This is a genomic window from Leptolyngbya sp. FACHB-8 (genome assembly GCF_014695575.1).
In the GTDB taxonomy this organism is placed as follows: Bacteria; Cyanobacteriota; Cyanobacteriia; order Elainellales; family Elainellaceae; genus Vacuolonema.
Map to the genome: position 1 here is coordinate 57,672 of NZ_JACJOO010000084.1, position 57,671 is coordinate 115,342.

The 57,671-nt window shown below is 51.3% G+C and carries 50 protein-coding genes (1 of these 50 only partly in view); 28 read left to right on the forward strand and 22 right to left on the reverse strand.

From position 1 onward, the window contains the following. The 4 genes from H6F91_RS23665 to H6F91_RS23680 all read left to right on the forward strand — a co-directional run. Positions 1–752, forward strand: partial view of a nitrate ABC transporter ATP-binding protein gene (locus H6F91_RS23665; RefSeq protein WP_190772748.1) — the end only. Its footprint begins 1,267 nt before the window's first position; 752 of the gene's 2,019 nt are visible here — the last part of the coding sequence; the start codon falls outside the window, past its left edge; the stop codon is at positions 750–752. Between the two features lie 167 nt (positions 753–919). Beyond that, complete coding sequence (locus tag H6F91_RS23670) at positions 920–1,765, forward strand: nitrate ABC transporter ATP-binding protein (protein ID WP_190772747.1); 846 nt, start codon at positions 920–922, stop codon at positions 1,763–1,765. A 738-nt stretch (positions 1,766–2,503) separates the two neighbouring features. Continuing rightward, positions 2,504–3,703 (forward strand): general stress protein, encoded by a 1,200-nt coding sequence (locus H6F91_RS23675; RefSeq protein ID WP_190772746.1) that lies wholly within the window; start codon positions 2,504–2,506, stop codon positions 3,701–3,703. An 82-nt stretch (positions 3,704–3,785) separates the two neighbouring features. Then, positions 3,786–4,250 carry a BON domain-containing protein gene (locus tag H6F91_RS23680; protein WP_190772745.1) on the forward strand — a complete coding sequence of 155 codons (465 nt, stop codon included), beginning with the start codon at positions 3,786–3,788 and terminating at the stop codon, positions 4,248–4,250. 809 nt (positions 4,251–5,059) lie between these two features. Here H6F91_RS23680 and H6F91_RS23690 read toward each other — a convergent pair. Further along, on the reverse strand, positions 5,060–5,962 hold the full coding sequence (locus tag H6F91_RS23690; RefSeq protein WP_190789517.1) for a polyphosphate kinase 2 family protein: 903 nt from the start codon (positions 5,960–5,962) through the stop codon (positions 5,060–5,062). A gap of 110 nt (positions 5,963–6,072) precedes the next feature. After that, a complete protein-coding gene (locus H6F91_RS23695) occupies positions 6,073–7,020 on the reverse strand; it encodes an RluA family pseudouridine synthase (RefSeq protein WP_190772742.1) in 948 nt (315 codons plus the stop codon). Positions 7,021–7,116: 96 nt separating this feature from the next. On the opposite strand from H6F91_RS23695, the gene H6F91_RS23700 reads away from it, so the two are divergent. After that, positions 7,117–7,962, forward strand: coding sequence for a DUF6671 family protein (locus H6F91_RS23700; protein ID WP_190772741.1), 846 nt, complete (start codon positions 7,117–7,119; stop codon positions 7,960–7,962). 186 nt (positions 7,963–8,148) lie between these two features. Here H6F91_RS23700 and H6F91_RS23705 read toward each other — a convergent pair whose 3' ends face one another. From H6F91_RS23705 to H6F91_RS23715, 3 genes are all read right to left on the reverse strand, one after another. Further along, positions 8,149–8,949 carry an ABC-2 family transporter protein gene (locus H6F91_RS23705; RefSeq protein ID WP_190772740.1) on the reverse strand — a complete coding sequence of 267 codons (801 nt, stop codon included), beginning with the start codon at positions 8,947–8,949 and terminating at the stop codon, positions 8,149–8,151. 4 nt (positions 8,950–8,953) lie between these two features. Beyond that, a complete protein-coding gene (gene grxC / locus H6F91_RS23710) occupies positions 8,954–9,220 on the reverse strand; it encodes a glutaredoxin 3 (protein WP_190772739.1) in 267 nt (88 codons plus the stop codon). 246 nt (positions 9,221–9,466) lie between these two features. Then, a complete protein-coding gene (locus tag H6F91_RS23715; RefSeq protein WP_190772738.1) occupies positions 9,467–9,937 on the reverse strand; it encodes a PPC domain-containing protein in 471 nt (156 codons plus the stop codon). A gap of 133 nt (positions 9,938–10,070) precedes the next feature. Here H6F91_RS23715 and H6F91_RS23720 point away from each other — a divergent pair, with 133 nt between their 5' ends. Further along, positions 10,071–10,400, forward strand: a complete 330-nt coding sequence (locus H6F91_RS23720) for a hypothetical protein (protein WP_190772737.1) — start codon at positions 10,071–10,073, stop codon at positions 10,398–10,400. Between the two features lie 95 nt (positions 10,401–10,495). After that, complete coding sequence (locus H6F91_RS23725; RefSeq protein WP_190772736.1) at positions 10,496–10,975, forward strand: DNA starvation/stationary phase protection protein; 480 nt, start codon at positions 10,496–10,498, stop codon at positions 10,973–10,975. Between the two features lie 182 nt (positions 10,976–11,157). Here H6F91_RS23725 and H6F91_RS28390 read toward each other — a convergent pair whose 3' ends face one another. Beyond that, positions 11,158–11,289, reverse strand: coding sequence for a hypothetical protein (locus tag H6F91_RS28390; protein ID WP_277874453.1), 132 nt, complete (start codon positions 11,287–11,289; stop codon positions 11,158–11,160). A 22-nt stretch (positions 11,290–11,311) separates the two neighbouring features. On the opposite strand from H6F91_RS28390, the gene H6F91_RS23730 reads away from it, so the two are divergent. Then, complete coding sequence (locus tag H6F91_RS23730) at positions 11,312–13,576, forward strand: transglycosylase domain-containing protein (RefSeq protein ID WP_190772735.1); 2,265 nt, start codon at positions 11,312–11,314, stop codon at positions 13,574–13,576. Between the two features lie 115 nt (positions 13,577–13,691). Here the strand turns inward: H6F91_RS23730 and H6F91_RS23735 are convergent, their stop codons facing one another. The 3 genes from H6F91_RS23735 to H6F91_RS23745 form a co-directional block, all read right to left on the reverse strand. Further along, on the reverse strand, positions 13,692–14,921 hold the full coding sequence (locus H6F91_RS23735) for a bifunctional oligoribonuclease/PAP phosphatase NrnA (protein ID WP_190772734.1): 1,230 nt from the start codon (positions 14,919–14,921) through the stop codon (positions 13,692–13,694). 332 nt (positions 14,922–15,253) lie between these two features. Continuing rightward, complete coding sequence (locus H6F91_RS23740; protein ID WP_190772733.1) at positions 15,254–15,751, reverse strand: HNH endonuclease; 498 nt, start codon at positions 15,749–15,751, stop codon at positions 15,254–15,256. 204 nt (positions 15,752–15,955) lie between these two features. Then, positions 15,956–17,500 (reverse strand): glycosyltransferase family 39 protein, encoded by a 1,545-nt coding sequence (locus H6F91_RS23745; protein ID WP_190772732.1) that lies wholly within the window; start codon positions 17,498–17,500, stop codon positions 15,956–15,958. A gap of 470 nt (positions 17,501–17,970) precedes the next feature. Between H6F91_RS23745 and H6F91_RS23750 the strand changes: the two genes are divergently transcribed. From H6F91_RS23750 to pcrA, 9 genes are all read left to right on the forward strand, one after another. Further along, positions 17,971–19,683, forward strand: a complete 1,713-nt coding sequence (locus H6F91_RS23750) for a hypothetical protein (protein ID WP_190772731.1) — start codon at positions 17,971–17,973, stop codon at positions 19,681–19,683. Between the two features lie 236 nt (positions 19,684–19,919). Next, positions 19,920–20,447 (forward strand): phycobiliprotein lyase, encoded by a 528-nt coding sequence (locus tag H6F91_RS23755; protein WP_190772730.1) that lies wholly within the window; start codon positions 19,920–19,922, stop codon positions 20,445–20,447. A gap of 38 nt (positions 20,448–20,485) precedes the next feature. Continuing rightward, positions 20,486–21,169: a magnesium protoporphyrin IX methyltransferase gene (bchM, locus tag H6F91_RS23760; RefSeq protein ID WP_190772729.1), complete on the forward strand. Its 684-nt coding sequence runs from the start codon at positions 20,486–20,488 to the stop codon at positions 21,167–21,169. A 412-nt stretch (positions 21,170–21,581) separates the two neighbouring features. Continuing rightward, entirely contained in the window at positions 21,582–22,295 is a 714-nt protein-coding gene (locus H6F91_RS23765; RefSeq protein WP_190772728.1) for a heme oxygenase (biliverdin-producing), read from the forward strand. Between the two features lie 183 nt (positions 22,296–22,478). After that, complete coding sequence (locus H6F91_RS23770; RefSeq protein WP_190772727.1) at positions 22,479–25,868, forward strand: PAS domain S-box protein; 3,390 nt, start codon at positions 22,479–22,481, stop codon at positions 25,866–25,868. A 193-nt stretch (positions 25,869–26,061) separates the two neighbouring features. Continuing rightward, entirely contained in the window at positions 26,062–26,544 is a 483-nt protein-coding gene (locus H6F91_RS23775) for a hypothetical protein (RefSeq protein ID WP_190772726.1), read from the forward strand. Between the two features lie 407 nt (positions 26,545–26,951). After that, positions 26,952–27,935, forward strand: coding sequence for a hypothetical protein (locus H6F91_RS23780; RefSeq protein WP_206754967.1), 984 nt, complete (start codon positions 26,952–26,954; stop codon positions 27,933–27,935). Positions 27,936–28,082: 147 nt separating this feature from the next. Beyond that, positions 28,083–28,904: a peptidoglycan-binding protein gene (locus H6F91_RS23785; protein WP_190772724.1), complete on the forward strand. Its 822-nt coding sequence runs from the start codon at positions 28,083–28,085 to the stop codon at positions 28,902–28,904. 476 nt (positions 28,905–29,380) lie between these two features. Further along, positions 29,381–31,726 (forward strand): DNA helicase PcrA, encoded by a 2,346-nt coding sequence (pcrA, locus tag H6F91_RS23790; protein ID WP_190772723.1) that lies wholly within the window; start codon positions 29,381–29,383, stop codon positions 31,724–31,726. Positions 31,727–31,789: 63 nt separating this feature from the next. On the opposite strand, the gene fmt is transcribed toward pcrA, so the two are convergent. Together fmt and H6F91_RS23800 are read right to left on the reverse strand one after the other, a co-directional pair. Further along, the gene (gene fmt / locus H6F91_RS23795; protein ID WP_190772722.1) at positions 31,790–32,803 is read right to left on the reverse strand and encodes a methionyl-tRNA formyltransferase; all 1,014 of its coding nucleotides are present in this window, start codon (positions 32,801–32,803) and stop codon (positions 31,790–31,792) included. Positions 32,804–33,338: 535 nt separating this feature from the next. Further along, positions 33,339–34,058 carry a universal stress protein gene (locus H6F91_RS23800; RefSeq protein ID WP_190772721.1) on the reverse strand — a complete coding sequence of 240 codons (720 nt, stop codon included), beginning with the start codon at positions 34,056–34,058 and terminating at the stop codon, positions 33,339–33,341. A gap of 1,782 nt (positions 34,059–35,840) precedes the next feature. On the opposite strand from H6F91_RS23800, the gene H6F91_RS23805 reads away from it, so the two are divergent. The 8 genes from H6F91_RS23805 (at position 35,841) to H6F91_RS23840 (ending at position 42,770) form a co-directional block, all read left to right on the forward strand. Further along, positions 35,841–36,275 carry a hypothetical protein gene (locus H6F91_RS23805; protein ID WP_190772720.1) on the forward strand — a complete coding sequence of 145 codons (435 nt, stop codon included), beginning with the start codon at positions 35,841–35,843 and terminating at the stop codon, positions 36,273–36,275. Continuing rightward, the gene (locus H6F91_RS23810) at positions 36,268–36,651 is read left to right on the forward strand and encodes a DUF423 domain-containing protein (protein WP_190772719.1); all 384 of its coding nucleotides are present in this window, start codon (positions 36,268–36,270) and stop codon (positions 36,649–36,651) included. Before H6F91_RS23805 ends, H6F91_RS23810 begins: the two co-directional genes overlap by 8 nt. 414 nt (positions 36,652–37,065) lie before the next feature. After that, positions 37,066–37,362: an acylphosphatase gene (locus H6F91_RS23815; RefSeq protein WP_190772757.1), complete on the forward strand. Its 297-nt coding sequence runs from the start codon at positions 37,066–37,068 to the stop codon at positions 37,360–37,362. A 595-nt stretch (positions 37,363–37,957) separates the two neighbouring features. Continuing rightward, entirely contained in the window at positions 37,958–39,241 is a 1,284-nt protein-coding gene (locus tag H6F91_RS23820; protein ID WP_190772718.1) for a glycosyltransferase family 4 protein, read from the forward strand. Positions 39,242–39,720: 479 nt separating this feature from the next. Next, positions 39,721–40,362, forward strand: coding sequence for a bis(5'-nucleosyl)-tetraphosphatase (symmetrical) YqeK (gene yqeK / locus H6F91_RS23825; protein WP_190772717.1), 642 nt, complete (start codon positions 39,721–39,723; stop codon positions 40,360–40,362). 234 nt (positions 40,363–40,596) lie between these two features. Continuing rightward, complete coding sequence (rsfS, locus tag H6F91_RS23830; protein WP_190772716.1) at positions 40,597–41,019, forward strand: ribosome silencing factor; 423 nt, start codon at positions 40,597–40,599, stop codon at positions 41,017–41,019. Between the two features lie 95 nt (positions 41,020–41,114). Continuing rightward, positions 41,115–41,615, forward strand: coding sequence for a CGLD27 family protein (locus tag H6F91_RS23835; RefSeq protein ID WP_190772715.1), 501 nt, complete (start codon positions 41,115–41,117; stop codon positions 41,613–41,615). Positions 41,616–41,813: 198 nt separating this feature from the next. Next, positions 41,814–42,770, forward strand: coding sequence for an asparaginase (locus H6F91_RS23840; RefSeq protein ID WP_190772714.1), 957 nt, complete (start codon positions 41,814–41,816; stop codon positions 42,768–42,770). A gap of 75 nt (positions 42,771–42,845) precedes the next feature. Here the strand turns inward: H6F91_RS23840 and nblB are convergent, their stop codons facing one another. The 6 genes from nblB to H6F91_RS23870 form a co-directional block, all read right to left on the reverse strand. Continuing rightward, positions 42,846–43,508, reverse strand: coding sequence for a phycobilisome degradation protein NblB (gene nblB / locus H6F91_RS23845; protein ID WP_190772713.1), 663 nt, complete (start codon positions 43,506–43,508; stop codon positions 42,846–42,848). Positions 43,509–43,623: 115 nt separating this feature from the next. After that, positions 43,624–44,097: a CBS domain-containing protein gene (locus H6F91_RS23850; RefSeq protein WP_190772712.1), complete on the reverse strand. Its 474-nt coding sequence runs from the start codon at positions 44,095–44,097 to the stop codon at positions 43,624–43,626. Positions 44,098–44,330: 233 nt separating this feature from the next. Further along, positions 44,331–45,374: a M42 family peptidase gene (locus H6F91_RS23855; RefSeq protein ID WP_190772711.1), complete on the reverse strand. Its 1,044-nt coding sequence runs from the start codon at positions 45,372–45,374 to the stop codon at positions 44,331–44,333. A 178-nt stretch (positions 45,375–45,552) separates the two neighbouring features. After that, positions 45,553–45,975: a phage holin family protein gene (locus tag H6F91_RS23860; RefSeq protein WP_190772710.1), complete on the reverse strand. Its 423-nt coding sequence runs from the start codon at positions 45,973–45,975 to the stop codon at positions 45,553–45,555. Positions 45,976–46,082: 107 nt separating this feature from the next. Further along, positions 46,083–46,265: a YqaE/Pmp3 family membrane protein gene (locus H6F91_RS23865; protein WP_190772709.1), complete on the reverse strand. Its 183-nt coding sequence runs from the start codon at positions 46,263–46,265 to the stop codon at positions 46,083–46,085. 182 nt (positions 46,266–46,447) lie between these two features. Beyond that, positions 46,448–47,206: a histidine kinase gene (locus tag H6F91_RS23870; RefSeq protein ID WP_190772708.1), complete on the reverse strand. Its 759-nt coding sequence runs from the start codon at positions 47,204–47,206 to the stop codon at positions 46,448–46,450. A 669-nt stretch (positions 47,207–47,875) separates the two neighbouring features. On the opposite strand from H6F91_RS23870, the gene H6F91_RS23875 reads away from it, so the two are divergent. Beyond that, the gene (locus H6F91_RS23875) at positions 47,876–48,640 is read left to right on the forward strand and encodes a DUF6817 domain-containing protein (protein ID WP_190772707.1); all 765 of its coding nucleotides are present in this window, start codon (positions 47,876–47,878) and stop codon (positions 48,638–48,640) included. A gap of 333 nt (positions 48,641–48,973) precedes the next feature. Here the strand turns inward: H6F91_RS23875 and H6F91_RS23880 are convergent, their stop codons facing one another. From H6F91_RS23880 to rimO, 5 genes are all read right to left on the reverse strand, one after another. Next, positions 48,974–50,314, reverse strand: coding sequence for an S-layer homology domain-containing protein (locus tag H6F91_RS23880; RefSeq protein WP_347280079.1), 1,341 nt, complete (start codon positions 50,312–50,314; stop codon positions 48,974–48,976). A gap of 163 nt (positions 50,315–50,477) precedes the next feature. Further along, complete coding sequence (locus H6F91_RS23885) at positions 50,478–51,266, reverse strand: 3'-5' exonuclease (RefSeq protein WP_190772618.1); 789 nt, start codon at positions 51,264–51,266, stop codon at positions 50,478–50,480. Positions 51,267–51,514: 248 nt separating this feature from the next. Beyond that, positions 51,515–51,919: a GNAT family N-acetyltransferase gene (locus tag H6F91_RS23890; RefSeq protein ID WP_190789518.1), complete on the reverse strand. Its 405-nt coding sequence runs from the start codon at positions 51,917–51,919 to the stop codon at positions 51,515–51,517. Positions 51,920–52,261: 342 nt separating this feature from the next. Continuing rightward, entirely contained in the window at positions 52,262–53,728 is a 1,467-nt protein-coding gene (locus tag H6F91_RS23895; RefSeq protein WP_190772620.1) for a DEAD/DEAH box helicase, read from the reverse strand. Between the two features lie 9 nt (positions 53,729–53,737). Further along, positions 53,738–55,105 (reverse strand): 30S ribosomal protein S12 methylthiotransferase RimO, encoded by a 1,368-nt coding sequence (gene rimO, locus H6F91_RS23900; protein WP_190772621.1) that lies wholly within the window; start codon positions 55,103–55,105, stop codon positions 53,738–53,740. A 524-nt stretch (positions 55,106–55,629) separates the two neighbouring features. Between rimO and btpA the strand changes: the two genes are divergently transcribed. Beyond that, complete coding sequence (gene btpA / locus H6F91_RS23905) at positions 55,630–56,487, forward strand: photosystem I biogenesis protein BtpA (protein WP_190772631.1); 858 nt, start codon at positions 55,630–55,632, stop codon at positions 56,485–56,487. 171 nt (positions 56,488–56,658) lie between these two features. Next, on the forward strand, positions 56,659–57,597 hold the full coding sequence (locus H6F91_RS23910; protein ID WP_190772632.1) for a vitamin K epoxide reductase family protein: 939 nt from the start codon (positions 56,659–56,661) through the stop codon (positions 57,595–57,597). Positions 57,598–57,671 lie beyond the last annotated feature (74 nt).

Here is a 57,671-nt window from a genome sequence, read left to right on the forward strand (position 1 = left end):
ACCCCGACCACGATGTGTCTCTCAAGACTATCCCTCCGGCTCAGATGATTGCTGACCTCAAGGCGGGTACCATCGATGGCTACTGTGTGGGGGAACCCTGGAACGTACGAGCGGCGATGGAAAATGCAGGCTTCACCGTTGCCACCGACCTGGAAATTTGGCTGGGCCACCCCGGCAAAGTGCTCGGGGTTCGGGAAGACTGGGCCAACGCTTACCCCAACACCCACATTGCGCTGGTGAAGGCGATGCTGGAAGCTTGCCGCTACTGCGCCGATGAAGCGAACCACGAAGAAATTCGCCAGCTTCTCTCGCGTCGTGAGTATATCAGCACCGATGTGGAGTACATCCACCTGGGCGATCCCACTACCTTTGTATGCAATCGGGATCAACCCATGCGTGAGTATGCTCACCACCTGTTCTTTGGCGGTGGTGTGAACCGTCCCAGCCGTACTGAGCATCTGTGGATGATGACCCAGATGGCTCGCTGGGGCGACATTCCTTTCCCCCGCAACTGGGTGGAAATTCTGGAGCGAGTTTGCCGGGTGGGCGTTTTTAGCACAGCGGCACGGGAAATCGGGATTACAGATGTGAAGTTCCGCAGTGATTCTATTGAGCTGTTCGACGGCGTAGCCTTTGATGCGGACGACCCCATCTCCTACCTCAACGACCTGACGATCAAGCGTGATTTCAGCGTGGCTGAAGTTCCCCTCGACGGAGTCCGTCCGGTCGTTCCCCAAACCGTCGCCGCCTAGTTGTTTGTCGGTACACACAAACGCTTCAGACGGTTTTGCAAACGCCGCTGTATCCATCCGCTCAGTTTTGGGCAGAGCTGTGAGGCTCCTTACCTTAAACACTCTGCCCTTTCCTGAGATTGGCAACCAAGCACTTCCCGGTTCACCCTTATTCCTCATCAAGCACTATGCAGCAAATACTCGATACTTCCGTAACGAATCGTTCGCCAGGCCAACGCGTAGCCGAACCATTTCTAACGATCGAAGGGGTTTCCAAGGTTTATCCGACTCCCAAAGGGCCTTACACGGTACTGAAAGATGTCAATCTGAACGTAGCCCAGGGTGAGTTCATCTGCGTAATTGGTCACTCTGGTTGCGGTAAGTCCACACTTCTGAATATGGTGTCGGGTTTCAGCCAGCCCACCGATGGTAGTGTGCAACTGAAAGGCAACCCGATCAAGGGTCCTGGTCCCGATCGCATGGTTGTGTTTCAAAACTACGCCTTATTGCCCTGGCTGACTGCTTTCGAAAATGTTTACCTGGCTGTAGATTCTGTTAATCCTAACAAGCTTGAGGCAGAGAAGCGGGCCATCGTTCGGGATACGCTAGCGATGGTCGGCCTGTCCGATGCGATGGACAAAAAGCCGACGCAACTGTCTGGGGGTATGAAGCAACGGGTCGCGATCGCCCGCGCCCTCTCCATCCGCCCAGAAGTGCTGATTCTCGACGAGCCTTTTGGTGCACTGGACGCCATCACCAAAGAAGAACTTCAGGAAGAGTTGCTGAAAATTTGGAACGACAACCGTTGCACCGTGTTGATGATTACCCACGACATTGATGAAGCGTTGTTCCTGGCCGATCGCCTGGTCATGATGACCAACGGCCCCGCCGCCAATATTGGTGAAGTACTGACGATTCCCTTCCCCAGACCAAGGGATCGCGATCGCATTATGGAAGATCCCGAATACTATAAGCTGCGTAACTACGCACTCGACTTCCTATACAACCGTTTTGCCCACGATGATGTGGAGTAATCAGGCAGCCCTCTGACCCTTGGGGTTTCAAGCTAGTGATGCTTGAAACCCCTTTTTTGTATCTTTAGGCTCGACATCAAAAGATAATTTGAGTGGTGCTTTGGGGACAGCAAAATTATCTTTTGGCGCAGGCCAAAAGATTTTGTATCTAGCGTTTTTGTTACAAATCAGTCGCTCAACTCGATTAAACATAAGACCTGAAAGGCCACATGTCTGCACTGAGAGTAGTACAAACCTTTATGCCTTGTGTCTAGCTATAGCTACTTATACAGCGTTTTTCAACCGCTTAAAACCTGGTTGTTTTTGTGAGAGCCGCGCTCCGCGCGGCTCTCACAAAAACAACCGTGTCTGACTCAAGCCTAAGGCGCTGTAATCCCTTTAAACTAGAGAAGTACGAGAGATAGATGTAGAACAAAGCTCCCACCTAGCTTTCGTACTTCACTAATGCGGAAAATGATGCATTATGAATCGCTAATATCTATCAATTTTACGAACACGCTGTTACTTGAAACGGCCCAAAAGATAGAGGGTTTAAAGATAACTCAACCGTTAACTTGTAGGAATTGAATCTGAATAGTGAGCGGGCCCAACTATTGATTAATGATGGCCATCAAGCTCAAAAAGCACAGCAAGCTTGATGTACTCACCATTCACATTTTAGTTAAGCGAATTCATCAAAATCACCCCTAAAGCTATGTCTTTGCAAGTGATTTTGACTCGTTTCGGAGGGACAAAATTATGGTTAACACTCGTTCTGATGTCGATACAGCCAGACATCGCCGCGCAATCGGAACATTTCCGAACCGCCGTGCTGCAGAACATGCCCTGAACGAGCTACGCGATTCAGGCTTCCCAATGGCTCGGGTTTCTATCCTGACCAAAGATTCCGAAGACCAGGGCAACATTGCTGGGGCGACTCACCACACCAAAACTGATGAAGGCGCAAAGACGGGTGCGGCAGCAGGTGGAGCGCTGGGAACCATAACTGGCTTATTGGTTGGATTGGGCACCCTAGCAATTCCGGGAATTGGCCCCATTCTGGTAGCGGGGGCAACCGCTACGACACTGGCAACGACACTGGCAGGAACCGCAATTGGGGCGGTAGCCGGAAGCTTACTGGGTGCCTTGGCGGGTCTGGGAATTCCCGAAGACGAAGCCCACGGCTACCACGATCGCATTATGCGTGGGGAATACCTGGTGATTGTGGATGGCAGCGATGACGAGATTGCTCAGGCTGAGCAGATCCTCCATAGCCGGGGTGTGGAATCCTACAAGGTCTACGATGCTCCGAGCACCACAACAACGGCGGCTCCTGTTGCTGCACCGATGCCGATGCACTCAGCCCATCCAGACCCCCGTATTGCCCATCCCATTACAGCCAACTCTGTGCCACACGAGGATGTGGTTGGTGCAGGGCGCAACAAGCATGCGATCGCCCGCTTCTCTACATTGCATGACGCCGAAGCAGCTGTAACCGAGTTGCATCGCTCAGGGTTCCCTCTCAGCCATGTTTCTATAACCGCCAAGCGGATAGCCCGGCGTGACTCCTTTGTGGGGTTAGACGTGCGCGATCGCTTTGAAGCATCGCGCTACGGTATCCCAGCTGATCAGGCGCAACAGTACGATAGCGATTTAGAGCACGGAGATTTCCTTCTGGTTGTTGGCGGCACGGCATCCGAAATCAACCAGGCTCATGAGATTTTAGCAGCTCGTAAACCAGCATCCTGGCAGGTCTATGAGTCGGCGTCTGTCAATTCGAGCATGAATGCCTCAGGACTCAGCGGTTCAGCCGGAACCCGTGATGAGCGCATAGGAATTGATGAAAGTGCACGCACAGGGCTGGATAGCGCTCGGGACGATCGCACCCAACCTCGCATTCAAAAAAGTAGCTCTGAGCCCGAAGTGATCATCATTGATCACCGTAAAGACCCTCACTAAGTCCATTTGGGATGATTTTACGCAGAGTTATCTGCGTAAAATCATCTCCTTGTAAATGACATAACCCATTCAGCAATTCCTTATGAAGACACTCACCACATTACTTCTGAGTAGCGCTCTGCTATTAGGCGGTGTTGCTTGCAGCAATACGGCTCAAACCGCAGCAGATGCCCCGGATGACACCACTCAGGTAGGCCAAGTACCGCAGGGGGAAGATTCACAAACCGTTCAAGAGGATGGCGAGAGCGCCGTCCGGCGACGGCAGCTGAACTCCGATATTCGTGCCCGAGAACAACGGAATAATGCCGGAGGTGGAGATTTAGAACGGGCCGATGGTGACCTGGAAAGCGAGGTACGCAGTAAGCTGGAAGCCAATCTACCCGCCAGCCAGTTAACCACCGAGGCAAAGGATGGAGTCGTCACTATCTCAGGCACTGTACCAACGCAACCTCAATTGGAGCGCATTGATTCTTTAGCTCGGGAAATTAAAGGGGTTACTGATGTTAAGGTGAATGCCGTAGTGGCTCCCGCGCAGCCCGCTCAGTAACAAATAGCATCTATGATGTAAGGTTGATCTACCTCCGATTCACAGAGCATTTAACCTTCAATCATTTACGGGCTATGCATAGTATGCATAGCCTATTTTAATAATAGTTAGACGATACATAACACTAAGAGCAACATGAGAAGAAAATACAACTGTATATTAAAAACACATTACACTTACATTTGACCCCGCAGTTTCTCTGTTAAAGCTTTGAGAGTCAGACTTATGTTCTGAATGAACAGCACAACAGATGCTACAAGACATATCAAGCTAACAGTGAATAGTATGATAATGATGCCTTGAAGATCAATATTTACAAAAAAGGTTGTGAATAGAGCTATAACCAGCAAACTCACAAAAAGAGTACTGCCGAGGGCGATGGCAAGTAGAAGAATGCGCGATCGCCCATATAAAATACGGATTTGCGTCTTACAGCGATGAGTCTGTTCATCAAAATCAGTATTTTCAGATTGTTTCAACAAGAGCTGAATACAGCCAGTGGTATGTGCAAACCGATTCGTCATGGAGAGGATCAGTAAACCCAATCCCCGATACAAGAACAACCGGTGAAATGGCAGTTTGTAAGACCTGAGTTAAAGCACTCTGCTGAAGTTCCAGCAGAAATACCCCTTGTACACGTTGCTTTATATCTTTCGTTCATAGCAAAGCGTAACGTCTATTCAAGGTTCACTATGAGCGGCAGGCCAAAATTAAGGTTTCACGCATTTTCGAATAGTGTTTTAGCCATATAATGGAGTGTGGAAGAGGTATTTCGTACCTCTTCCACACTCCATTACATGTTTAGTTTATTACGGTTCTTGTTCCAAAAGCTGTTTTGCTTCTGCCAGTGTGATCTTCTGAGCTGCTGTCACTTCGGGATAGGCCAACCCAAGATTTGCCAGGTTTTCGTGAATGATAGCGCCCACAATGAGCCGTGTATACCATTTGCGATCGGCAGGGATGATATACCACGGTGCCCATTCCGTACTCGTGTTATTAAAAACATCCTCGTAGGCATCCATGTACTTATCCCACAATTGGCGCTCTTTAACATCAGCAGCAGAAAACTTCCAGTTCTTCTCAGGTAGCTCTAACCGTTTCATGAAACGTTCCTTTTGTTCCTCCTTCGAAACATTGAGAAAAAACTTCAGGATAACAACGCCATTGTTCACTAAATATTTCTCGAAGTTATTGATCTCCTCAAAGCGCTGCTTCCAGACCTTACTGCTTTCCTTAAGGGACGCAGGTAGTTGTTGCCGTTCCAATAACTCTGGATGAACGCGCACCACTAACACTTCTTCGTAATAGGAACGGTTGAAAATACCAATTCTGCCGCGCTCAGGAACCGCTTTGGAGTACCGCCACAGGTAATCGTGATCCAGCTCTTCAGCAGAGGGTTGTTTAAAGCTAAACACCTGGCATCCCTGAGGGTTAACTCCTGACATAACATGCTTGATGGTGCCGTCTTTTCCTGCTGCATCCATAGCCTGAAAGATGCAGAGCAAAGCATAGGTGTTCTGTGCATAGAGTTTGTCTTGAAACTCTGCTAGCCGCTCGATGCTCGCTTTTAAGACCTCGGGCGATCGCTCCTTCAACTCTTTTTTGTCTATCCTGATATCCTTATACTCAAAATTATTCAAATATCGAGGGTCAAAATCTTTTAGTTTTATTTTAGAGTTCGGCTTAACAATAAACGGTTCAAACAAGCTCATAGTTTTCCTCTCACTCTTCCGCCAAAGATTCGGAAAATGATTTAAGCTCAGCCTAATCCTATTTACATAGAAAACCCTTCTACAAAAGGGTGTATTGAGTGGCAGTCTCATTAACTCAGTACATCTGGCGGGGGGGCACAAAAGTGCAGGACGTTGCCCGTACGAGGATGTGGAACTGTGAGGCGATAAGCATGCAAGTAATAGCCACAATCTCCAGGGAAAGGAGAACGTTCAGCTTTGCCGTTTCCAAAAGAATGGCCGCTGTCATACGGCACTCCCCCAACTCCATAAAGGGGATCACCAACCAATGGATAACCTGCTGCTGCCAGATGAATACGAATTTGATGGGGTCGTCCCGTCCGAATCGTCACCTCCACCAACGTCTGGTCAGAAGCACGACGAACTATCTGAACTTCACTGTGGGCAGGCTTACCCTCAGGGCTAGCCGCATATACATAGCCCAGAATTGAATGGGGAACCTTGCCAATCGGATACGTAAGGATAGTGTGGTTATCCAGAGCACTCGCCCCAATTAACGCTCGATAGGTTTTGCGCAAGCCTGAAGACTGATCAGTTTTTAGGGTAGATTCGCGCATCTGTCGGGCCAGATAGCGACGGGCAAGGGGCGATCGCGCCAACAACATTAACCCTGAAGTTCCCCGGCCCAATCGATGCACCGGTATGGGCGGCGCATCAGGATAGCGCTGTTGCAGTTGCCAGAGCAATGTATGCTCCAGAAAGCCGCCCCCCGGCATGACAGGAAGCCCCGAGGGTTTGGCAATCACCAATAAATCCTCGTCTTCATAGAGCACATCAAAATGCAACGGCACCTCTTCCTCCTCCCAGGGAGGCCGATGATACGCGAGCCATTGCCCCGGTTGCAGCAACATTTCTGCCGTTGCAACTACCCCATTCACAAAAATTTGGCCCGCATGAATTCGCTCCGCCCATTCCTCTCGAGTGGAATGGCGGTAATGCTGCGCGTAGTAATCCAACAAAGATTGGCCTGCGCTGTCAGCATTCACTTGTTCGCGATAAATCCAACCGTTGTTTAGCAAAATTGTCCGACAGGAGAGGCTAAGACACCCGGTGTTTTGAGCAACATCTGGAGTCTTGGGGATGTAGACTCAATTTTAGAAGGTTACTTGAGCGCCATGGGAAACTGGGATTTTGCAAATCGGATGGCCGTGATCGCCACAATGCATCGCAAAGAGGAGGCGATCGCCCCTATTCTTCACCAACTCGGCATCCAAACCCGAGTCCCTCAAGCTTTTAACACCGACCAATTTGGCACCTTTACTCGCGATATCAAGCGGCCTGCGGACCAATTGCAAACCGCAAAACTCAAAATCCAACAGGCATTGGAATTGACCGGCGAAACTCTGGGCATTGCCAGCGAAGGCAGCTTTGGCCCCCACCCCTTTCTGCCCATGCTTCCCCTGAACCGTGAACTGGTGGTGCTGGTGGACCAGGAGAGTGGACTGGAACTGGTGGGAGAAGCAACCTCCACCGAAACCAACTTCAGCCACGCCAGTATTACCAACCTGGAGCAAGCCTGGGAGTTTGCCCGGAAAGTTGGCTTCCCTTCCCACGGGTTGGTGGTAATGCCTGAGCCGGAAAGCTCTGAACATATCTATAAAGGCATTACAGACGAAACAGAATTAGAGGAACTGGCGGGATGGATGCTGGCCAGGTTTGGGCAGATCCACCTTGAAACCGACATGCGGGCCATGATGAACCCGACACGAATGGGGGCGATCGCCCAGGCCACCCAGGATCTTGTCCGCAAACTCCAGCAGCACTGTCCTCAATGTGACTATCCCGGCTTTGATGTGGTGCAACGGAAACCAGGCTTACCCTGCGGTCTCTGTGGCATGCCAACCGAACTTCCTGTCACAGCAATCTACCAATGCAAACAATGCCAATTTACTCAGGCTAAACCTGATCCCACCTCTCCCGATGTGGCCGATCCCGCCCAGTGTCCCTATTGCAATCCCTAAGAAGATTTCCAAATAATGGGGATATTGTTTCTCAGAAATCTCCTAAGGATCATGCATTTAATAACCTGTAATTCTTTTTGTGGGAGTGGCGGCAGAGCCGCCACTCCCACAAAAAGAATTACAGGTTGTTTTGTTTGTGATCCTGTTGAAAAGGGTATGGCTGTGCCATACCCTTTTCAGTTTGTCCTATGCGCCCATACCGGAGTATTGCCGTAATCCCAAGCGCCATAACCAGCGATTGAGCCCGAGAAATATCAGGAACCAGAGGATTGTCATGCCAAACCCCTGGAGGACATTGACGGGCATGCCGACCAATAAGCTAGCGGGAAAATTAATCATGTAAGGAAATGGAGTCCACTGTACAACGGTACGCACCACGGGTGGAAACATTTCTAGAGGGGCAATTAACCCAGACAAGAAGAGATAAAACAACAACCAAAACTGCTCGATCGCACTGGCCCGTTCCATCCAAAAAGCCAGCATCGAGAATGTGTACTGCATCATAAAGCGCAAAGCAAAGGCCATAAGAATGGCGACCATTGCAAGGCAGAAAGAGATGGGATCAGGAATCCAAAACGCCTGCGGATAGATCAGGAAAAATAAGCCAATTAAGAAGATGGCGAAAGGTATACGAGCAAACCGCTCAGCGAAGTGCGTCGCAAAATAATGCCACCCTGGATCTAACGGTTGCAGCAGACGGAAGGAGAGCCGCCCTTCCACCACTTCTCGTTCAAAATCCCAAATAACCCAGACTACAGTAAACTGCCGTACCAGAAATACCGCTAAAAAGTAGCGAACAAAGTCGACCGGCGTCAGGCCAAATTGGCCTCCCTGAGCCGCTTCCATCCAGACTCCCATCAGAATCAGGGGAAGCGACCCCGAAAGTACCCACAGGATTAACTCAGCCCGGTACTCCACCATGTAGGCGTAGTAGACCGAAAGGAGCGTCCCAGTCTTACTCAGAATGGAGCGAACGAACGACCCCATTGGTTTAAGCAACCCCTTCCAATAGGGAATCTAGCTTACCTCGGGAGTTCAGCGCGTGGATGTCATCGCAACCACCAATGTGCTGGTCATCGATAAAAATTTGGGGAAGAGAGCGACGCCCGTGAGACCGTTCGGCCATCTTGGCGCGAGCAGTCTCATCACCGTCAATGCAGTATTCGGTGTACTCTACCCCTTTCTTATCCAATAGCGCCTTGGCGCGAATGCAGAAGGGGCACATGCTCCAGGTGTAAATTTCGACTTTGGCGGCCATTGTCAGTCCTCCCAAGCAACACATTTATATTTCTTAATTTTATCGCAATCACCCATGCTGACAGGTCAAAAGGAGAGAGCCGGGGTGAAGCCTCTACTCTCTCCTTTTGGTTCTAGTGTTTCAACTACCCTTTAGGGGGGAAATTTAATTTCTCGTACGACATCATACGAAAAATAAGCCGTTAGTCTCTCAAGTCTTACCGGAGAAAAGCTGAAGTTTCTCGCGAAAACTCTAAAATAGCCAGGATTATCGGCAGGGCTCATCGGCAGAACGCAGGCGATTTACGTTCAGCGTGAACTCACCCTGCCCCTGCCCACCAAACGGGCTCACCCGGACAATATAGTTACCGGGTTGGGTAATGCGTGCAAATAGCAAAGAATTGGTGGAGCCATCGGGACCATCATCATTCTGACCAATGGCGGTGCCATCCGGGGCAATCAGCGTCAGGATGGTGTCGAATTGATCAGATGTTAAGTCCATCACGACCTGATCCCCCTCCTCAAAGGAAACCAGATAATCTCGCGCAAACCCACCACTGCCAGTGGGAATGTCCTCTGTAGATAGGGTATCGGTAACTTGGTTGTTACTGGGCAACGGTAGCGGATTGTAGACCGGACTACGCTGAGCGTGAGCATCCACAGCAGTCAGAGCCAGGGTTAAAGCAGTTCCCAGCAGAATCAGCGGCCCTCTGACCGCTCGCACAACAGATTGGCTCATAGAAGTTTCACACCACACAAGCTTGAGATGAATTGCGTTCATTATGACTGGGCGATCGCCCATCCCTGCCAGATTATGAAATAACTTCAGAAAGCGCAACAACTCAAGCGTTTACAAGCCTCACCCTATCTCTATGGGCAGCAGTCATGCCTCCCATACTTATCTCTTGTACCGGAGCGGCCCCAACCCCAAAACCCTGATTTTGCTGTCGCACGGCAACGAGACATCAGGATTCTGGGGTTTGGTGCTAGATATGAATATACCCACAGAGAATAATGTTGCAAAACGTACTCGTTATGAGTATGATTTAGAAGAAGGGGTGAGTGACAGCTATCGAGCAAAACTTCCTCTTCAGAATGCTCAGGACCTCAGCCGTTGCCAGAGAGGCTACCGGGCACAACAACTCAAACTTAATGCCAGGCAACGGTATAGAGCCGAAATTTCATTTTTTCTTGCGTTTTGAGAGTAGAGCGGGTGATAGACAAATCATCCCAGACGATGGATTTAGACCATTGCAACCTGCATCCACACAATGTGCAAACTAAGGAGCACGTAACTATGACAACGACATTAGATCTCAAGCAAGCAGAATTGGTCAAAGCGTTGAATCGTCAGCAAGCCAATACCCTGGTTGCCTACCTTAACTACAAAAAATACCACTGGCTCACCTTTGGTCCCTTTTTCCGAGATTTGCACCTGCTGTTCGAAGAGCACGGCACCGAAGTTTTCGCCATGCTGGATGAACTGGCCGAGCGCAGCTTGATGATTGATGGTTCCCCTGTGGCTGACCCTACGGATTACCTCACGACCGCTACCGTTACCCCTTCCAGCGGCAAGCTGTCTGTGAAGCAGATGGTGGAGGAGGCGATCGCCACTCACGAACACATCATTGACGAAATGCACAAAGACGCAGACGCCGCTGCCACCGCAGGCGACATTGGAACGGCTGACCTCTACACCCGTCTCGTACAGGTTCACCAGAAGCACCGCTGGTTCCTGAAGGAAATTGTGAAGAAAGGGGACGGTTTGCTGGCATAGAGGAGCCTGGGACAAATAGCTTCCCCCAAATGGGGGACATGAACAATCACCTAGTTGGCTCCTCTGGTTGAACGAGGTACCCCCAGGGGGTGCCTTCGTATATTGAATATGGAAGTTGACTCCTGATTAGCCTGATTAAGGCAACTAGTAGGAGCGAGGGGGGCTCGCTCCTACTTTTGTTTTTAAAGAGACCTCAATCCAATATGGGGAACAAGTCGTAGGGCAAACAAATCGATTAGGATATGGAGAATGCGATCGCCCCGACTTTTTCCGAAATTGCGATCGTCCCGACTGTATCCAGTGTGAGCCATCATCCTGTCCCATCCCTACCTAAGCATGGCTGCTCCACAGACCCCAACTCCCCCTCCCAAGCCTTCTAAAACCCTTCTGGGTAGCCTAACCCAAGCGGTGCAATCCGCGCGGGTCAATTTTTCTCGACTGAAAGTCAAGCCCAATGCCCGTGTTCCCGAACTGTGGGTGGAAGAAACAGAAACCGGGAATAAACAGGTTTATCCGTTGTTAGGCGATCGCTACTTGTTGGGACGGAGTTCTCGCTCCTGCGACATTGTGGTCCGCAACCCCGTGGTCAGCCAGGTGCATCTATCTCTTTCACGGGACAGCCGGAAGCCGGGGTCGCCGTTTATGCTGCGAGATGAAAATTCTACCAATGGCATCTACCGGGGTAAGCGTCGACTCACCAAACTGCCTCTCCGCCACGGCGATGTGCTGAACCTGGGGCCAGCAGATTTGGCCGATTCAGTACGAATTCAATACGTTGACCCGCCGCCCTGGTATGTTCGTACGGCTCAGTATGGCTTGTACGGTTTTACAGGGATGACCGCTCTGACCGCCATGTGGATTGGGATGGAGTGGACTAAGTTCTCAGTACGGCCATTACCCGAGTCGGTTCAGGGGCCGGTCATCGTCTATGCCCGAGATAGTGAGACGGTGCTCAATCCTCAACGCAATCGCTCTCACCAGGAGGCACAGAGCCTATCCAATTATTCAGCTTACCTCCCCAAAGCCGTTATCGCGTCAGAGGATGTCCGTTATTACTGGCACCTTGGAGTTGACCCGCTGGGTATCCTGCGAGCCATGGTCACCAACATTCGGGGTGGTCGCCTATTGGAAGGCGGCAGCACCCTATCTCAGCAGCTTGCGCGTAATATCTACCGCGATTATGTAGGAACTGAGGACTCGGCTGGGCGCAAATTGCGGGAGGCGGTGGTCGCGCTGAAACTGGAAACGTTCTACAGCAAAGATTTTCTGCTGCTGACGTACCTTAACCGGGTATATATGGGGTACGGCAACTATGGGTTTGAAGATGCGGCTCGCTTTTACTTTGGCAAGTCTGCCAAGGACCTGAACCTGTCAGAAGCCGCGACTCTGGCCGGAATTCTGCCCGCACCCAACAACTTCAACCCCATTCAGGACTATGACACAGCGGTAGAGTATCGCGATCGCGTCCTTAACCGCATGGTGGCCCAGGGCATGGTGAGCGAAGAGGAAGCCGATCGCGCACGGCGATCGCGCATTGACGTAAACCCTGCCGCTATCGAAGAACTCCGCAGTAACATCGCCCCCTATTTTTACGGTCAGGTTTTTACCGAACTGGAAACCCTTCTGGGGAGCCAACTGGCTCAGGAAGGTAACTTTGTGGTGGAAAGCACCCTCAATCAAAACTTTCAGAGTGTCGCTGAAACCAGCCTCCGTAACTCCATAGAGACAACGGGTTACGCTTCGGGATTTTCCCAGGGGGCGCTTGTAACCGTTGATTCCGCCACAGGAGAGGTGCTGGCTCTGGTGGGGGGAAAAGATTTTTTGGAAAGCCAATTTAATCGCGCCAGTCAGGCCATTCGCCAGCCAGGATCGACTTTCAAGCTGTTTGATTATGCTGCTGCATTGGAGCAGGGTGTCTCGCCGTACACCGAGTTCTCCTGTGAAGGCATGTCCTGGGAAGGCCAGGAGTTTCGCGGGTGCGAACGTACAGGCGGTAGCGCCAACATGTTCACCGGGATGGCGTTATCCGAGAACGTTATTGCGGTACGGGTTGCCCGTGAAGCTGGCTTAAATAATGTGATTGGCTTAGCCAAACGCATGGGCATCACTACAGAGCTACAGGCTAACCCAGGATTAGCCTTGGGGCAAAGTGAAGTGACGCTGCTGGATATAACGGGAGCTTATGCAGCCGTTGACAACGAAGGAGTTCTGAATCGGCCCCACACCATTCGCCGCATTTTTGACAGCAGTGATTGCGAAAACCCTGAGGTTTACACAACCTGCCGTATCATCTATGACGCGGCTCAGCAGGGCATTCCAGCAAAGCAGGTGCTAGACTCCGGCATTGCTGCCACTCTGACAGACCTTCTCCAGTCTGTCATCAGCAGCGGCACTGGTCGGGCGGCCGCTTTAGGCTTAGGCGAAGCTGGCAAAACAGGTACCAACAACGACTACCGCGATCTCTGGTTCGTAGGCTTCGTTCCGAGTCAAAACATTACAACGGGCATATGGTTTGGCAACGATGACAACTCGCCGACCAGTGGCCGTAGTAGTGACGCGGCTGCACTGTGGGGCGAATATATGGGTCGCATTTTGCAATAAACCAAGAATGTGGTGAAAGGGGGCACTTCGTGCCCCCTTTCACCACATCCTATCCACACATTGACCAAAAATGCCACCCCATAAAACGGGGTGGCATTAACTTTAGGCTTGTTAATTAGGTCGTGCGAATCACACCATTTTCAGGGTTGACCAGACGTAGGAGTTTTTGTTTGATTTGGGCATCAAACACTTCCCATTTAATGCGGGCATAGTCTGAATTGTCGTTGAAGCCTGACAGGAAGCCCATGGGAATTTCGAATCCGCCGGCCATGGAGCGACCGCCGCCGAAGAACCGCCCCTGAGGATCCTGGCCGAAGGCTTCTTTGAGAAACTCATCGGGATCCAGGGTGAGTTTGTTGGTGCGGAGAGAGCCAATCACCACTTCCAGTTCCTCATCCTCGTCGTGGACGATGCCGTAAACCAGAGCCGTGTGAACGTTCTCTTCCGTAACTAGGAAATCAGCCGCTTGAGGGATCGCGTCGCGGTCATCGTAGCGCAGGTAGCCAACGCCAGCGATGGAAAAGTTGTTCTCCATTATGCGGTTGCGGAGCGATCGCTCAATCACATCCATCACCCGCTTCGAGCGAGAGGATTGCAGCACCGCACTCAACAGTTGACTGTCATAGAAGCGACTCAGATAAGCAGCTGCCATGAAGTCTTCTTCCTGAGCCTGCATCAGGCGGTTCGTATCACTGCGAAGACCATGCATCAGAGCCGTAGCACATTTAATGTGCTGGCTGTTGCTGGTATCGAGTTGCAACAAACCACCCTGCAAGTATTGAGTTAGGATCGTCGCTGTTGAACGGGCACTGGTACGGATATCGGTGAACTCGGCGTTCAGTTCAATTTGGGAACTGTGGTGATCAATGACCGCTGCTACAGGGATTTTGGCCTGTTGCACCATGGGCCACAATTGAGTCGTGGTGCCCTGGTTGTCAATGAACACACAGCCGTTGTAGGCTGTCCAGTCTTTCTCCTTACAGAGCTGAGCTGTCCAACGTTGAACAGGCAAATTAGTCAGCTTGACCAGAGCAATATTCTCCTGATGGCTGAGAGTACCCGCATAAACGACATCGCAGCGAATCTCATATTGTTCAGCAATGAGCTTGTAAGCCCAGCCACAGGAGAGAGCATCAGGATCGGGAAAATCTTGTAGCAATACCAGTTGGCGATCGCCCCGATGCGCCTTCAACATCCGGTCGAGGGCTTCAACTCGCTGCTCAGAGAGCCGCCGCCCTTGCATCGAGGCGTTAGGCCACTCTGGTTTGAAAGAACTACCGTTTCTGGGGCGTTCAGAGGAAAGGGCTATTTCCGCTTCCGGATCAGCCAGGAGAGGGTCTGTCATCACAAAATTATATTGTTGGGAGGTTTTTAAGGACGTGAAGGTGATAAGGAAGCGTCGGGGCTACTGGGAGCGAACTCCCACGGTTGCAGTAGCACCCAAGTCAACGATCAAGACAAAGTCGTTACATCTATGATCTTCTCAAAAAATCCTGGTTCAGGCACCCCATCGTAGGTTCCAATTTCCACACCACACGATGAAGCCATTATGAAGATTGTAACTAATCTTGACGAGTACCGGAGGTAAGACAAAGGAGGTAGGGAAAGCTCCTCCTCTAGCCGCCCATGGAGCATAGGCCAGCAAAAACAAACCCCCAGTCAAAATCAACCGGGGGTTTAGATGCCAATCACATATTTTTGCCATTCTTGGTGAAGCCCACTTTTAATGTGCTTAGTCACTTCAAAGTAGAGGCCGCTGTGAGGACGGTGGGGTGGACGACGAAGGTGCATATTGGCTTCTTTCGGAGTACGGTTACCTTTTTTAACATTACAGCGAACACAGGCAGTGACAATATTTTCCCAGGAATCTTCGCCCCCTCGCGATCGCGGCAGCACATGATCGAGCGTGAGGTCTTCGCCGGTATATCCGCAGTACTGACACGAATGTGAGTCCCGATGGAGGAGGTTGCGGCGGGTGAGGGGAATCTCCTTGTAGGGAACCCGGACATAATGTCGTAAGCGGATCACGGAAGGCAGGGGCAAGGCATCGTAGACCATTTTTCCGTTATGTTCGACCTGTTCAGCCTTTCCCTTAATGAGCAGTACCACTGCTCGCCGCCAGCTCGTGATGTTGAGGGGTTCGTAGGAGGCATTCAACACCAGAACTTTGCCCATTAACGTTGCCTATCGTTGGTTAATGATAAGAATCTTGTCAAGAATGGTAACACAACTCCTCAGAAAGCCGGGGAAGGGGCCGTTATTAAGGCATTTCTGCAACAATTTGCAATTATTTGTCGAGCCCAGTTGGGCAACTTAAAACCGCTAAATGTAGAGGTTACGAAGTATTCCGTATTTCGTAGCCTCTATATTTGGCGGTTTCTAAGGTTGAATTTGCCAGAGTCGTACTTCTGCCGCCGGAGTTAAGGGGTATAGCAACAGTAAGGTGTACCCCTGGCGTGTCAGGGCCGCCTGAGTTTCGGAAGAACCATTTAATAAGTAAAAGGTATGGCTGTTTGAACTTATATCAATCGCTTCAGGAGAGGGGATTGCCTGAAGCATCAGGTTGGGGCGCAACCAGTAGCTTAGGGCCAGCAAATCAGAAACCTTGCTCTCTGTCAGGACTAGTGGATTTGTGGCTTGATTCAGTATTGCGGAGACCGGTTGGTAGTAAGTACTGCGAGGACGACTTTTGTTCCACCAGAGGTTTTTTTGAGAGGTGACAGCACAACTGGCAATTTGACTGACGAGAAGAACAACGAGCAACCCCTGCCCCCATTGCTGCCAGGTTGTTTTAGCCGGGATAGACCGAGAAAAACTATAGGCCAGAGCAATCTGCAAGCTGAGAGCAGTAGGGAATAAGTAGCGGACTCGCAGCGATCGCTCCCCTCCCACTACCAGATCCGGCAGTGCCAATCCCAAAAATGACACGCCACCCACCAGTACCAGCAACAACCAGGCCCGTCGGGGAGCATAGCGAATCAGGATAACGGTAGCGACGATCGCACCCACCACCAGCACAACATTCCACCCTGCCAGTTCCCAATCAATCAACATCTGATTTAGCACTCGAAACCAGCCATCCACCAGTTTGCTGAAGGGCGTGGCTTCGCTGAGAGAAGCGGTCTTGCGCTGTACTGTTGCGAGGTTAGCGGCTAGGAGAAATAGCCAGGGCGTGAAGGCGGCGATCGCTCCCGCCGTCACTACACTGAAGCGGCGCACGGTTTGGGTCAGGCGACCTTCCATTAAAAGGATGTAGAGAGTGTGGGCGATCGCCACCAACCCAAACAACAATTGGGTATATAGTCCCAAAGCAATCGTCATGCCATAAACGATCCAGCTATGCCAGCGCTGCGTTCGCATACCCCAGAGCAGGCTGGCACACGACAATAGCGTCATCAACGCCAACAAACTGTAGGGGCGAGCTTCCTGGGCATAGAGCACGTGTAGGGGAGACACCGCCACTAACCCTATTGCTAACCATCCGGGCAGGCTAGTTTGAAACAGCTCCCAGCACAACCAGAACAGAGCAGGAAAGGTCAACAGACTCAAAACCGCTGCCAGACTACGCCAAACGACGATGGTTGACCCAAACCGCTCAACCCACCACCGCGATAGCAAAAAGTAGAGGGGAGTATGCTCTGCTGAACCACGTAGAGAATTCCAGGTGTCGTCCCAGCCACGCTCAGGGCTGAGTTGTTGGAAGGATTGGAGATCGGCAACAGTGAAAGGTTTCCCAGTAAGCAGGGTGTCTTCGACCAGGGCAGTCGTGTAGCCAAGCGATCGCAAGGTTGTATTCACCTCGTCAATCCAATACACCTTGTAGCCCAGATGATAAAACCGAAAGAAAATGCCGAGCACCAGCAGCACCCCGCAGATCCCCAGCCAGATGCGACGGGTCGTAATGGGATGAGGACGAGCAGGCATCGGGAAAGAACTCCAGGAATTATCCAGGTATTGTATGACTAATCGCAAATCCGGTTGAGCAGCATTATGCGCCGCACCCCTGCACATGATGCTGCTTTAACCGGAGATCACATAACCCAGCAATTCTCATTTTGAAATCAGGCCCGAAAACCGCGCGCCTTCGGCGCGCGGTTTTCGGGCCTCAAAGCCAAGAGTTTACGCCCTACGGGCGTGAACTCTTGGCTTTGAGGCCCATACTGAGAAATGCTGCACATAACCTGGGAGTGTGGATGCAGGAAGCCTATCTCCTTTAATCAGCTACACACCCGCTTTCGATACAACCAGGATGTGCCGCTGCGGCATGGCGGCACATCCTGGTTGCACTCCAGGATCGGCATGTAGCTCAATGAGGATGGTATAGAATCTTCGAGGTTATCGGGCGGACATCGTGTCCGTTGCAATCCGGTTCACCGTTTCCTGGGCGCTTTCTAATGCTGGCAAAACAACTGCACTCCTGGCTGATTCCAACGACGGACGTTCCCACCGTTGCTCAGCGGCGGCTGTGGTTTTGGGTGAGTATGGCGATCGCGATCGCCCACCTCATCCCCGTCCTCTACGAAGCCTTCAGCAGCCCATACATCGTGCAGGATGACGCTCGCCAGCACGTTTTCTGGATGTGGCGGTTCATTGATCCGACCCTGTTCCCGAATGATTTGATTGCCGACTATTTTCAATCCGTTGCCCCCTGGGCGTATACGCTGCTTTACCGGGGGTTGATGAGCCTGGGGCTAACACCGCTGCTGCTGAGCAAACTCATTCCTCCCGTGCTGGCACTGATAACAACAGGCCTGGCCTATCGCCTCAGTTTGCTGCTGTTGCCCGTTCCCTTCGTAGGAGCGTTGGCCGCGCTTCTAACCAATCAACTCATCTGGTCGCATGACGATTTGGCTTCTGCTAGCCCTCGTGCTTTCATGCTGCCAATTTTTCTGGCCTTTCTGCAGGCGCTCCTGCAACGGCAGATTGGTTGGAGCCTTATATTAATGGTGCTGCAGGGTCTGTTTTATCCACAATATGTCTTTGTATTCTCGGGGCTGCTCGTGCTGCAACTGGTGCAATGGCAGCATGGCAGATTGAGCTGGGCTCCGGAACGAAGGACATGGATATTAAGCCTATCAGGGTTGGTAGCGGCTTTTTTGGTACTCCTTCCCTTTGTCCTCAGCACCTCAGAATACGGCCCCGTCATCACTCGCCAGGAAGCTTTACAACTGCCAGAGTTCTACCCGGGTGGCCGCAGCGTCTTTTTTAACAACGAACCCTTTGCCTTTTGGATCAACGGGATGCGGAGTGGTCTCTTGCCGACTTTTAAGCCACCCATCATGGGATTTGGGTTGCTGTTACCCCTGCTGCTACGTTATCCCCAACGGTTTCCGCTGGTACGGCGGCTGCAAAACCTTAACGTGTTCGTACAGCTACCTGCAGTGGCGATCGCCCTCTTCCTGGCAGCGCATCTGCTCCTTTTCCGACTCCACCTGCCCAGCCGTTACAGTGCCTATACCCTGCGCTTTACTCTCATCCTGGCAGCCGCCTGTAGCCTGGGAATCCTACTAGATGCGGCATTGAGAGCATTACAGGGCCGCCAGAGTTTATGGCGTTGGGGGGCCATCACTCTAGTCAGCCTGCTCGTCCTCGCCTACCCTTTCTACCTTTCTCCCGTCCCCAACACGAATTACACCGAAGGGCGGCTACCCAAAATCTACGGCTTTCTGGCCGAGCAGCCCAAGGATAGCCGCATCGCTTCTCTATCACGGGACGCCGACACCATTCCCACCTTCAGCCATCGCTCCGTCGTCGTCTCACGCGAGTTCACGATCCCGTACCATGTCGGCTACAGCAACCAGATCCGCCAGAGGGCGATCGACCTGATGGAGGCTCAATACTCCCGTCTCCCGATTGCCTTAGGGGAAGTGATCCGAACCTATAACATTGATTACTGGCTGGTTGACGATAACGCATTCAAGCCATCGGCTCTGAAAAAGAGCTGGGTTCGTCAGTATCCAGAAGCCCTGCAATCGGCACTGGCCCAACTCTCGATTGGCCAGCCCTATCTAGCTCAAGTGGCGGATCAGTGTGAGGTATTGGAGGAGCGCGATCGCCATCTCCTGGACGCCCAATGCATTCTCCGCACTATTAAGAAGCCCTATTAAACCTCAGTTCAGCAAAAGCTGCAGTGCCCATTGTGGTCTGTACTTCACGTAGACCACAATGGGCGTTTTCGAGTACCGCACGTTATGCAGCACTCGATTATTCAGATCAAGTGCTGCTGGGGTCAACACCCCTTTTGCCAACAAAACAGGCATCACAGGTGAATCGGTTGTTACGGTACCGTAAAATCTGTTAATAGCTGTTCAAAGTCAGACTTGCGGTTCCTCCAACCACCCAAATGAACGTTACTGAATTCTTCCAACAGAGTACCGGGAAATGGTTTTCCCAGCGGACTCACCATCACTCTACCGCCCAGACCCCTGAGAGCGGCAAATCCGACATTTACATCGAATGGCTTGAGAACGATGCACCAACCGTGGTGCAACTATGCCAGCAGCAGCAGGTGAACCCCGCAACGGCCCTTGGCGGCATGCAAATTCGCTGGGAAGGATTTGTGGCTCACTCTCCTGACAAACAGCGAGGCTCGACGGTGGTTGTGGCGATCGCCGATGACACCAATCCCACTCAAGGGCGTATCCTGCAATCCAACCCCGACAAAACCGGAAGCCCCGTTCTCGCAGGCCATTACACCATGGGTGAGGATGAAGCCCTGACCCTGGTTACCGACATTGACTCCGTCTCCGCTGAGGAGCGTATCTGGTTTGCAGGCCCCAATCTACGCCTGCGGACTCGCGTTCTCAAGACCCCAGAAGGCGTCACCACAGCCGCTTTTTACTCTGAGATTCGCATGGGCGGGGCTCAGTAAAGTTTTTAACGCCAATTCCATCACATCCCAATTTTCCTATGACAGCCCTGGACGATAAAACCGTTGTTCGAGATTATTTCAACGCCACTGGGTTCGACCGCTGGCGGCGCATCTATGGCGATGGCGAAGTTAACAAAGTGCAACTCGACATCCGCAAAGGTCATCAGGTCACAGTAGACACCGTGCTGGAGTGGCTGAAGGCTGATGGCAATCTCTCCGAGATCACCGTTTGTGACGCTGGATGCGGTGTGGGCAGCCTAAGCATTCCTCTCGCTCAAGAAGGCGCTAAGGTGTTTGCCAGCGATATTTCCGAGAAGATGGTGAGTGAGGGACGGGAACGGGCGATCGCCACCCTCGGCCAAGCCGACAACCCCACATTCGCGGTTCAAGACCTGGAAGGGCTGAGTGGCAAGTATCACACCGTGGTTTGTCTGGATGTGCTGATTCACTATCCCCAAGACGAAGCCAACCGCATGATCAATCACCTCAGTTCCTTGGCGGAATCCCGTCTACTGCTGAGCTTTGCCCCCAAAACTCCGGCCTATAGTCTGCTCAAGAAGATTGGTGAGTTTTTTCCCGGCCCCAGCAAAACCACTCGCGCTTACCTGCACAAAGAAGCCGACATTGTTAAGGTTCTTGAAGCTGGCGGCTGGAAGATTCAGCGCAACACCATGACGAAGACCCGGTTCTATTTTTCCCGATTGCTAGAAGCTGTTAAGTAGAGAGAAATAAGGTCGTCAGCAGAGGGCAGACGGAACGGCAGGATCAGGTAGAAGAAGGAAGGTAGATGACTCAAGGAAAAGCAGCCATGCGTTTCATTAGAGTTCTCCAGGTTAGGCGTTGAGCATTCAGCAGAAAGCTGGCTTCCGCCCCTTCCTCTCCTCCGACCTCTGCCCTTTCGTTCCCCTATCCTCTCGTCCCTTCTGTATCCTGTTCTCTACCTTTTGTCTGGCGCTTCACATGGCTTCATCAGCTTTTGTGAATACCTCCCACGGCGTAACGATTTTTAATAGAAACTCTCATCAAATGGGTCTACTGTAGCAATTTAGGATACATACGCGGTTTTCGTTGGCACCCCCAGTGAACTCCTTTCCCAGTAGACGCATTTAGTTGGACATTTAGCAGGACTTTAGAATGAGCAGCAATTTATCAACAGCACTCCGCGAGGGAACCAAAAAAGCCCATACCATGGCGGAGAACACCGGATTTATCGCGTGTTTTTTGAAAGGGACCGTTGAGCCGACGTCCTACCGCAAGCTGGTTGCTAACCTCTACTTTGTGTACTCTGCGATGGAGGAGGAAATGCAGAAACACCAGAATCACCCCATTCTGGGTAACCTGTACTTCCCTGAACTAAACCGCAAAGCCAGCCTCGAAGAAGATTTGGCCTACTATTTCGGTTCCAACTGGCGCGATCAAGTAGCTCCTTCGGATGCTGCAAAAGACTACGTCGCCCGGATTCATGAAGTGGGTGAGAAGTCGCCTGAGCTGATGATTGCTCATCTCTACACCCGTTATATGGGTGACCTCTCCGGTGGGCAAATCCTCAAGAAGATTGCTCAGAATGCCATGAACCTGACCGAGGGTGGCACTCGCTTCTATGAGTTTGAGAACATTTCTGACGAGAAAGCCTTCAAGAAAATGTACCGCGAGCGGCTCGATGGCGTAGATGTTGATGCAGCTACCGTCGATCGCATTGTTGAAGAAGCTAACGATGCCTTTGGTCGGAACATGATCATGTTCAAGGAACTGGAAGGTAATCTGATCAAGGCAATCGGCGTTCAACTCTTCAACTTGTTGACCCGCCGTGCCCGTCGGGGTAGCACTGAATTAGCAACAGCCGAATAGTTTTTCTGGTTCTAATTCGTTAATATCAAAACCTCAATGCTCTCCGGAGCGTTGAGGTTTTTGATTGTAAATATAAGCTTGCATAGAATTTTATTGAAAATTTCGTTGAAAAAGTCAATTTGAGATAAGGATGAGGAACTCTAAAGCTATCACCTTATTAGGGATGCATAGTATCAGGTAAGCATGCAGGAGAGGCCGTCTCAACTATCAAGCGATCGCTCATTTTTGGCTCTTTTTCAGACAGCCTTTGATCCTATGCTGCTGGTTGACCAGGAAGGGCACTGCATTGCAGCCAATCCCGCCGCCTACGCGTTATTTGGCTGGCCCTCTGACGATTCACGACCGCACAATCTAGAAACGTTGTTTGTGGAGAGTCCCCTGCTCTGGCAGGTAGGAACGCCTCAGGAGCTTCCCCAATCCGGACGAGGGCAGATTCGATGCGTGGATGGTCGCTGTCAGTGGGTAATGTATCGAGTGAGTGCGGTTGACCCCTCAGACCCACTGCAACACTATCTAATTATTTTGCGTGAAACGTCGATTGCGGTTGAGCCTCAACCACTACCTCAGCCCTCCCTGCAGCCATCTGCTACAACAACCAGGCCCCCCACAACACCTCCTGACACCGATTGGTGGTTTCGCTCAGCCTTTGAGCAATCCATTCAATTGGCTAGTCTCTTGAGTCCGGATGGCCGCTTGCTGGTTGACAACCAGACGGCGTTAGATTTTTGCCAACTGACACCGCAAGAGTTCATAGGACGACCCTTTGTGGAACTGGATTGTTGGCAACTTTCTTCCGAAATTCAGAATCGCTTGCTGGCGGCGATCGCCACAGCAGCGAGCGGAGAGCCTGTGCGCTACGAGACGAATATCCTGGCTCCTGACCGTTCCGTTATCACCATTGATTTTTCGTTAAAACCCATTCGTAATCCGGCGGGACAAATCGAGTTTTTGCTGGCTGAAGGCTTAAACATTACCTCGCAAAAGCAGATCGAAGAGGCTTTGCGACAGAGTGAAACGCTGTTCTCCGTAGCCTTCCACGCGAATCCCGAGCCGATGACTATCTCGACATTGGAGGGCGATCGCCTATTTGAGGTCAATGAGCAGTTTTGTCAGATTACCGGCTACCAGCGTGACGACGTGATTGGACGGCGCATTCCTGAGCTGAATCTTTGGCAGACGGCTGAGGCCCGTACACAAATGTTAGAGGCCCTTCAGGAGTCAGGCCGTCTGAGTAACTACGAGGCGACCTTGCGCATGCAATCGGGCGAGTTACGGGTCGGGCTACTTTCCGCTCACATTGTTGAGGTTAACCAGCAACTGTGTATTCTGAGCACCATTAAAGACATTACTGAGCGCAAACAAGCTGAGGCTGCTTTGCACGATGCTGAAGCGCATTTGGAGGATATCCTCAATAATTCTGCGGCTTATATCACCCGCATCTGGTTGTATGCCGATCGCACCTGGGAATACGACTACGTTTCGGCCACCTGTGAGCGATTGTATGGGTATACCGCTGCTGAGATCCAAGCCGATCAAAACCTGTGGCGATCGCGGATTTTTCTGGAGGATATGGAGCAGGTTCTGGTCCCCAACACGGAGCGCATTCTGGCGGGCAGTACGGAAGTTACGATGGAGTACCGCTTTCGCCACCGCGATGGCTCCATCCGATGGATTTCAGAAAATTCTGTTGTGCGATACGACGAGCACCGCCAGGGCTGGTTGTTGACCATCGTGGCCATCGATATCACAGAGCGCAAACAAGTTGAGGCGCTGGTGAAACAGCAGCAAGAACGCGAACGCTTGCTAACCGCTACAGTCCAACAAATCCGAAAATCCCTGAATCTACAGGATGTCCTGACCACGGCGGCTCAGGAAGTACAGCAACTGCTGGAAGCCGATCGCACGCTGATCTACCGCTTTAACCCTGACTGGAGCGGGAAAATTGTCGTGGAATCTGTTCAGGAACCTTGGCAGTCTGTTCTCGGAACCACAGTTTATGACCCCTGCTTTCGGGCGGAGTTAGTCGAGCCCTACCGTCAGGGACGAATCCATGCCGTCTCAGACTTGCTGCAGGAGCAGTTATCCCCCTGTCATCAAGGATTACTGGCCCCATTCCAGATTCGAGCCCACCTGGTCATACCCATTCTCTGCGGTGATCGCCTCTGGGGTCTCTTCTGCATTCACCAATGTTCTGACGCTCGCACCTGGCTACCCTTTGAGGTGGAGCTTTTGCAGCAACTCTGTGAGCGGTTGGCGATCGCCATCCAACAGTCTGAGCTCTACCAGCAGGTTCAGCACTTGAACGCAGAGCTAGAACACCAGGTGCACGAGCGGACCCTCGCCCTGGAGCAGTCTCTACGCTTTGAAGCCCTGCTACGTCAGTTAACCACCCAGATGCGCGACAACCTTGATGAACAACACATCCTCCAAACAGCCGTGGATGGTTTGGGGCGTGAGTTGGGAGTACTGTGCTGTGATGTAGGAATGTATGACCCTGAGCACTCTACAGTCACGATTAAGTGGGAATATAATCCGGGTCTCGAAGCTCTGCAAAATGCTCAGTTTTCAATTGCTGAGTCTGGTGATCCTGATATTTATTACCGCCATTTACTCAACCGCGAAAGCGTGCAGGTTTGTCCCCTCAACTACACCTCGGTGCGTCCGGGTATGAATGCCTGCACAACGCTAATCTGCCCCATCATGGATGATCAGGGAGTATTAGGGGATATGTGGCTGGTGAGACCGGCTGACCAATACTTTGAGGAAGTTGAGCTCCAACTGGTACAGCAGGTAGCAAGCCAGTGTGCGATCGCCCTGCGCCAGGCTCATCTCTATCACCTGGCCCAAACTCAAGTCGGGGAGCTAGAACGTCTCAATCAGTTAAAGGACGACTTTTTGAGCACCGTCTCCCATGAGTTGCGAACTCCCATGGCGAATATCAAAATGGCGACGGAGATGGTGGAGTTGCGGCTGATTCAGCGCAATATTTTAGGAGATGGTAACGATCCAGCGCTAGAACGCTACTTCCATATCCTCAAAGATGCCTGCAACCGTGAGATTCGACTCATTGATGATCTGCTTGACTTGACCCGCTTAAATTCCGACATTGAACCCATCATTCCCTTCCAGATTCATCTGCGTCCGTGGGTTTTCCACATTGCCGAGGCGTTTCGCGATCGCATCCTTCGTAAAGAGCAAATCCTCCAGATCGACATCAACGATGATCTGGTGCTTGAAACCGACCTGGCTTACCTGGAACGGATTGTGATGGAACTGCTCAATAATGCCTGTAAGTATACGCCCACCGGGGAAGGCATCTTTATCTCAGGACGGCTAGTGGACCAGCAGCTCCAGCTCGTGTTTGCCAACTCGGGGGTGGATTTGCCCCCGGAGGAGTGCGATCGCATTTTCGGCCAGTTCTATCGCATTCCCAGCAGCGATCCCTGGCAGCATGAAGGCACAGGGCTAGGGCTGGCCCTGGTGCGCAAGCTCACAGAAAAGCTAGGCGGCTCCATTCGTGCTGAAAGCAGCCAGCAGCATCTGCGAATTATCCTGACCTTCCCCTATCCTTAGATCATTAGTTCGGACAGTTTTTCTAAAACCCTTGCTTTTGCGTGCGCAAAGCGCACGCAAAAGCAAGGGTTTTAGAAAAACTGTCCAGAGTATTGTTAGATGAAACTTTGGCCGTGTACGCTGCGTCTACCCCTAGAGAAGCCTGCAGAATTGCCGCGAATAAGTTTCGATGAACGTGTTTGGAAGGAGCTCTATGCGCAATCAATACTTCATCATGACTGGCTTACTGGGAGGTTTTCTCCTGCTCGGTCATGTGACAGAGGGAGCCGCCCAAGCTCAGACTCAAACCACAGCTCCTACAGCCAACCAGCGTTTTGTTTGGGAACCTGTCGCCCGTATCGAGAATCCTCGCTTTCCCGTCCAAATCTCCCTCCTAAACCAGACCGGGATTGATTTGGACTATGGCTTTACCGACACTTCCAACGCTAGTCCCAACACTCTGGCCCCTAACGCACGGGCAACCCTGACACTCACCAATCCTTCCGTCCTGCTTAGCATTAACCCCATTCAAACCAGTACGGATAGCAACATTCCACTCCTTTTATTTGATGTCAGAGTGCAGTCAAACAACGCCATTGAGGTCATCCTCAAGCCAGGTAGCGGTAATGATTTGACTGGCGATGCGATCGGTCAAGTTTTAGATGTACAAGAATCAGGCGGTATTTTTGTGTACTGATGCCCTGGGCAGGTAGTTTCAAACCTATAGATAATCCGCCCGGCATTCCATCCATTTCAGAACCTTGAAAAGGCTCACTTCGTGCGGTTTTTCAACCGTAAACTAGCCTAACCAGATTTTGTCAGGCTATATAGCGCTGTGCGGGTTGATTAAGTACGGTGGTGTGGGGCACTAAGTGCCCCACACCACCGTTGCTGTACTTAACGCACTTGCACATTGCTATAACATCAACGCATCAAGCATTGCCCGATTGAATGAGGTAAGAGAGGGGCATGGGGCTCATCTCTTACCCCTCCCTTACCTCATTCAATCAGAAAGAAGTATAAGTTCTGTCTAAATAATTGTGCTGAAATAAACTGTTGTTCCTATAATCTTTGGCAAGTACTGCCATTGACGGGGAGGCATCGGTGAGCAAGCTACAAAACCGTTTCAGTTGGATGTTCTGGAGTGGTTTTTATTTAAGCCTGGGAAGTTTCGGGCTTCTGGGATGTAATCGGCTGCCGGACTTAATAGCAACTGGTTCTAAAACCTCAGAAGCAGCGACCGCTTCTCCCCCCCCTGCCAATATGCTCTGTGAGACCCCCGGTTACCTGGCAAAGGTTACAACCCTACAGGGGCAACCCCACCTCACCTTCGGCCCAAAACCAGACGCAAACACGCTCACCGATGCCGCACCGGTTGCCATGACCGAAAATGACGACGGCAGCCGCACCTATTCAATTTCTAAAGATTCCACCACTTATGCCCGTTTCTATTTAGACGGGACCTGTCTGACGCAAGTCGTAGCAGCTGATAGCACAGTCAGCGTCGAAGAAGTTGGCAAGACTTCTCCTGTTGATCCCCCTGACGAATCTGTTGCCTCCTCGAGCCTTGAGCAGCCGGATCAATATCAGCAGGGCTACGATCTGGGCTACAAAGAAGGCTTTCAGAGCGGCGAAACATTTCGTCGGGAAAAGCGCGAAAACACCCCCGAACTTGCTTTTCCAGCCGATTCGGCGAGCGGCAATGAGAGTTACGACCGGGGCTACCGGGAAGGCTTTTATGATGGCTTTGCCGGAGGCTACGACAGCTTCATCAGCCAGGAGCCAAATCAGAATAATTTAGCTATGAGCTGCGCTGGAACGATTGTGAATAAATTTGATTTCACGGCTTACTACACTCGAGAGTCTGGATTCAACCGCATTGATCTTAAACCTCACCAAAGTAGTCAAACTCTCACCGCGAACCTAAGCTATGACCGTAAAGACGATAAAAACCATGAGGTTTGGCGCGGCAATATCGCCCAAATGGAGGATGTAACGTTAACGCATCTATCTACAAAAGATCCTAAACCGGGAGACGAGGTTTCTGTTAGTTACGACAATGGTTTAGGAAAAGCAAATTGTCGTTAAGCTCAGCCAAATCCGTAGAATTGTAGGCTAAACTGATCGCCACAACCAGAGTTGTCCCCTAAAACCCTGGTTTAGAGCATTTTCAGCCATTTTTAACCAAAATCGGCTGATGGTTCTGTTCATCTGTTTTTGCGTGGGTAAGAACCTATGGAAAATTTCGCTTTCCTTCATGCCTTTGCCGCCTACGAAGACCCCTCGGAAGCGCCGAAGGTCCGCTCTCTAGAAGATATGGGTTTAGTCAATCCAGCCATGCTCGGGATAGCCGCAGGGGCGATCGCCGGGTTTATGGTTTTGACTACCCCCTCGGATGCTCAAGCCTATACTGAGTACGGCGATCGCGGTGCTGCCGTCTACGAAATTCAAAGTGTTCTGAATGGTTTAGGATACAGCGTTGGTCCATTAGATGGCGTGTTTGGTTCTGCGACACGACAAGCCGTAATCAATTTTCAACGGAACAACGGGCTCTCCGTAGATGGTGTGGTTGGCCCTGCGACGGCCTCCGCTCTCGGTGGGGTCAGCTATGACCCTGACCCTGGACAAGGTGGCAGCGGTGGTGGCCCCAATACGGTCACAATTTCCACCAACGGTAGCCCATTGACAGTGCGTTCTGGTCCGGGTACAGGTTACGCTGCGATCGACTACATTTCGAATGGCAGCAGCGTTACTGTTGTAGATTATTCGGGCGGTTGGTATGAACTCGCTGGCGGCGGTTGGATTTCGTCTACTTGGACCGTCGGCGGTGGCGGCGGTGGCGGTGGCGGTGGCAATCCCGGTGGTGACGGTGGCTCCGGCTCTATTCGAATTTCCACCAACGGTAGCGAACTGGTAGCTCGCTCAGGCCCAGGCTCGGGGTATGCCGTTACTGGCGGCTATGGCAACGGTGCTGTAGTCCGGTTCTACGACTACTACGGTGGCTGGTATGAAACTGACCAGGGCTGGGTTTCTGCAAGCTGGGTTTACGAACTCTAAGCTCTAATTTGCTCCTGTTGCCAGGCCGTCGAACCTGTAAAGGACAGTCTTTCTGAGGATTTCGCCCTAACACATGGGTTTTGAACCCTGGCCTGAATACCTAAGCAAGGGCTGATGTAGTCGCTACATCAGCCCTTTTTGACGGACCTCTATGAAAACGCTCAGGCATGTGAACGGCCGACCCAAACAAATGTATTCTTGAGAACCTACAGCAATGTGCGGGTTGATTAAGTACGGTGGTGTGGGGCACTTCGTGCCCCACACCACCGTTGCTGTACTTAACGCACTCGCACGTTGCTATATACTTTGTGCGAGTTCTCCAGAATTACAGAGGGTTTTATCACCCGAAATGGCGAAAATCGCCCTTTGCCAAGTACCCTTCTCAACCCTTAGACTGTAAACTCTGAGCACCCACTGGATATAGCTCCAAGCCTTGGGGGTGATCCATCCGCTCTCCTCCTCCCTCCCCCGTTCCAATGCCGCAAACCTTAGACTTTCTAGCCCAACTCAATACCTCTCAGCGTCGCGCCGTTGAGCACCACTGTGGCCCACTGCTAGTGGTTGCTGGGGCCGGTTCTGGCAAAACGCGTGCCCTCACCTTTCGTATTGCCAACCTGATCCTGAACCATCGGGTCGATCCGGAGAACATCCTCGCAGTTACCTTCACAAACAAAGCTGCCCGGGAGATGAAGGAGCGGATCGAGAAGCTTTTCGCTGAGCAGGAAGCTCTTGCACAGAAGGGCAAGCCCCTGGAAGCTTTGCACGAACGGGAGCAGATGCGGCTCCGCTCCTATGTCTACAAGAACATCACCAAGGATTTGTGGATCGGTACGTTTCATGCCCTCTGCGCCCGCATCTTACGGTTTGACATCGAAAAGTACCAGGACCCTGCCGGGCAACGTACCCGGAACTTCTCCATCTTTGATGAATCTGATGTGCAAAACCTTGTAAAAGGTATTGTCGCTTCCAAAAATCTGGACGATAAGAAGTTTGACCCGCGATCAATCCGATACGCCATCAGCAACGCTAAAAACCAGGGCTTCTCGCCGATGGATGTAGAGCGCGAGCAGCCGAACTACCGGGGTCGGGTAATTGCTGACGTCTATGCCGAGTACCAGAGGGCCCTGGCAGCTAACAATGCCATGGATTTCGACGACCTGATTCTGGTTCCCGTGCAACTCTTCCGCCAGAATGAGCAGGTGTTGGCTTACTGGCACAAACGCTTTCGCCATATCCTCGTGGACGAGTATCAGGATACCAACCGTACCCAGTACGATTTGATCCGGATGCTCGTCACTAATGGAGCTAGCACTGCCGACTTCGGGGATTGGAATTACCGCTCCGTTTTCGTTGTGGGCGATGCCGATCAAAGCATCTATTCCTTCAGAGCTGCGGATTTCCGCATTCTGCTGGGGTTCCAGGAGGATTTTGGCGATGGGTTGCCGGACGATGACACCCGCACGATGGTCAAGCTGGAGGAGAATTACCGCTCCACGTCCAACATCATCGAAGTGGCGAATGAAGTAATTGACAACAATACGGAACGCATCGACAAGGTGTTACGGGCAACACGGGGTGAAGGGGAGCCCATTTACCTGTTCCGAGCAGACGACGAGACACAGGAAGCGCAGTTTGTTGTCGGTCAAATCCGCCAGTTACGGGACAGTAACCCCGAGTTGGATTGGGGTAGTTTTGCAATTCTCTACCGGACCAACGCCCAATCGCGTGCGTTTGAGGAAGTGCTGGCCCGCTTTCAGTTGCCCTATACCATTGTGGGAGGGCTGCGATTCTACGATCGCCGTGAAGTCAAAGACGTGCTGTCCTATTTGCGGGCGATCGCCAACCCTGACGACAGCGTCAGCATTGAGCGGGTCATCAACGTACCCCGACGCGGCGTGGGCAAAACCACCCTGGATCGGTTGAAGCAAGCGGCCCAGCAAACCAATGTCTCCCTCTGGAATATCCTTTGCGATGAGACATCGGTACAGACCCTGGCGGGGCGATCGGCCAAAGCGGTGTTTAGCTTTGTCGACATCATCCAGAAATATCAGGAGCAGCTAGAAACGGCCTCGGCTTCTGAAATCATGCAGGGCATTCTGGAGGACTCGGGCTACATTGCCGATCTGCAAACTCAGGATACTGACGAAGCCCAGGATCGCATCAGCAACGTGCAGGAGCTTTACAACGCCTCTCTGCAATTCCAGGAGGAAAACGACAACGCCTCCTTAGTGGGATTTTTGGCAAATGCTTCCCTCGCCTCAGATCTGGATAACTTGGACGAAGGGAAGTCTTCCATCTCCCTCATGACCCTCCACTCCTCTAAGGGACTGGAGTTCCCCGTTGTCTTTTTAGTGGGTCTGGAGCAGGGGCTTTTCCCTAACTATCGCTCCTTAGAGGATCCGGCTTCCCTGGAAGAGGAGCGCCGCCTCTGCTACGTGGGCATTACCCGTGCTCAGGAGCGGCTCTTCATCACCTATGCCCGAGAACGCCGCCTCTACGGCAATCGCGAACCGGCCAGCCCCTCGCTCTTCCTGGCAGAAATTCCACCAGAACGGCTAATCAGCAATGTGGCAACAGCTCAGCCCAAAAAGATGGCAACCCCGATGAAAGAAATGCGGGCACGGGCGATCGCGGCACCCAATCCCAATGCCGTCATCTCTGATTGGAAAGTGGGCGAGAAAGTGATGCATCCTTCCTTTGGCCCCGGCCAGGTTACCCACATCTTTGGTACCGGCAAGAAGATGTGCATTGCCGTCAAGTTCCCTGATTTGGGTCAGAAGATCATCGACCCCAAATTAGTTCCGCTTCAACGGGTCCAATAAAAATGCTTTGTGTATGGTGTTTCGCACACCACACACAATAAGCATACATAAGTTCCGTGAAGGCTATGCCTGTTTGAGTTGTGGCGTTCCAAACCGCTCACCTACCTCTAGACGGCTACCGTTCACAAAGTCTGCGCCACTCTGAGCTTTCTTCCCCGGTAGCTGAATCTCCTGGAGCAGCAGCAGCCCCTCACCTGTCTTCACGACAGGCCCCCAGCCTTTGAGAATTGTGGCGATCGCCCCAACCTCGATCTCTGCTTGCAGGAAAGGCTGCCACTCCGAAGCCAGAGCTTGCAGGTCTGGCGGTAACTGGTCATCCACGACACCCAGGGGAGCGGTTTTTAGCAGTTTGATAGAGCTATCGCGAAAGGTTGCCACGCAGTTTGGGAAAAAGCCACGAATCTGGTTGTGGAGGGCGATCGCCCCTTTCCCCCAATCTACCCAGTAATCTGCTTTCTGAATGAGCGGTGCATAGGTGGCTTGTTCAGCATCCTGTGGCTCGGCAATCAGCGTTCCTGCTTCCAGGCCATGCAGCGTTTGCACCAGCAAATCCCCTGACTGCGCTGCAAGCTTTTCGGCTACGTCAAAAAAGGTATCAAATAAACCAATGGGTACCTGACCTTTGATCAACATGGGGCCGGTATCCATCCCCGCATCCATCAGCATCGTGGTAATGCCTGTCTCAGTCTTGCCATGCACAATGCTCCATTGAATGGGAGCAGCCCCTCGGTAGTCCGGGAGTAACGATCCGTGACCATTAATACAACCGAGGCGGGGCATGTCTAAAATTTCTTGAGATAAGATTTGCCCATAGGCAACGACAACGAAGGCATCGGCTTCATAGGAACGCAATGCATCCAGGGTTTCGGCATCACGTTTCACTCTCCTGGGTTGCCAGACGGGAAGATTATGGGTTTGGGCGATCGCCTTCACTGGAGATGGGCTTAACTCCTTCCCCCGCCCCCGCCGCTTATCGGGTTGGGTTACCACTGCCAGCACCTCAAACCCCGGTTCTGCCAGCAACCGCTCCAGGCTAGGCACGGCAAATTGGGGCGTTCCAAAAAAGACCAGTTTCATGGACACCTGCATGATTACTCAGCAAATACTATCAGCAATTCTTAGTATGGGCATCAAAGCCAAGAGTTCACGCCCTACGGGCGTGAACTCTTGGCTTTGATGCCCGAAAACCGCGTGCCAAAGGCGCGCGGTTTTCGGGCCTGATTTCAAAATGAGAATTGCTGAAATACTATAGCTTTTGTACCGATCGTTGCGGCAAAGGGAGAGACTAGTAAGCTGCAGCCTAAGTTCGCGACCCATGTTTTTGTGTGGGGTGCTTCGCACCCCACACAAAAACATGGGTGATGGATTTTCGCCTCAGCGTACTAGTACAAGAAATCTATCTATATCGAGTGGTATGAGGCACTTTGTGCCCCACACCACCCACCGTTGCTCTATTTAACGCACTTGCACATGCTATATGAAGCAGAGTTCGGGTGAAGTACGGGCTTGCGCTCTGATAAACCTCTTAGGCCAAAACTTAGCCTCCTGTTTCTGTCCTCACTAAATAAGGGCAAAAACAAGAGGCCAAGTTTTGACACGAAGTGTGGAGTAATTAAAACTCTTCCAATTGATGAGGAATACCCCAAATTGGACAGGGAGACAGGGGAGCCAACTGACGAACCAGTTCATGCTCTGGAGAGCTGCAGCCCACCACAATCAAGTTAGCATCAATCTCTCGGGCCACATTCAGCAACTCGTCAGGGTAGCTACCAAAGCGCAGGTGAGCCTCTAGAGAGCCACGCCATTCTTCCGCCAGGCAGCGAGCCTGCCAAAGAATGCAATCTGCCTGATCCAGGAGATTCTCAGGAGCAGGGATTGGCTCAACCTGGCAGACCGTCAGACAACTTTGGGCTGCCTGGCTGGCTAGCACGTCCGTACTACGACGCCCCGAAGAAAACACGGGTAGCCCCGAAGCGTGGACCAAATCGGTGCGCGTAGAGGTCCGTGGGTACGGCCAGGCCGATCGCCCTCCCAGATCAACAGGATTTTCGCGAGGTGGCTGTTTGCGCCGATCGACGATATACACCACATGCACCAGCACTCGGGTTTGCGATGCCAGGCGAGTTTGATGGGCAATCCACAGGGCCATATCCAGGGCAATTTGGCTATTGGCAGAGCCGTTGTAGCCAATTAGCACATTCATGGTTTCCTTGGAAGAACGCTCATCCTCACCCCCACCCAGAGTTAGGCCTTCAGACAGAACGATTTGGCTTGCCAGATCCTTCCATCCCAGGGCATTTTGTAAGCGCACCAGTGTGGATTTAATCTTCACCGTGGTTTCCCTCCGTCAACATGGATGAGCCAAACTTTGAAGGTTCAAAAGTCAAAAGTTGCAACTTGAAGGATGTCATGGAAAGCCCAGATAGGGATACAAAGCAGTTGCCCCTATCACAGCCATAGAGAAGCTAGTTCTAGAGAATCAACCGGGCTCTGGCGATCGCCTCTAACAACCAGAACCTTCCTGTAAAACAGCACCCCAAACCATTAATCCGGAAACACCCTTTCAGTCCTGCAAAAACTGAACAAGCTGAATCAACAGAAGATCTGCTTCAACTTATTCGTGCATAGACAATCGGCCACTTTAGGAACACACCGAATAGAGCCTTGCACTCATCTATTCTCTACCCAAAGCCAGTCAGAACTGCTCGATATTGAGGAGAGGAAGGCCACCTCCATCCAAAACCCGATAATTCTGAGGTCTATACAGGGGTTTTCTAAGAAGACAAAAACGATTATAGGCAACCTTTTCGGGCAAAGGTAGCTCCCTAAGGAGTAACCATAGCTCAGCTTAAGACACGTCAGCCATCCCGATAGAGGTTCAGACCACACTCCTCGTTCCTGTGTCAGGAAGATAAAAACGAAGGGATAAAACTTAACCCAAAAAGTACAAGGCCGGAACCAAGATGCAGTGAAACTTTTACCATTTCGCACCATCCAGTTACATGGATGAAAAGATACATAGTTTCAATTGCCGAAACTCAGCTTAACACCGGCAACATAGATCGTCAATGGGACTTTTCTTTCCGTAGGAAAGTCAAGAATAGTAACAAAATGGATAGCTAGTTTAGGCTGTATTTTGCATACAAATAAGGACCAATTTAGAACACCTCAAGAGCACATGAAATAAGCTTTTCAAATAGGGCCCAGGAGGATCTCTAATCGAGAATCTATACTTACCTCAAATGATGCTGGTAAACCTGTAATCCAATACACTTGCTGGGAATTTCCACGAGATGTAGCCAGGTTTACAAATTACAGCTACATGCCTCGTAGTAAGCCTCTCATTCATCTTTCCCTCTTACATGGAAGCTCTAGTCGCTCAACCCTATGGATAGTGTGTATCGAGCCGGAGCCCTTGTTCTGTCATCGCTCTATGCAGCAGAACAAAGACTCCGCGTGCCAGCTCAAGTCACGGATACGCGTGAGTTTACCTATAAGTTTGAGGAAGAGGTATATTTTGCATCCTCATCTTCAAAACACCAGAAACGCTGATGGTGACCATATAAACAATCGAAAGCTTTGCGATCGCCAGGCTAAAGCTCTTAATTGTGCTTAAAAACACCTTTAAAAAGAGATCAGCCTCACCCAATAATGCCAGAGGGAAGGCAGGTGAGGCTGGAGACGCAGTTAGGAGGTATCTTGTTTTTAAGACTACGCCTACTATTCTAGTTTTTCGTTCCTCTTAAGGTGTTCTTAAGTTTACGAATAAGAAAATCTTGTTTTTCTCAGAAAATCGTTACCTTCACTACCCAAAAGCCCTATTTTTTACTAAAGGATGTTACGAAACTCATGCAAGGGTTGAGTTAACAAACCTGTGCTTCTGACAAATCAATAATTTCTACTCAACAGAATTTCAAAAAAGAGAATCATTCTGTGATTTAGGATGAAGCCTCAAAAAATTCGAAACCTCTTACTTTAGATAGTTTTTATATTCACGTCCTGCACCTGTTTAAAGGCAAGCAGAACTCTTATTCTGTACCGCAACGCAAGGCAAAATTGGAGTTCTGTTTTCCGGTGTACACGTCAGCACTGTCCCACACACGCAGCGCCTTTTATGGGATTCCGCTACCACGCCGCCTTTGTAGCCCTGGCTACGCCCGAATTGGAGCGGTTAGTCATCTTTTATCGCTCATTTCTAGGACAACCTCCCGTCACGTTTATTCCCCAGCAATATGCCGAGTTTCATCTCCTGCAATTGCGTTTAGCACTGTTCAACCCCAAAACAGAACATCGCACTGAGTTTGTGGCCCCTGCCGGAGCCGCCCTTAGCATTTGCCTGGAGGTTGAGCAGTTAGAGACGGCGATCGCCCACCTCACAAGCACCTATATCCTTTTGCAAGAGCAAGGATTGTGGCACGACACCGTCCCGTTAGGGGAACTTCTCACCCCCTCCCATGGGCGTGAGATTTATGCCTATGATCCGGATGGCAATCGTCTCATCCTCTATGAGGCAGCATCAACAAACCGTGCGGAGCCTACCCATGACTGAATCTCGAATATTCTTAATGATGGGAGCCATTTTAGGAGGCCTGGCCGTAGCCTCCGGAGCTTTCGCTTCCCATGCCCTGTCTGAAAAACTGACTGAGAGGGCTATAGAAATTTTTGAGACGGCCGCTCGATATCAGATGTACCATGCTCTGGCACTGCTAGCGGTTGGCCTTTGGCTGAGCCGAGTAGATGAGGGGCGATCGCTCCTTGTCACAGCCGGAGTTGCTTATCTAATTGGGATTCTTCTGTTCTCAGGAAGCCTCTACGCCCTTAGCTTGAGTGGCATTAAGGGGTTGGGAGCCGTCACGCCTCTGGGTGGAGTGGCGTTTCTGGTGGGATGGGGGTGCTTGGCGATCGCAGCCCTTTCCTTCAAGTAGAAATGTTGTTCTGGTCTTTCAGCAGGGAAAGTCCAACTTTTTTCTTGGCTTACATTTTTCAGCACAACTCAGAACCCTGGTTTTGTCACCGTGAAGCGACGGCAAAACCAGGGTTCTGAGTTTTGGTTGGAGTAGATGCAGGATATTAAGGAGATTTCTGAGAAACAATATCCCCATTATTTGGAAAAAAGGCGCGGCTTCGCCGCGCCTTTTTTCCAAATAATGGGGAAGTTCTTATCTGGAAATCTCCTAACTCCTCACTGAGCAACCGTTTTATGCATAGGCTCAATGAAGTTGTGAAAGCAACAGGACGTTTCTTAAGGCACTTCGGAACCTATCCCTCTTAGCTACGTCCCCTTTTACGGCAGACTGATGAATAAAGGGACCTATTACTCTGTGCGTAAACCTAAATCTATGGCACTACAAGATGCCCACCAGGCAATCATCAGAGCCCATGTTTTTGTTCAAGGCCGTGTGCAGGGGGTTGGCTATCGAGCCGCCACATGGGATACCGCGATTCTGCTGAAACTCAAGGGGTGGGTACGAAACCTGCGAGATGGTCGTGTCGAAGCCGTCTTTGAAGGAACCTCAGAACAAATTGAGGAAATGATTCGCTGGTGCCATCAAGGCCCGCCTACTGCCCGAGTAACCAGCGTCCAGGTCACTTACGAAACCCCAGAGCACCTCAAAACATTCCAGGTTACCCAGTAACGGTCCTTCGGACAGATTCTTTAAAGTTCCTGCTTTTGCATGCGCTCAGGTCCATCAAAGCAAGAACTTTAAAGAATCTGTCCGGTGCAACTATCCTCATCCCAATAAGCCACAGCTATGAAGGAAAAATTAACAGATTACTTATCGCTCATTACTCTCCATATAGGGGAAAGGAGAATACTTGCAATCCTTGCTTAAACAATACAAAAACTTTGTTAAAACTTCACGGAAGCTTTATATAACATCGCAGAAAAGTGAAGCTTCCTTGAAGAGCTACGGGATTCCACGGAACACCCAAGAGCAAAACGTTATTCTCATCCCCAGCTTCCAGTATGACCCCCATGCTATTTCCAATTGCATCTATAGCTAGAAACAACTTTCAGCAATATGCAACTTGTGAAGTAGTTCTTTGAAGCAAATGCTTGTTCCTGAGCTTAAGTAACCATCCAGATGTGATTCTGCCTTGCGGAGTAGGTCTCTCTCTGAACGGTAGGATGCCATAGCGCCTCAGTTGAAATAGCCTGGAGCAGGTTACTGAGTACCACAGGTCATTCTGTTCAAAACAAACCTCAGCCTGCGTTGTGTTCGGGGCTATATGCGAATCCTCATTTATTCCTATAACTATCATCCAGAGCCCATCGGTATCGCGCCACTCATGACCGAACTGGCCGAAGGGCTAGCCAGTCGAGGACACACTGTGCGTGTCGTCACGGGTATGCCCAACTACCCTGAGCGCCAGGTGTATCAAAAATATCAAGGCAAGTTTTACTGCACTGAAGAGCAAAATGGTGTCACTATCCAGCGAAGCTATGTGTGGATCCGGCCTCAACTCGGATTAATGACTCGTATTTTGCTGGATGGAAGTTTTTCGGTTACGAGTTTGATACAAGCGTTACGGGGCTGGCGACCCGAAGTTATTTTGCTGACGGTACCGCCTCTACCAACCTGTGTTCCGGCTGCGCTCTTACGATTGATCTACAAATGTCCTGTGGTTATTAGCCTGCAAGACATTCTGCCAGAAGCAGCGGTTAAACTCGGCATCCTGAGCAATAAATGGGCGATTCGTTTGTTTGAATTATTAGAGCGGTTTGCTTACCGAACAGCCAGCGCTATTGGAGTCATCTCAGATGGCTTTATCGAGAATCTCATGGGGAAAGGGGTGCCCCGCGACAAGATGCATTGCATCCCTAATTGGGTAGATGTCAACTTCATTCGCCCCCAAGTCCGAGACCCCAACCCTTTTCGTATCAAGCACCAGTTAACGGGTAAATTTGTTGTGCTCTATTCGGGTAATATTGCTCTGACTCAGGGCATGGAAACCGTCATCAGAGCTGCAAAATTACTCCAAGACGTCCCTAACATTGTGTTTGTCATTGCGGGCGAAGCGAAGGCACGTCAACGCCTGCAAACAATTTGTGAGGAGTGTCAAACAAACAACGTCATGCTCCTACCCTTTGAGCCCCGAGAAAATTTGCCACAGATGTTGGCAGCGGCAGATGTCAGTCTCGTGGTGCAGAAACGAAACGTAATTGCTTTTAATATGCCGTCTAAGGTTCAGCTTCTCCTGGCCAGTGGACGCCCTATTATTGCCTCAGTTCCCCTGAATGGTATGGCTGCGAGGGCAGTTTCTAAGAGCCAGGGCGGCATGGTATTGCCTCCAGAACAGCCCGATTTACTAGCAGACGCAATCCTGCGGCTGTACCACAACCCTGCTGAAGCCGAAGCAATGGGCGTCCAGGGTCGTCACTATGCCATTCAACATTACTCGTTAGAACAGGCACTCGATAGCTATGAAAGCCTATTTACCAAGCTTGTTGGAAAACCCCCAGCAGTAGAGCCACCTACGCTGCGACCGGAAGAAGTGACAACAGGGCACTAATACCAATCCAATCAACCATAAATCCGAAAGCTGTGTCACTGACTTTACAGGCGACGTATCTTTTAGGATTTATGGTTACTTCACCCTTCCCCTACGTCCTGGCAATCCTGCATGCCACTTGGGGTCGATGGTCATGTTCTAGATGTGTAGATAAGGGTGCGATGGAAGGGGTGCTTCGTGCCCCTTTCATCACACCCTTACCTATACAGTGGACTACCCGCCAGGGTAAGCGATCGCTCTAACATCTAACACCCTATACAGTTAGCCTTTGTCCCGTCAGTTGAGCCATCTGCAGCAATCGGAAGCAGTCCTCCCACTCACTCCACCTGACACTAGCAATATAAAGATAAACTGGAGAGGACGACTGACTCATCTTGCGTAAATCGAATGATGGGTTAGTAGTTTTGTGTAGGAACCTGGATCAAGCCCAGTTGAGAGTTTGACCTGGGCTTCCGGAGACAGATTTGGGAGAGAATCGGATGGCGTTTTTGGATGCAGGGCTACGCACGCAGGTATTGGACTGGATGGCGAATCAGGTGCCTGAATCGCGGATTGCTCACGTATTGCGTGTGGAGGAGATGGCGATCGCCCTGGCCCAGCAACATCAACTTGATATTGAAAAAGCAGCCACGGCAGGTCTGATGCATGACCTGGCCAAGTACTTCAAACCCAACCAACTGTTAGCAATGGCAACGGCTGAAGGGTTGCTAATTGACCCCGTCGCTTATGCCAATCCACATCTGCTTCACGCAGATGTCAGCGCCCTCGTAGCCCGTGATGAGTTTGGAGTTCGGGATCCCGAAGTTTTAGCCGCGATCGCCGACCATACCCTGGGACGGCCAAATATGGGACCATTAAGTTGTGCCGTATTTCTGGCTGACACTCTGGAAGCGGGACGAGGCGATAGTGAAGAACTGCAAACTTTGCGCCAAATAAGCCAACAAAATCTCACCCGAGCGGTGTGGATGACCTGCGATTACACTCTGCGTTATTTGTTAAACACTAGCCGTCTCATTCACCCCCTGGCGATCGAAACCCGCAATAGTTTTTTGCATCGCGATCGCTGGCACGCTGAGCTTCCCAATGTCCAGGCGGCCCCACCCTATAGCATGGCTTCCTAAGCCTTAATGCGGGTAAAACCCGAAGAACCTATCTCCCCAAGTTTGAACATTGACGAAGCAAAGTCTTTAGAGAGGCCGTTTTGGGGCTCGGTGCATACAAAAATTAACGTCCTGAGCACTGTCTTTTGCGAGATTGTCTATCATATCCGTAACCCTCTCTGAGATCTCGATTATCCAGCTTCACTAAACAACTCAACTGCAACGACATAGTCGATTTGAGGTATTAAATACTGAATGATCCATCAATCCTCCTTTAATCCCACCACTACACCCTATTCCGCATCGACCCCATCGCGAACGGGAAAGGACGTGAGTGGTGAAGATTTGGCGTTGACCATTGCCCGGGCTGCTGATGACCGCAAAGCGGTCGATACCGTTGTACTGAAAGTCTCTGACGTTTCCTATCTGGCGGATTACTTCGTCATTACCTCAGGGATGTCATTGCCTCAGGTACGGGCGATCGCCAACAGCATCGAACAAGAGGTGGGAGATACCTGGCAGCGGGCTCCCCGGCGTGTGGAAGGGCAGTCAGAGGGCAATTGGATTGTGATGGATTACGGCGATGTAATTGTGCACATCTTTATGCCCAAAGAGCGTGAGTATTATGGTTTAGAAGCCTTCTGGGGCCACGCGGAGCACGTTTCTTTCACGCCGTAAACGTTGATTTTTCGTGTGTTTTACACACGAAAAATCAACCCTTTCCAAAAATTCAGTAGCCCGATAGATTTAGAGGTACGTTATACGCTGGTTCCATGAAGTCCTCTGCGCCTGTTTGTCCCGTCCCCACAGAGCAGCAGCCCATTAATGAATTCCGTGACCTGACGGAATCCTGGTTTTTCCGGTGGGCCACCCTCGATTGGTGGCCTTACGTTAAACCACTCATCGTGTTGTGGAGCCTTAGCTGGGTCATCGTTTGGCCTGTGGCCGCTATTAGTTTTCCACCGGTCAAAGATCCCGGTCATTTCTTTGTCTGCGGAGTAGTGGGTGCTTGTGCCCTGCCCCTCCTGGCCCTAAGTAACCTGGCGCTGGGATGGTTGTATGTGCGCGATCGCCTGCGCAAAGAAACCATTTTCTACGAAGAATCAGGCTGGTACGACGGGCAAACCTGGACGAAGCCTGAGGAAGTGTTGCAGCGCGATCGGCTGATTGTCAGCTACCAAATCAGCCCGATTATGCAGCGGCTGCGACGTACTTTCTTATTCTTTGTGGGATTATTCTTAGCTTGTGTATTCGCCTGGCTACTTCTTCCTTAGCGCTCGTTGAAACGTTAATTTTTCGTGTATCCCTACCCTGAAAAAAACAGCCCTCTCTCAGCAGAAAAACCTTGAGAAAAGGTGGTGTCTGGCGTTTCATTTCGCGTCTGAATTGTTCCTCTGAGATTGCCGCTGACCGTTATGATGATGAGGTTGTGCAGGGTTTTCCTGCCGAATTAAGGAATTGCTTGTATTACCATGACCCGAGGAAAACGCAGCCACTCCGCACCGGAAGTCGAAGTTCGCCTTTTGCGTGAGGGAATTATCGAATCCAGGCACCACGTTCAGGCGGTTGTGGCCGATGAAAAAGGACGAATTCTCTCGGTGGCCGGGGATCCCGAAACTTCCACCTTTATTCGCTCAGCGTTAAAACCCTTTCAAGCCCTGGCCGTTACAACTACAGGTACGTTAGAGCGGTTGAAGTTAGGCGATCGCGACCTGGCTATTATGTGCAGCTCCCACCGGGGTACACCAGAACAGGTACGGCAAGCCTTCAATATCCTCTGGCGCGCTGATATCGACCCCTCTGCCCTACAATGTCCCATCCCTGAAGGCAAACGCAGCCCATTGGAGTATAACTGCTCCGGTAAACACGCCGGAATGTTGGCTGTAGCGAAGCAAGGCGGCTACCCTCTCAGCTCCTACATGCAACGCAATCATCCGGTACAAGAACTTATTCTGGGCAAAGTTGCCGAACTTCTCAAGATGCCGGCTGCGGAATTCATTTCGGCACGGGATGATTGCGGAGTTCCGACTTATTTCATGCAATTGGGACAGATTGCTACCCTCTATGCCCAGCTAGCCTCTGGCAATAGCCTCGATATGGAGCGCATTCTCCGCGCTATGACCCATCACCCTAATCTGATCGCGGGGGATGGCGAATTTGACACTGAACTGATTCGTCTGACCGCTGGGGAAGTGGTTAGCAAATCGGGTGCGGAAGGCGTGCAGTGCGTCGCTCGGGTCGGCGAAGGGTTGGGATTGGCCATTAAAGTCATGGATGGGGCGAAGCGAGCCAAGTACGCTGTTGCTACTCAATTGCTCAGGCAGATGGGTTGGATTACCCCCTCCATCGCAGAAACTCTATCCGAGAAATATATGTCTCTGGGCGACATCAAGCGCTTGGATGTTGTGGGCGAACTGACTTTGTTGTAATTCAGTCCTAATTCATAAGAAAAAGAGGGGGGCTTCTGCCCCCCTCTTTTTCGAAGACCGGGTTTTAAGACCGAATTAGGCGATCGCATTCCGCGCTTCTTGGGCCACGGGTTCCGCCTTGTCGCCCAGCATTCCCTCAATTAATTGATGGGCTTCGGGGTCTTGCTTCATGCGGCCCAGCGCCTGCACAACTCTATAGCGCACCTGCCAGTCAGAATCTTCTACAAATGGGGCCAGCAGCGAAATTGCCCGAGGGTCACCCAGTTCGCCTAGAGCTCCAATGGCTGCCGTTCGAACCAACTCATTCTCTGATTGGATAGCGTTCTGCAACAGCTCAAACCCCCGAGGATCGCCCAATTCACCGAGGGCAGCGGCAATGCTGAACTGAAGCAACCATTCCTGGGTGCTGTTGAACACCGTTTGCATATCGTCAAAGGCTTCCGTCAATTTTAGAGCGGCCAGGGAATCGGCGGCAGCGGCCTTGACATCGGTTTCAGGGTCATTGTTGAGGCGATCGCGCAACACCTGCAACGATACGTCTCGATCCTGTCCACCCAGCGAGGAAAGCTGGCTCACGGCTGCATAGCGCACCCGCACATTGCTATCGGTGATGACAGGTTGGATCAGGTCAAAAGCCGTTGCTGGTTCCAGTTCCCGGAGTTGATTTACCCCTCGTAACCGCTGACCAAAATCTTCAGCTTCTAGCAATGCTTTGACTGACTCTGGCGTAACACTCATGCGTTCCCCACTCCTAAAGCGTGAATTTATAACCAGTTGAAATAGCGTGACGATTGGCACACCCTCTGGGTGAGCCGAAGAGGCCAATAAGACCCGCTCAAATAACAGCTCAGGTCTAAATCGTAGAGGCCATGTGGCGAATGATGTCGCCGCGGGTCAGGATGCCCACCAGCTTTTCGCCTTCTACCACCAGCACCCGATGTACATCTCTCTCATGCATCAGGTTGGCAGCATCTCGCAGTTCAGTTTCAGGCGTTACGGTTACCAAATCCCCTTTGCGACGGGCACGGGTCATGACTTCACCCACGGTTTGCCCCAGGGCTTTGTGCAATTCCCGATCATATCTGCTGGGGTTTTCCAAATAAATCACACTATCCAGCAGCATGATGTAAGCAGGTGGTGTTACCCCCGACTCCTGCCACATCAAATCCCCCTCTGAAATGACACCCACCAGCCCCCCTGCTGTATCCTGCACAGGCAAGCCACTAATGCGTTTCTCCGCCATTAACTGAATGGCTTCTTTCAGAGGCGTTTCCGGAGTCACCACGATCGGATCGCGGGTCATGACTGCGGCAACCGTTGTTGTCATAAAGATCCTAAAAATTTCAATGTGTTAAACCGTATACGCCTCATTGTAAGGAATTGTGGAGAGGGGACGGTTGGGGTTTACAGGTTTTTACATGGATGAGTCGGTTGGAGGGGAAAGGCAGGAGGCAGAAGGCAAAGGAAAGAAGATTAGAGGTGGAGGTTAGAAGACCATTAATCCTTCGTAATTCTTTTCTACCCATTACTTTCTTTCTCTTCCCTCCTACCCTCTGCCTTTCAAAATCCCATTTCACAAAAAGCCTTCAGAATATGGATGCAATTGGCGATCGCCCCTAAATGCGCAATCTCATACCCATGCGTATTCTGGGTTGGGAATCCGAGGCAGGCGGCACGACCAACGTGACCCATTTTCATGGCGATGGAGGCATCGCTGCCAAAACCGCTGATGGTAGCGAATTGGATGGGGATGTTGGCTTCCATGGCGGCGGTGGCGATCGCCTGGTTCAAAAATTCGTCGTAGAGGCCGTAGTTATCTTGGGCCAGGAGAACGGGGACGGGTCCATCTTCGATCGGATATTCCGGTGAAAGGGGACAGATTTCTAGCGCAATCAGAGCGGCGAGGCGATTGCGGAGGGTAAAGTGGAGGGCACCGATCGCGCCTACCTCCTCTTTCGCAGAGGCGACAAGATAGACCGTCAGTGGCGGTTCTTTAAGTTGCTCGGCCAGGGCTAGCAGGATAGCGACAGAGGCTTTGTTATCGAGGGTATAGCTGGCAATATAGTCCTTCAGGCGAAAGGGATGTTTGCGGTGCTTGCCGACGACCATACGGGTGCCAGGGCGAATGCCGGCCTCCTCCAGTTCCACCAGATCCCGTTTCGTCTCGACCCAGGCATCCTCCCAGCGTACCGGGTCATTCTCCTGCTGCACCTTTTGAGGCGATTCGTGAGAGACGTGACGGGAGCCAAAGCTGAGAATGCCGCTGAGGGTTTGGCGATCGCCCAGCAGGTCCACGACGCCTTCCCCATACACCCAGGGAAATGCTCCACCCAGACGCCGTATCTGCAAACGCCCATCGGGTTCGATGGCTTTGACGATGCCGCCGATTTCATCTTTATGGCCGGTAATCGCGATCGCCCGCTCTGAGTCCTGACCAGGAATTTTGGCAACAACATTCTCGGCATCATCTTTCCAACATTCCACCCCCAATGCCTGAAGTTTCGCAAGCAGCCAATCATCCACCTCTGACTCCACACCACTGGGTGAGTGGCACAGAACTAATTCGGTAATGCGATTGAAGAGAGCATCGAAATCTAAACTCATAGTGCGTTCAGGAAGGTGGTGAGCTACTTATCAGGTTAACGACCCAAATATAGAATGTGCGCGGCACAGAGCACCGCGCACATTCTATATTCAGGCTTTCTCGGAATCCCCAAACCGTTAGGGATTTAAGGAGACAGGGAGATCCAGAACTCTCACAGTTCCGAATCATGGCATCTATCTAAGCGTTCTCACCCGTGGTGGTTTTAACAGGGGTGTTGAGAGGAGCGCGGTTGCTGCCTGCGATCGCATCAGGGCTACGCTTGGCAACAAAGTAGTTGTTCAGGAAGGTGCTGGCGAAGGACAGCACAACGGGGCCAAATAGGAAGGCCAAAGGCCCGGACACGATAAAGCCAGGAACCAGGACAGACGCCAACCAGAAGCACAGGCCGTTCACTACCAGGGAGAACAGACCCAGAGTCAGGAAGTTAACAGGCAAGGACAACAGGTTGAGAACGGGCTTCACGAAAGCGTTGACGAAACCAATGGCAAGCGCTGCCACAATGGCCGCAGGGAAGTTAGCCAGGTTTACACCGGGCACTATCAGGTCGACCACTAACAGGCTCAACGCCGTAATCAAAGTAGTCAAAAAATATCCAAACATAGGTTCTTACTCCCAAATTGAAATTGAACCGTTTACACTAAATCGATTTATCAACAGCGATTCACCTCTTGTAGCTCTGCCTGGAACAGGCAGAAGCTACAGGTGAATTAGCGAATTTCGCCCAGTCTTTCGTCATGCTTAGCGATCGCCCATACTGCATGGATGATGCCAGGAACATAACCCAAAACTGTCAGCGCAACGTTAATTAAAAGAGTGGGGCCAAAGCCATAGGTCAGCAGCACGCCAACGGGGGGAATTAAAACAGCAAACAGGAAACGAACGAGTTTCATACGAATCTCCTTGTAATCATGGGAAGGACTTAAAAAGCGTTTACAAGCGCTTACTCCATACCAGGCGCTACACAGATTCTTATAGAGATAACCTGTTGGTTTTGTGTAGCCACCTATCTAATGAAAGGCGTCTTGAGAGGATCTATCTTTCGACAGCCTTAAAACTATATCGATGGGCCCATTTACAGTTTTTTAGAGGTTATCCACAGATCCTTCAGTTTTTCTTTGATTTGCTTTTCTTTGTGAGCCAGAGCAGTACCTAGATCGCTCAGTTTTTGCTCAAATTCAACCTTTTGTTGATGGCCTGGGGCATTTCCGCTCTGCTCCATTTTGGTTTTGGAGTCGTCGTACCATACCCGAGCAGTATCCAGGTGCTTTCTAACATCTTCATAACGTTCGCCATAGCGAGCCGCCAAATTGGCATCTAATATGGCTAGCTGGGCTTTGAGTTTGCCATATTGCTCTTGCATTGAAGCAAAGGCTTCAGTATCCCGAAGATTAGCAATGACGGATGCAATAACAGCTTGCAGATGAGTTTTGTCGTTCTCATTACTGGTTTCTTCAATCTTCACGAGAGCACCTTCGATGTCCGACTGAAGCTGTTGCTCTTGCTCAATGATTTCGCCCTGCAATATATCAACTTGGGCCTGGGTTTGGGCGATCGATTGCTTGCGTTTTTCGCTAATTCCTTCGACGGCCCCTTCTACTGACGCACGCAGGCTCTCAGCAGCATCCTGGCCTTTTTCTTTTACGTCATCAGCAACGGCGGCAATGGCATCTCGAGCAATCACACCAATCTCGCCAGAGCCTTCTTTCAGTTCAGCGATCGCCTGAGAAACCGCTGCTTTCACAATGGCTTTGATGCGATCACTACGCAACCCACCTTCTGACTTTGCTTTCTGCAAATCTTCCGAAACTCTATCTCGAATCGAGCCTGACATAAGCTTTCTCCTTCACGCAATGACAGGCCGCCAGGTCATCGTATCCGATTCGAATCCAATTTCCCGACAACGCTTTAATCCTACCAAGCGAAACTTTTATATGCTTATATCCTGAGTTCGGTACATGCGCAAAAACAGGTAGTAAAAACCGCACCGAATGCGGTAAACCGAACTATCCCTTAACCGTTAATAAAAATGTTTATTTTTTAGATGCAAAACATTTCAGCATTCAACCGTAAATAGGAGTAGCCGAAATAGCAATTTAGATAGATTTAAGCCAATAACCCCTTGGTTGAATTGCCGTAAATCAGGTAGCTTTTAATACAAGTTTCTTCTGTATGAGCGACTGAAGAGCGATCGCCATCCATCCACTCATACGTTTCTAAGAAACACATCTTCTTGATATAGCATTACGCGCTTTAACCACAGGGAGTCTGATAGTTCTACTTAGTAAGAGACTACCTTCCTGTACAGATCCAAAACTAAAACTTAGAGCACTGGCTTCTATATCGGCTGAATGTACAAAAACTCGAATTCCTAAAATTCATCAAGAACGACATCTATGTCTTTTAACCGATACTGATATAAATAACGGGCTATAAAGTTAGCATTACTTTATTCTCAAATCATCCTGTTGACGGGCTATTAAAATTCATCTGGGGTACAACCATGCACGCTTACGCCCAAACGAATTTACAGCTTTACAATCAGCTAGTTGAGGCTAATTATTCTGAGCCCGATTTGCAGTATGTCTTGAAGGGATACGAACTCGCTATCACACTCTTCTCAGGACGTTATCGCGCAAATGGCAAACCCTTTCTGGCACACCTGGTAGGAACAGCCAGCATCCTTGTAGCCCAAAAAGCTCCCATCCAGGTTGTTGTAGCAGGTCTTCTCCATGCTGCCTATGCTCAGGGAAACTTTGGCAGCGATCGCAACGGAGTAACCAAGACAAACCAGAAGACTGTCATCGCTGCTGTTGGCGCAGAAATAGAATCCCTCATAGCACACTACACGGCTTTTCCATGGAACGTGCAGTCTATGGAGAAAACCCTTGAGAACATCTCAACGCTAACGCCAGTTGAACAGCAAATTATTCTCATACGCCTTGCTAATGATCTGGAAGATCATTTGGATTTCGGGATGCTTTACTGCCAGAAGCTAGAGACTGCTCCTATAGCAGACGAAATTGCTCTGGCTACCAAAATAGGTAACATCTTAGGCTATGCATCTCTGGTAAAAGAACTCAGTCAAACCTTCCAGGAAAGCACTACCGTTGCTGTTCCCAATGTCCTGAAACGTAACGAAAAGGTCTCTTTCAACAGTTCGCCTCAGGCCCAATCGTCCTCAGCCCAGTGGCAAATCCTTAAAAATCGGCTTCCTAGCCCAATCGTTTCAAGCCTCAAACAAGCCCGAGCCTTCTTGCGCACTTAGGAGATTTCCAGATAAGAACTTCCCCATTATTTGGAAAAAAGGCGCGGCTTCGCCGCGCCTTTTTTCCAAATAATGGGGATATTGTTTCTCAGAAATCTCCTTAAACGGGTAAGAGACGGTTTGAAACGTTGATTTTTCATGCGCTATGTCACAGAAAATCAGCGTTTCAAACCGTCTCTAAGGAGGTTTCTGCATAAGAATTTACCCAGAATGTTGGTGCTTTGCCCGCTTCGCGAGCAAAGCACCAACATTCTGGGGGTAATTTCATTACTGGAAATCTCCTAAGACAACGGGCGTGACTGAAAACACCCCTTGTCTTAGAGTTTATTAGAGCTAACCAGCAGAGCCCGTTGCATTGACTCCATCGCCTTCCGTGCCGAAATGCCAGAGCACGGCAGCGGCTTCAGCACGAGAGACGGGCTTTTTCGGCTGGAACAATGTAGTGAAGCCAAATGCCCGGCGAATATTAGACAAATCTGAGTTCTGGAAATCCGCCAGCACCGCCTTTTGAGCCCGAGGTTCAATTTGGCCCACATCCTGAAAACCCCAGGTTTGTTGAATCGCATCCAGGCTTGCCTGGGGCAATGCTTGCCGCGTATCCAATGGCACCTTCCAGAGTATTAAGTCCTCCCGAGTCAGCGGATCATTGGGGCGGAAACGGACGGTGGTACTGCTACCTGATAGAGGACTGGGAATGAGCCCCGCGTTCGCCAAGCCCTGGATCGCGGCAAAGTCCGGGTCGGAGGTAGGAACATCCTGGAATGTGGGGCGATCGCTCGCCACTGCCAACCGGATCTGCTTCCCTGACGCATCGTTAAATAACGCGTTATTCGTTGCGACTAACCATCGCGCGTACTCTCGCCGGGTGATCGTCTGATTCGGCTTAAACTCCTCGGGGTTTTGCGTCACTTTCAGCACCCCCAAATTCGCCAGGTCGCTAATGTAGGAACGCAACTCCGTAGGAGCCTGATCAATATCCGAAAAACTTTGTGGGCTCCCGGCAGGGCTAGGACGAGCAGACGCAGAGGCGTTAGGAGAAGGTCGGGTTGCCCAACTATCCGTCAGAGGTGCTTCTGTTTCTCCATTGTTAGCACTTCCAACCGTCGCGTCTCCTGGTGCGGCATCGGCGGTCGTACCCGAAGAACCGTAGCTCAGGGTAAATTCCGTCAAGGCTTCAGGACTGGGGGACACTGAAGGGGAAGGACTGCCTTCTGGGGAAGCCTGAGGGGAATCAGGTGACGTCTCAGGTGAGGGGCTGCCAGCTAGAGACGCATCCGCGAGTACCAGACGCACCTCCAATCCATCTCGGGTGGCAAACAGGCGTGTCTCGTTGTCCGACTCCAGGCTCCAGCCATCTTTCTGAAACTCCTGTCGGTAAAACTGCGCCACCTGCGCCGCAGCATCTCGCGTTGCCCACAGGGTCTGCACCTGGGAAGTCGCTCCACTGGTTCCACTACTGTCACCCGTGACCGATCGCAACACGGCCCCCGGGTACTGCGGAATCTCCTGAGGAAAATCTGGCGGCAAATTGGCCGTGGCTTGCAGATCGTTTGTCCCCTGTTGCAACTGCGGGTCAGGAGCAAAGGCTCCCTGTAGCCCTCCGCCTGCACAGGAACTCAGCGGCAGCACCACCGCCATCAGGATTCCAGCCCACACTGCTGAACGTCGCACCACGATGTAGCCCTAACCTAATGTTTTGTAACAGCACTCCTACGCTAGCGCATCGGATAACGTGTCGGCGCAATTTTCTAGCTTGAGAAATAACGTACTACCATTTTTGGGATAGAGACGCCACATGCAGCCTCTCTGTCCTCAAGCCCACAGCTATTACTGCAGGTTAAAGAAACGACAATTGGGCCCCGCCTTGCTCCTCATCGTAGAGCCGTTCAACATCTCCCCGGCGATACATGGGCACGCTTCCCTGGCCCCGATTTGACCAGCGATACTCAACTCCGGCTTTTTCCATACGCGATCGCCCTTCCCCTTGAGAGCAACCTAACAACTGTGCCGCTAATTTCAGGGGCATCCACTGTCGGGAAAATCGCCGCAACAAGGCCGCATCGGATTCGTTCTGAATCTCGGTCAGTAACCTTTCTGCTAACAGCCAGCACGCCTCCGTATCTGCCGCCGCCCGGTGCGATCGCCCTACCGCAAACTCAAAGTGACGCACCAGTGCCGGCAGACTGCGGGAGGGCAAGTCGGATAACATGAGCCGCGCTAGTTCCACGGTGCAAAGCTGTTCTGAGGCAGGACGGACAAATTCCTGATCGAGACGTTTATATTCGGCTTGAAGAAAGCCGTAATCGAAAGCTAAGTTGTGGGCCGTGAGGACCCCCTGGTTGAGCGATGACAGGAAATCGGGAAGGGCGATCGCTGCCACCGGAGCCTCACAAACCATGGAGTTCGTAATCCCAGTAACATGCACAATTCTTTCAGGAATGCGTGTCTCTGGGTTGACCAACGTACTTTGACGATAGAAAACACCATCCTCCAGCCGAGCCTGAAGAATAGCAATTTCAGTGATCCGGTTATAGGCCGGAATGTGGCCTGTTGTTTCTAAATCCACTACTGTCAAAGGCCGCTGGCTAATCTGCCGATAAAATGCCAGCAGATCAGAGGAGAGCATAGCTCCAGTGAATTTCTCTTGTTTCCCCACGAAAACGAGTCCTTATCTCACCATGTATATTCAATTACTAACAATTTCAGGCACCTGTTAAGAAAATTTCCAGTAATAAAATTACCTCCGTGATGTGGGTGCTTTGCCCGCGAACCGGGCAAAGCACCCACATCACGGGTAAATTCTGATGCAGAAATCTTCTAAGGCTTCTAAACAGTTAACCGCAATGTTTTTTTAGGGCGATCGCTCCATAATTTTTAGTGATCATCACCTGCATATATCCACATGGGTTCTGTTTTCCCGGCCCTTGTAAACCCACATTTTTCGTAGAAGGTGATCGCCTCCTGATCGGCGACCAACATGTGCATATGCATCCCCTCATACCGCTTCTTCAAAATCTCCATCATCCCTCGACCAATACCTTGCCCCTGATAGTCTGGACTCACTAAAAGATGGGGATAATAAACAACCAAAAATCCATCGGAGATTGCATTACCAATTCCAACCAGTTTCTCTCCATCCCACGCCGACACTAAACTATGGGAATTTATCAATGCTTGATAGAGAGCTTGAGGTTTTTGAGCCGAAGACCATCTGTTCGCTTCGTATAACGAAAGAATTTTATCAATTGAAATATCTCGCTTCTCTGAAAACGTAATCATTACTGTTGCGATTACTTACTACGGAAAGTTGATACTAAAAAGTGTTTTAAAGCTGGCTGAAAGGAACGTTTTTATGCGCTTCGCATATGAAGAATAGCTTTCAAAGCAAACTCTGGGGGAAAGCGGCAGGGATCAAGCCATGTTTGAATGCAGACCAACTTAAACGGACGAGTATTCGCTCAAACTGAAGCAGCAAGCCTTTAGGCTTCAAATAGAAAACGGCTTCAAAAGTGAATAGGGAGCGAATAGCTATTCGCTCCCTATTAGCCTTGGGTTCAAGATACTTGAAAAGCCCGGCAATCATCTAATTTTGAGGGGCAATGCCCCTCAAAACCAGGCAAATTAGTGGGACTTGGGAGCCGAATGCTGCGGCGAAGCAGGGCGCGAACGCGGGATCGGTTTCTTCTGAGGCCGAGGCACATCAGAACCAGAGCCAGAGCCAGAGCGAGACCGCGAAGAGCGAGGCCGGGGAGATTCTGTGGGCTCATCTACCCAGATTTGATCGGACCGCATCCAGGCAGGACGGGTCTGGTCATAGGCCATTTGCAGAGCTGCCGCGGCGATCGCCCGAATGTCGTACTCTTCGCTCAGGTTCGACACGATCGGGAGGAAGGAGGCGAGGCGATCGCCCACCAACGCATCCCGCAATTGCGACTGCAGCGACTCCAGATGACGCGCTTCGATTTCGGCACGAGTTGGAATCTGGCCGATTTCGAGCCGCTGCCGAGTGTGCTGCTCGATCTCCCGTAGCTTACGCTTATCCAGGGGATGCACAATCGATACCGCCGTACCTTCTTTACCGGCACGACCAGTACGACCAATCCGGTGAACGTAGCTTTCTACGGTGTCGGGCAAATCGAAGTTGACCACGTGGGTCAAGTCTTCAACGTGCAGACCCCGAGCTGCGATGTCGGTCGCCACTACCCAGCGCACCTGACGCTGACGGAAGCGGAGCAACAGACGCTCCCGTTGAGACTGGCTGAGGTCGCCATGGTATTCATCCACGCTGTAGCCGGCCGCTTGCAGTTGCCGGGTCAGATCCGCGGCGGTCTTCCGGGTCCGCACAAAAATCAGCGCAGATTCGGGATCTTCCAGTTCGAGGATGGGTTGCAGGGCACGAGCCTTGGTCCAACCACGGGGCACCATGTAGGCAATCTGGTTAATCCGAGTGGGGGTCGCCTTGGGCTGCTCAATCTGTACGGATACAGGAGTCTGTAGGAATTTGGCAGCCAATTCGCGGATGGTTGGATCCATCGTGGCCGAGAAGAAGGCGGTCTGACGCTGGGCCGGAGCCTTGCTCAGAATCTTCTCAACGTCCTGAATGAAGCCCATGTTGAGCATTTCATCCGCTTCGTCCAGTACCAACCAATTCAAGTCATTCAGTACTAGATCGCCCCGCTTGAGGAGGTCTAGCACACGACCGGGGGTACCCACAACGATTTGTGTGCCCCGTTGCAGACGGTTAATTTGAGCGTCAATCGCCTGACCACCGTAAACGGGCAGGACCCAAAGGCGGCGATCGGTACTCAGAGTACGAATCGATTGATAGACCTGAAGCGCCAGTTCACGGGTGGGCGTCAAAATCAGCGCCTGCACCGTAGGTTGATTCAGGTTCACTTGCTCCAGGATGGGTAGAGAAAACGCGGCGGTTTTTCCCGTACCCGTTTGTGCTAGGCCCACCACGTCCCGGCCGGACAGCAGATGGGGGATCGCTTGAGCTTGAATGGGGGTGGGAGTCGTAAATCCAGCTTTTTCTAGGTGACGAACACGCGCCTCAGACAGGCCCAAGCTAGCAAAAGAAATTGTCATTTAGTTTCCTCATCGAGTTTCAGCCGAGACACGGCTGAGCGCGCCTCGAAGTTGAGTTTGAACATCAGCAACCCGTCCATAAAGGTCGTAGGGGTCAGCCCCTTCGATTAGTACCGGCACCATCGTGCCGAGACGAGCATCACCCTGGACATAGACCAGGCCATCCACATCGGGAGAAAAGCGGGCCGATCGCCCAATCTTTTCGCCTGTGCCGGGATTTTCTTGTTCGATCAACACATCCACCACACGGCCAATCTCAGCCTGGTTACGCTTGAGGGAGATGGGTTGTTGGATTGCCATTAGTTGATCCCGTCGTGCATCCATCACATCTTGAGGAAGCTGGTTGGACAGGTCGTAGGCCGCGGTCCCTTCTTCCGGAGAGAAGGTGAACACGCCCACGTGGTCAAACTCATGGCGTTTTACAAACTGCGTCAGGTGCTCAAAGTGGGCATCGGTTTCACCGGGGAAACCCACAATAAACGTGGTACGAAACACAGCATTCGGCATCGCTTCACGAATGCGATCCATCAGGCGATCGTTGATATCGGCCTGCCAGGGACGATTCATCGCCTTCAGCACGTCTGGATGGGAATGCTGCAAGGGCAAATCCAGATAGGGCAGTACATTCGGCGTATCCTGAATGGCGGCAATCACATCGGAGGTGAGTCCGGTGGGATAGGCATAGTGCATCCGAATCCAGGGCACTTCCACCTCACCTAGAGCCCGTAATAGCTCGGCCAGGCGGGGTTTGCCGTAGAGGTCAAGGCCATAGTTGGTGGTGATCTGGGAAATCAGAATGATTTCCTGAACCCCTTCCGCTGCCAATTGCTTGGCTTCGGTCACGATGGACTCGATGGAGCGCGATCGCTGATTTCCCCGCAAGTGGGGAATGATGCAAAAGGCGCAGCGATAGTCACAGCCCTCTGCCACCCGCAGATACGCCACCCCTTCTGTGGTGGTGCGATAACGCGGAATCGTCTCATCGGCGATAAAGGTGGGTTCCTTGGAAATCTCCTTGACCCGTTCCCCGGCCTCAGCCCGTTGCACGACTTCGACAATCTTTTGGTAATCTCCGGTGCCAACAACAGCTACAGCTTCAGGGATCTCGTCGAGCAGTTCCTGCTGAAAGTGCTGAGCCATGCAGCCCGTAATCACAATCTTCTTGTTCGCTTCTGCCAGCTCGACCAGGGTACGCACCGATTCCTCACGGGCGGCCTGAATAAAGCTGCATGTATTCACAATAACGTAATCTGCCAATTCTTCGTTGGAGTCTACTGAATAGCCGGCCTGTACCAGCAAACCCAGCATGTGTTCGGTATCGATACGGTTCTTCTCGCAGCCCAGGTGGGACACGGCAATTGTTGGCTTATCTCCCATGCAGTTATGGCGAATCCTGAATAATCTGTGGAACGGTCAAAGGATCATCCACCCTTTTCAGTCGAAGCGATCGCCAAACCCAGACATGGCAGAGACTGCCTCCTGGTTTTCTGATGAGAAGATCCCTCTGTTGCAATCGCATCCGTCTCCTGCAAGATATCTTAACGCATAGATGCATTACATAACTACACATTTTTTGGATATTCCTGGAGAGGGGAGACAAAACCACGGCGTGGCCTCTCCTTTCTAGAAAGAGACAATTTTCGTCGAACTGACGTCCCTATCCGTTTGAACAACGTTGTAAAGCGGCGTCTGCCTACCTAAAACTTAGTAGATAGGCAGAATGCCCGTCTCGGAAAAGTTTCACACCCCTAAGAACGGATACCCCTGTGAGCATGACTGTTCATGTTCAAATTCAGATGCCCGGTACCGCTTCCTGTTAAAGTGATAGGGTTGTGGGTGCTCGTTTCAACGGGCTACCGCTGACTATTTGTACGTTTCAAGAGTCCAAAACGCCAGGCAACGTGGACCTAAAGCAAATCTTTAAAACCGATCGCCCCATTATTGGGGTTGTGCACTTGATGCCCCTGCCCACGTCACCCCGTTGGGGAGGCAGCCTCCGGGCCGTTATCGAACGGGCCGAACAGGAAGCTGTTGCCCTGGCTTCGGGTGGCGTGCATGGCTTGATCATTGAGAACTTTTTCGATGCACCTTTTCCGAAAGATAGCGTTGACCCGGCTGTGGTCAGTGCTATCAGTTTGGCCGTGCATCGCCTCATGAATCTGGTCACCATTCCCGTGGGGATCAATGTGTTACGGAATGATGCTCGGAGTGCAATGGCGATCGCCTCCTGTGTGGAAGCTCAATTCATTCGTGTGAATGTGCTCACCGGGGTCATGGCCACTGACCAGGGGTTGATTGAAGGGCAAGCTCATGAGCTCCTGCGCTATCGGCGAGAATTGGGCAGCGATGTCAAAATTCTGGCTGATGTGCTGGTAAAACATGCCCGCCCATTGGGCTCTCCAAATCTTACGACCGCCGTTCAAGAAACGATTCAGCGTGGCTTAGCTGATGGGGTCATCCTGTCGGGTTGGGCCACAGGTAGTCCTCCTAGCTTGGAGGATTTGGAGTTGGCGAGCGCCGCGGCCAACGGAACACCTGTTTTTATTGGAAGTGGGGCGAACTGGGATAACATCCCTCGGCTGATTCAGGCGGCGGATGGGGTAATCGTGTCAAGCTCGCTGAAACGACGCGGACAGATTGAACAGCCGATTGATCCAATTCGGGTAAGCCAGTTTGTGGAAGCAATGGAACGCTCCATTAATGCAGATCCCCGCTTAACTCCGCCGATGCCAACCTTCCCCGTTTCAGAAACACTTTAAAGCTTAAAAACTTAAAAAAAGAGTGGGGGCTAATGTTCCCACTCTTTTTTTATCTTTACAAATTCGGCCCCATCGTTCGCATCTGGAGTTTTCTGGAGCTTTCTGGAAATTTCGTTCGAGGCTCGCATCATGCGTCAGAATAGGGTAGAAAAATCTATCTCATCTGGGTTTATGATCCGCCGACGTCAAACCCCGTGGATTCAACGTTGGGCGCGTCCTATTATTGGGGCGATCGCCATTCTAGGCATCGTGAACACGGGCTACCTCACTTACACGAAGCTACTGGGCGGGGAAGCCATTTGCCCCACCAGTGGTTGTGAGCAGGTGCTATCTAGTCGCTATGCCGAGATGTTTGGCCAACCTTTAGCCCTGTTTGGGCTACTGGCTTACACGGCAATGGCCATTTTTGCCCTGGGGCCGCTTCTGGTGAACCCCGATACCAACAAAAAGCTGCGAAGCGACCTGGAAAACACCACCTGGACGTTTTTGTTCCTGGGATCAACAGCCATGCTGGTGTTCAGCGGCTATTTGATGTACATCATGTTTTCGGAATTTGTGGCTAAGTATGGAGCAGAAGGGCTTTGTTACTACTGTCTGGCCTCTGCCATCTGCGCTACTGCCATGTTCGTCCTGACTCTGTTAGGTCGAGTTTGGGACGATGTAGGTCAGCTCTTTTTTACAGGAGCGCTCGTTAGCGTTGTCGTTCTGGTAGGCACCCTGGGCATCTACAACAGTGGAAACACGGCCGCTGCTCCCGATGGGCAGGTAGGGCCACCAACAATTAATATATCTGGCGACGCCGAAATGGCACTGGCTGAGCATTTGACTAAGACGGGTGCCCGGATGTTTGGGGCCTACTGGTGCCCCCACTGCCATGAACAGAAAGAATTGTTTGGGCGGCAAGCCTTCGCCAAAATTAACTACGTGGAGTGCGATCCCGAGGGAGCCAACTCCCAGACCGACCTCTGCCGCTCCATTCCTGAAGTTCAGGGCTATCCCTCCTGGGAAATCAACGGACAATATTACTCCGGACGTCAGAGCTTACAGCGGTTAGCGGAACTCTCTGGATACACGGGGCCAACCAATTTCCAAAACACATTGGGTGGTTAGGCAAATAGCTATTTCAGAAGAGGGCAGGTACGAAGTACCTGCCCTCTTTTTATTCAGAAGAGGGCAGGTACGAA

Bases quoted from the DNA above. Each gene is read 5' to 3' on its own strand.
- H6F91_RS23670 (WP_190772747.1), top strand. From the start codon at position 920: ATGCAGCAAATACTCGATACTTCCGTAACGAATCGTTCGCCAGGCCAA.
- H6F91_RS23675 (WP_190772746.1), top strand. From the start codon at position 2,504: ATGGTTAACACTCGTTCTGATGTCGATACAGCCAGACATCGCCGCGCA.
- H6F91_RS23680 (WP_190772745.1), top strand. From the start codon at position 3,786: ATGAAGACACTCACCACATTACTTCTGAGTAGCGCTCTGCTATTAGGC.
- H6F91_RS23690 (WP_190789517.1), bottom strand. From the start codon at position 5,962: ATGAGCTTGTTTGAACCGTTTATTGTTAAGCCGAACTCTAAAATAAAA.
- H6F91_RS23700 (WP_190772741.1), top strand. From the start codon at position 7,117: ATGGGAAACTGGGATTTTGCAAATCGGATGGCCGTGATCGCCACAATG.
- H6F91_RS23705 (WP_190772740.1), bottom strand. From the start codon at position 8,949: ATGGGGTCGTTCGTTCGCTCCATTCTGAGTAAGACTGGGACGCTCCTT.
- grxC (WP_190772739.1), bottom strand. From the start codon at position 9,220: ATGGCCGCCAAAGTCGAAATTTACACCTGGAGCATGTGCCCCTTCTGC.
- H6F91_RS23715 (WP_190772738.1), bottom strand. From the start codon at position 9,937: ATGAGCCAATCTGTTGTGCGAGCGGTCAGAGGGCCGCTGATTCTGCTG.
- H6F91_RS23720 (WP_190772737.1), top strand. From the start codon at position 10,071: ATGGGCAGCAGTCATGCCTCCCATACTTATCTCTTGTACCGGAGCGGC.
- H6F91_RS23725 (WP_190772736.1), top strand. From the start codon at position 10,496: ATGACAACGACATTAGATCTCAAGCAAGCAGAATTGGTCAAAGCGTTG.
- H6F91_RS28390 (WP_277874453.1), bottom strand. From the start codon at position 11,289: ATGATGGCTCACACTGGATACAGTCGGGACGATCGCAATTTCGGAAAA.
- H6F91_RS23730 (WP_190772735.1), top strand. From the start codon at position 11,312: ATGGCTGCTCCACAGACCCCAACTCCCCCTCCCAAGCCTTCTAAAACC.
- H6F91_RS23735 (WP_190772734.1), bottom strand. From the start codon at position 14,921: ATGACAGACCCTCTCCTGGCTGATCCGGAAGCGGAAATAGCCCTTTCC.
- H6F91_RS23740 (WP_190772733.1), bottom strand. From the start codon at position 15,751: ATGGGCAAAGTTCTGGTGTTGAATGCCTCCTACGAACCCCTCAACATC.
- H6F91_RS23745 (WP_190772732.1), bottom strand. From the start codon at position 17,500: ATGCCTGCTCGTCCTCATCCCATTACGACCCGTCGCATCTGGCTGGGG.
- H6F91_RS23750 (WP_190772731.1), top strand. From the start codon at position 17,971: ATGCTGGCAAAACAACTGCACTCCTGGCTGATTCCAACGACGGACGTT.
- H6F91_RS23755 (WP_190772730.1), top strand. From the start codon at position 19,920: ATGAACGTTACTGAATTCTTCCAACAGAGTACCGGGAAATGGTTTTCC.
- bchM (WP_190772729.1), top strand. From the start codon at position 20,486: ATGACAGCCCTGGACGATAAAACCGTTGTTCGAGATTATTTCAACGCC.
- H6F91_RS23765 (WP_190772728.1), top strand. From the start codon at position 21,582: ATGAGCAGCAATTTATCAACAGCACTCCGCGAGGGAACCAAAAAAGCC.
- H6F91_RS23770 (WP_190772727.1), top strand. From the start codon at position 22,479: ATGCAGGAGAGGCCGTCTCAACTATCAAGCGATCGCTCATTTTTGGCT.
- H6F91_RS23775 (WP_190772726.1), top strand. From the start codon at position 26,062: ATGCGCAATCAATACTTCATCATGACTGGCTTACTGGGAGGTTTTCTC.
- H6F91_RS23785 (WP_190772724.1), top strand. From the start codon at position 28,083: ATGGAAAATTTCGCTTTCCTTCATGCCTTTGCCGCCTACGAAGACCCC.
- pcrA (WP_190772723.1), top strand. From the start codon at position 29,381: ATGCCGCAAACCTTAGACTTTCTAGCCCAACTCAATACCTCTCAGCGT.
- fmt (WP_190772722.1), bottom strand. From the start codon at position 32,803: ATGAAACTGGTCTTTTTTGGAACGCCCCAATTTGCCGTGCCTAGCCTG.
- H6F91_RS23805 (WP_190772720.1), top strand. From the start codon at position 35,841: ATGGGATTCCGCTACCACGCCGCCTTTGTAGCCCTGGCTACGCCCGAA.
- H6F91_RS23810 (WP_190772719.1), top strand. From the start codon at position 36,268: ATGACTGAATCTCGAATATTCTTAATGATGGGAGCCATTTTAGGAGGC.
- H6F91_RS23815 (WP_190772757.1), top strand. From the start codon at position 37,066: ATGGCACTACAAGATGCCCACCAGGCAATCATCAGAGCCCATGTTTTT.
- H6F91_RS23820 (WP_190772718.1), top strand. From the start codon at position 37,958: ATGCGAATCCTCATTTATTCCTATAACTATCATCCAGAGCCCATCGGT.
- yqeK (WP_190772717.1), top strand. From the start codon at position 39,721: ATGGCGTTTTTGGATGCAGGGCTACGCACGCAGGTATTGGACTGGATG.
- rsfS (WP_190772716.1), top strand. From the start codon at position 40,597: ATGATCCATCAATCCTCCTTTAATCCCACCACTACACCCTATTCCGCA.
- H6F91_RS23835 (WP_190772715.1), top strand. From the start codon at position 41,115: ATGAAGTCCTCTGCGCCTGTTTGTCCCGTCCCCACAGAGCAGCAGCCC.
- H6F91_RS23840 (WP_190772714.1), top strand. From the start codon at position 41,814: ATGACCCGAGGAAAACGCAGCCACTCCGCACCGGAAGTCGAAGTTCGC.
- nblB (WP_190772713.1), bottom strand. From the start codon at position 43,508: ATGAGTGTTACGCCAGAGTCAGTCAAAGCATTGCTAGAAGCTGAAGAT.
- H6F91_RS23850 (WP_190772712.1), bottom strand. From the start codon at position 44,097: ATGACAACAACGGTTGCCGCAGTCATGACCCGCGATCCGATCGTGGTG.
- H6F91_RS23855 (WP_190772711.1), bottom strand. From the start codon at position 45,374: ATGAGTTTAGATTTCGATGCTCTCTTCAATCGCATTACCGAATTAGTT.
- H6F91_RS23860 (WP_190772710.1), bottom strand. From the start codon at position 45,975: ATGTTTGGATATTTTTTGACTACTTTGATTACGGCGTTGAGCCTGTTA.
- H6F91_RS23865 (WP_190772709.1), bottom strand. From the start codon at position 46,265: ATGAAACTCGTTCGTTTCCTGTTTGCTGTTTTAATTCCCCCCGTTGGC.
- H6F91_RS23870 (WP_190772708.1), bottom strand. From the start codon at position 47,206: ATGTCAGGCTCGATTCGAGATAGAGTTTCGGAAGATTTGCAGAAAGCA.
- H6F91_RS23875 (WP_190772707.1), top strand. From the start codon at position 47,876: ATGCACGCTTACGCCCAAACGAATTTACAGCTTTACAATCAGCTAGTT.
- H6F91_RS23885 (WP_190772618.1), bottom strand. From the start codon at position 51,266: ATGCTCTCCTCTGATCTGCTGGCATTTTATCGGCAGATTAGCCAGCGG.
- H6F91_RS23890 (WP_190789518.1), bottom strand. From the start codon at position 51,919: ATGATTACGTTTTCAGAGAAGCGAGATATTTCAATTGATAAAATTCTT.
- H6F91_RS23895 (WP_190772620.1), bottom strand. From the start codon at position 53,728: ATGACAATTTCTTTTGCTAGCTTGGGCCTGTCTGAGGCGCGTGTTCGT.
- rimO (WP_190772621.1), bottom strand. From the start codon at position 55,105: ATGGGAGATAAGCCAACAATTGCCGTGTCCCACCTGGGCTGCGAGAAG.
- H6F91_RS23910 (WP_190772632.1), top strand. From the start codon at position 56,659: ATGATCCGCCGACGTCAAACCCCGTGGATTCAACGTTGGGCGCGTCCT.